This is a genomic window from Asticcacaulis sp., assembly GCF_027484505.1.
Taxonomy (GTDB): domain Bacteria; phylum Pseudomonadota; class Alphaproteobacteria; order Caulobacterales; family Caulobacteraceae; genus Asticcacaulis.
In genome coordinates this window covers 1-42,942 of sequence record NZ_JAIXSV010000099.1, presented here as the reverse complement: position 1 = coordinate 42,942, position 42,942 = coordinate 1, and the positions used below count along the sequence as shown (strand labels likewise).

Annotated in this window: 44 protein-coding genes; 17 read left to right on the top strand and 27 right to left on the bottom strand. The window is 60.4% G+C overall.

Annotation, left to right across the window (positions count from 1 at the left end; translation table 11 throughout):
• Positions 1 to 290 precede the first annotated feature (290 nt).
• The 4 genes from sucD to Q0072_RS06095 form a co-directional block, all read right to left on the bottom strand.
• Positions 291 to 1,175, bottom strand: coding sequence for a succinate--CoA ligase subunit alpha (sucD, locus tag Q0072_RS06110; RefSeq protein WP_013477770.1), 885 nt, complete (start codon positions 1,173 to 1,175; stop codon positions 291 to 293).
• A gap of 10 nt (positions 1,176 to 1,185) precedes the next feature.
• Positions 1,186 to 2,388: an ADP-forming succinate--CoA ligase subunit beta gene (gene sucC / locus Q0072_RS06105; RefSeq protein ID WP_041658401.1), complete on the bottom strand. Its 1,203-nt coding sequence runs from the start codon at positions 2,386 to 2,388 to the stop codon at positions 1,186 to 1,188.
• A gap of 194 nt (positions 2,389 to 2,582) precedes the next feature.
• Positions 2,583 to 3,863 (bottom strand): MFS transporter, encoded by a 1,281-nt coding sequence (locus Q0072_RS06100; protein ID WP_298327206.1) that lies wholly within the window; start codon positions 3,861 to 3,863, stop codon positions 2,583 to 2,585.
• A gap of 81 nt (positions 3,864 to 3,944) precedes the next feature.
• Complete coding sequence (locus Q0072_RS06095) at positions 3,945 to 4,505, bottom strand: DUF2306 domain-containing protein (RefSeq protein WP_298327203.1); 561 nt, start codon at positions 4,503 to 4,505, stop codon at positions 3,945 to 3,947.
• 81 nt (positions 4,506 to 4,586) lie between these two features.
• On the opposite strand from Q0072_RS06095, the gene Q0072_RS06090 reads away from it, so the two are divergent.
• Entirely contained in the window at positions 4,587 to 5,444 is an 858-nt protein-coding gene (locus tag Q0072_RS06090) for a LytTR family DNA-binding domain-containing protein (RefSeq protein WP_298327201.1), read from the top strand.
• Here the strand turns inward: Q0072_RS06090 and Q0072_RS06085 are convergent.
• The 10 genes from Q0072_RS06085 to phaZ form a co-directional block, all read right to left on the bottom strand.
• A complete protein-coding gene (locus Q0072_RS06085; RefSeq protein WP_298327199.1) occupies positions 5,441 to 6,088 on the bottom strand; it encodes a hypothetical protein in 648 nt (215 codons plus the stop codon). The genes Q0072_RS06090 and Q0072_RS06085 overlap by 4 nt on opposite strands.
• A gap of 108 nt (positions 6,089 to 6,196) precedes the next feature.
• Positions 6,197 to 6,679, bottom strand: a complete 483-nt coding sequence (locus tag Q0072_RS06080) for an SRPBCC family protein (protein ID WP_298327198.1) — start codon at positions 6,677 to 6,679, stop codon at positions 6,197 to 6,199.
• 12 nt (positions 6,680 to 6,691) lie between these two features.
• Complete coding sequence (locus Q0072_RS06075; protein ID WP_298327196.1) at positions 6,692 to 6,829, bottom strand: hypothetical protein; 138 nt, start codon at positions 6,827 to 6,829, stop codon at positions 6,692 to 6,694.
• Positions 6,830 to 6,836: 7 nt separating this feature from the next.
• On the bottom strand, positions 6,837 to 7,325 hold the full coding sequence (locus Q0072_RS06070) for an SRPBCC family protein (protein ID WP_298327194.1): 489 nt from the start codon (positions 7,323 to 7,325) through the stop codon (positions 6,837 to 6,839).
• A gap of 90 nt (positions 7,326 to 7,415) precedes the next feature.
• The gene (locus tag Q0072_RS06065; RefSeq protein WP_298327192.1) at positions 7,416 to 7,853 is read right to left on the bottom strand and encodes a VOC family protein; all 438 of its coding nucleotides are present in this window, start codon (positions 7,851 to 7,853) and stop codon (positions 7,416 to 7,418) included.
• A 22-nt stretch (positions 7,854 to 7,875) separates the two neighbouring features.
• Positions 7,876 to 8,409, bottom strand: coding sequence for an SRPBCC family protein (locus Q0072_RS06060; protein ID WP_298327189.1), 534 nt, complete (start codon positions 8,407 to 8,409; stop codon positions 7,876 to 7,878).
• 10 nt (positions 8,410 to 8,419) lie between these two features.
• Positions 8,420 to 9,370: an SRPBCC family protein gene (locus tag Q0072_RS06055; RefSeq protein ID WP_298327186.1), complete on the bottom strand. Its 951-nt coding sequence runs from the start codon at positions 9,368 to 9,370 to the stop codon at positions 8,420 to 8,422.
• Positions 9,367 to 9,765, bottom strand: a complete 399-nt coding sequence (locus Q0072_RS06050) for a metalloregulator ArsR/SmtB family transcription factor (RefSeq protein WP_298327183.1) — start codon at positions 9,763 to 9,765, stop codon at positions 9,367 to 9,369. The genes Q0072_RS06055 and Q0072_RS06050 overlap by 4 nt, the downstream gene beginning before the upstream one ends.
• 58 nt (positions 9,766 to 9,823) lie before the next feature.
• The gene (locus Q0072_RS06045) at positions 9,824 to 10,546 is read right to left on the bottom strand and encodes a SprT family zinc-dependent metalloprotease (protein ID WP_298327180.1); all 723 of its coding nucleotides are present in this window, start codon (positions 10,544 to 10,546) and stop codon (positions 9,824 to 9,826) included.
• A complete protein-coding gene (gene phaZ / locus Q0072_RS06040) occupies positions 10,547 to 11,797 on the bottom strand; it encodes a polyhydroxyalkanoate depolymerase (protein WP_298327177.1) in 1,251 nt (416 codons plus the stop codon).
• Between the two features lie 176 nt (positions 11,798 to 11,973).
• On the opposite strand from phaZ, the gene Q0072_RS06035 reads away from it, so the two are divergent.
• Entirely contained in the window at positions 11,974 to 12,564 is a 591-nt protein-coding gene (locus tag Q0072_RS06035) for a DUF1801 domain-containing protein (RefSeq protein WP_298327174.1), read from the top strand.
• A gap of 7 nt (positions 12,565 to 12,571) precedes the next feature.
• Here the strand turns inward: Q0072_RS06035 and Q0072_RS06030 are convergent, their stop codons facing one another.
• Positions 12,572 to 13,183: an SCO family protein gene (locus Q0072_RS06030; protein ID WP_298327170.1), complete on the bottom strand. Its 612-nt coding sequence runs from the start codon at positions 13,181 to 13,183 to the stop codon at positions 12,572 to 12,574.
• 103 nt (positions 13,184 to 13,286) lie between these two features.
• Here Q0072_RS06030 and Q0072_RS06025 point away from each other — a divergent pair, with 103 nt between their 5' ends.
• Positions 13,287 to 14,729, top strand: coding sequence for an ActS/PrrB/RegB family redox-sensitive histidine kinase (locus tag Q0072_RS06025; RefSeq protein WP_298327167.1), 1,443 nt, complete (start codon positions 13,287 to 13,289; stop codon positions 14,727 to 14,729).
• Positions 14,730 to 14,765: 36 nt separating this feature from the next.
• The gene (locus Q0072_RS06020; RefSeq protein ID WP_272739878.1) at positions 14,766 to 15,335 is read left to right on the top strand and encodes an ActR/PrrA/RegA family redox response regulator transcription factor; all 570 of its coding nucleotides are present in this window, start codon (positions 14,766 to 14,768) and stop codon (positions 15,333 to 15,335) included.
• A 33-nt stretch (positions 15,336 to 15,368) separates the two neighbouring features.
• On the opposite strand, the gene Q0072_RS06015 is transcribed toward Q0072_RS06020, so the two are convergent.
• Both Q0072_RS06015 and Q0072_RS06010 read right to left on the bottom strand, forming a co-directional pair.
• Positions 15,369 to 15,746, bottom strand: coding sequence for a GxxExxY protein (locus Q0072_RS06015; protein WP_298327156.1), 378 nt, complete (start codon positions 15,744 to 15,746; stop codon positions 15,369 to 15,371).
• A 44-nt stretch (positions 15,747 to 15,790) separates the two neighbouring features.
• Positions 15,791 to 16,360 carry a hypothetical protein gene (locus tag Q0072_RS06010; protein ID WP_298327153.1) on the bottom strand — a complete coding sequence of 190 codons (570 nt, stop codon included), beginning with the start codon at positions 16,358 to 16,360 and terminating at the stop codon, positions 15,791 to 15,793.
• A gap of 263 nt (positions 16,361 to 16,623) precedes the next feature.
• Between Q0072_RS06010 and Q0072_RS06005 the strand changes: the two genes are divergently transcribed.
• The 3 genes from Q0072_RS06005 (at position 16,624) to Q0072_RS05995 (ending at position 20,243) form a co-directional block, all read left to right on the top strand.
• Positions 16,624 to 16,929, top strand: coding sequence for an autorepressor SdpR family transcription factor (locus tag Q0072_RS06005; protein WP_298327150.1), 306 nt, complete (start codon positions 16,624 to 16,626; stop codon positions 16,927 to 16,929).
• Positions 16,926 to 17,588: an SdpI family protein gene (locus Q0072_RS06000; protein ID WP_298327147.1), complete on the top strand. Its 663-nt coding sequence runs from the start codon at positions 16,926 to 16,928 to the stop codon at positions 17,586 to 17,588. Before Q0072_RS06005 ends, Q0072_RS06000 begins: the two co-directional genes overlap by 4 nt.
• A gap of 81 nt (positions 17,589 to 17,669) precedes the next feature.
• Positions 17,670 to 20,243, top strand: a complete 2,574-nt coding sequence (locus tag Q0072_RS05995; protein WP_298327144.1) for a PAS domain-containing sensor histidine kinase — start codon at positions 17,670 to 17,672, stop codon at positions 20,241 to 20,243.
• A gap of 43 nt (positions 20,244 to 20,286) precedes the next feature.
• Here Q0072_RS05995 and creD read toward each other — a convergent pair whose 3' ends face one another.
• The 6 genes from creD to sdhC all read right to left on the bottom strand — a co-directional run bounded on the left by creD (position 20,287) and on the right by sdhC (position 25,978).
• On the bottom strand, positions 20,287 to 21,663 hold the full coding sequence (gene creD / locus Q0072_RS05990; RefSeq protein ID WP_298327141.1) for a cell envelope integrity protein CreD: 1,377 nt from the start codon (positions 21,661 to 21,663) through the stop codon (positions 20,287 to 20,289).
• 462 nt (positions 21,664 to 22,125) lie between these two features.
• Positions 22,126 to 22,446 carry a 2Fe-2S iron-sulfur cluster-binding protein gene (locus Q0072_RS05985; RefSeq protein WP_126421976.1) on the bottom strand — a complete coding sequence of 107 codons (321 nt, stop codon included), beginning with the start codon at positions 22,444 to 22,446 and terminating at the stop codon, positions 22,126 to 22,128.
• Between the two features lie 147 nt (positions 22,447 to 22,593).
• Entirely contained in the window at positions 22,594 to 23,370 is a 777-nt protein-coding gene (locus Q0072_RS05980; RefSeq protein ID WP_013477745.1) for a succinate dehydrogenase iron-sulfur subunit, read from the bottom strand.
• 14 nt (positions 23,371 to 23,384) lie between these two features.
• Positions 23,385 to 25,169 carry a succinate dehydrogenase flavoprotein subunit gene (gene sdhA, locus Q0072_RS05975; RefSeq protein ID WP_298327131.1) on the bottom strand — a complete coding sequence of 595 codons (1,785 nt, stop codon included), beginning with the start codon at positions 25,167 to 25,169 and terminating at the stop codon, positions 23,385 to 23,387.
• A 3-nt stretch (positions 25,170 to 25,172) separates the two neighbouring features.
• On the bottom strand, positions 25,173 to 25,547 hold the full coding sequence (gene sdhD / locus Q0072_RS05970) for a succinate dehydrogenase, hydrophobic membrane anchor protein (RefSeq protein WP_298327128.1): 375 nt from the start codon (positions 25,545 to 25,547) through the stop codon (positions 25,173 to 25,175).
• Positions 25,547 to 25,978: a succinate dehydrogenase, cytochrome b556 subunit gene (sdhC, locus tag Q0072_RS05965; protein ID WP_013477742.1), complete on the bottom strand. Its 432-nt coding sequence runs from the start codon at positions 25,976 to 25,978 to the stop codon at positions 25,547 to 25,549. Before sdhC ends, sdhD begins: the two co-directional genes overlap by 1 nt.
• A gap of 391 nt (positions 25,979 to 26,369) precedes the next feature.
• Here sdhC and Q0072_RS05960 point away from each other — a divergent pair, with 391 nt between their 5' ends.
• Complete coding sequence (locus tag Q0072_RS05960; RefSeq protein ID WP_298327124.1) at positions 26,370 to 27,920, top strand: hypothetical protein; 1,551 nt, start codon at positions 26,370 to 26,372, stop codon at positions 27,918 to 27,920.
• Positions 27,921 to 27,924: 4 nt separating this feature from the next.
• On the opposite strand, the gene Q0072_RS05955 is transcribed toward Q0072_RS05960, so the two are convergent.
• Both Q0072_RS05955 and Q0072_RS05950 read right to left on the bottom strand, forming a co-directional pair.
• The gene (locus tag Q0072_RS05955; RefSeq protein WP_298327121.1) at positions 27,925 to 28,512 is read right to left on the bottom strand and encodes a hypothetical protein; all 588 of its coding nucleotides are present in this window, start codon (positions 28,510 to 28,512) and stop codon (positions 27,925 to 27,927) included.
• Positions 28,513 to 28,549: 37 nt separating this feature from the next.
• Positions 28,550 to 28,972: an HIT domain-containing protein gene (locus Q0072_RS05950; RefSeq protein ID WP_298327118.1), complete on the bottom strand. Its 423-nt coding sequence runs from the start codon at positions 28,970 to 28,972 to the stop codon at positions 28,550 to 28,552.
• 183 nt (positions 28,973 to 29,155) lie between these two features.
• Between Q0072_RS05950 and mdh the strand changes: the two genes are divergently transcribed.
• Both mdh and Q0072_RS05940 read left to right on the top strand, forming a co-directional pair.
• Positions 29,156 to 30,118 (top strand): malate dehydrogenase, encoded by a 963-nt coding sequence (mdh, locus tag Q0072_RS05945; protein WP_013477739.1) that lies wholly within the window; start codon positions 29,156 to 29,158, stop codon positions 30,116 to 30,118.
• A gap of 124 nt (positions 30,119 to 30,242) precedes the next feature.
• Positions 30,243 to 30,812 (top strand): GNAT family N-acetyltransferase, encoded by a 570-nt coding sequence (locus Q0072_RS05940; protein ID WP_298327110.1) that lies wholly within the window; start codon positions 30,243 to 30,245, stop codon positions 30,810 to 30,812.
• Between the two features lie 5 nt (positions 30,813 to 30,817).
• Here the strand turns inward: Q0072_RS05940 and Q0072_RS05935 are convergent, their stop codons facing one another.
• Complete coding sequence (locus Q0072_RS05935; RefSeq protein ID WP_298327108.1) at positions 30,818 to 31,693, bottom strand: metallophosphoesterase; 876 nt, start codon at positions 31,691 to 31,693, stop codon at positions 30,818 to 30,820.
• A gap of 284 nt (positions 31,694 to 31,977) precedes the next feature.
• Between Q0072_RS05935 and Q0072_RS05930 the strand changes: the two genes are divergently transcribed.
• From Q0072_RS05930 to rpsP, 5 genes are all read left to right on the top strand, one after another.
• Positions 31,978 to 33,177, top strand: a complete 1,200-nt coding sequence (locus tag Q0072_RS05930) for an LL-diaminopimelate aminotransferase (RefSeq protein ID WP_298327218.1) — start codon at positions 31,978 to 31,980, stop codon at positions 33,175 to 33,177.
• Positions 33,178 to 33,441: 264 nt separating this feature from the next.
• Entirely contained in the window at positions 33,442 to 33,669 is a 228-nt protein-coding gene (locus Q0072_RS05925; protein WP_126421990.1) for a hypothetical protein, read from the top strand.
• Positions 33,670 to 33,699: 30 nt separating this feature from the next.
• The gene (locus tag Q0072_RS05920; RefSeq protein ID WP_298327101.1) at positions 33,700 to 34,929 is read left to right on the top strand and encodes a glycosyltransferase; all 1,230 of its coding nucleotides are present in this window, start codon (positions 33,700 to 33,702) and stop codon (positions 34,927 to 34,929) included.
• Between the two features lie 192 nt (positions 34,930 to 35,121).
• Positions 35,122 to 36,684: a signal recognition particle protein gene (gene ffh, locus Q0072_RS05915; RefSeq protein ID WP_298327098.1), complete on the top strand. Its 1,563-nt coding sequence runs from the start codon at positions 35,122 to 35,124 to the stop codon at positions 36,682 to 36,684.
• 39 nt (positions 36,685 to 36,723) lie between these two features.
• Positions 36,724 to 37,158: a 30S ribosomal protein S16 gene (gene rpsP / locus Q0072_RS05910; RefSeq protein ID WP_298327095.1), complete on the top strand. Its 435-nt coding sequence runs from the start codon at positions 36,724 to 36,726 to the stop codon at positions 37,156 to 37,158.
• 215 nt (positions 37,159 to 37,373) lie between these two features.
• Here rpsP and glmM read toward each other — a convergent pair whose 3' ends face one another.
• Positions 37,374 to 38,999: a phosphoglucosamine mutase gene (glmM, locus tag Q0072_RS05905; protein WP_298327092.1), complete on the bottom strand. Its 1,626-nt coding sequence runs from the start codon at positions 38,997 to 38,999 to the stop codon at positions 37,374 to 37,376.
• Positions 39,000 to 39,225: 226 nt separating this feature from the next.
• On the opposite strand from glmM, the gene glmS reads away from it, so the two are divergent.
• Complete coding sequence (gene glmS, locus Q0072_RS05900) at positions 39,226 to 41,064, top strand: glutamine--fructose-6-phosphate transaminase (isomerizing) (RefSeq protein WP_298327089.1); 1,839 nt, start codon at positions 39,226 to 39,228, stop codon at positions 41,062 to 41,064.
• Between the two features lie 60 nt (positions 41,065 to 41,124).
• Complete coding sequence (locus Q0072_RS05895; protein ID WP_298327086.1) at positions 41,125 to 42,777, top strand: ankyrin repeat domain-containing protein; 1,653 nt, start codon at positions 41,125 to 41,127, stop codon at positions 42,775 to 42,777.
• Positions 42,778 to 42,942 lie beyond the last annotated feature (165 nt).

Below are 42,942 nucleotides of genomic sequence, written 5' to 3'. Positions count from 1 at the left end.
TGGAATCGTAATTCAAGCACCTCCCCTGATTTCAGGGGAGGTGGATTTGACGCCGCTCAGGCGTCAAAGACGGTGGGGTTAAATACCGCTGCTTTAACCCCACCCGGCCCTTCGGGCCAGCGGCACCGGCCGCCCGGCTCCCCTGAAATCAGGGGAGGTGCTAAAGTGAGGTGTTGTTTCAACCTAAAATCATACCGATCTAAAATGACGAAGAGGGCAGAGTCTGAGACTCGCCCCCTCCACCACTTCGTGGTCCCCCTCCCCAGCAAGCTGGGGAGGTATAACAGGTCTTAACCCTTCAGCACGCTGAGGAGGGTTTCGCCGAGCGCCGCCGGAGACGGAGACACCTTGATGCCCGCCGCTTCCATGGCCGCGATCTTGTCTTCCGCGCCGCCCTTGCCACCTGAGATGATGGCACCGGCGTGGCCCATGCGGCGGCCCGGAGGCGCCGTGCGGCCCGCGATGAAGCCGGCCATCGGCTTTTTACGGCCGCGCTTGGCTTCGTCGATCAGGAACTGAGCGGCGTCTTCTTCGGCCGAACCGCCGATTTCACCGATCATGATGATCGACTTGGTTTCGTCGTCCGCCAGGAACATTTCCAGCACGTCGATGAACTCGGTGCCCTTGACCGGGTCACCACCAATGCCGACGGCAGTCGTTTGACCCAGACCGGCATTGGTCGTCTGGAACACGGCTTCATAGGTGAGCGTGCCCGAACGCGAAACGACGCCGACCGAGCCCTTGGAGAAGATATTGCCCGGCATGATGCCGATCTTGCACTCGTTGGGCGTCAGGACGCCGGGGCAGTTCGGCCCGATCAGGCGCGACTTGGAACCCGACAGGGCGCGCTTCACCTTCACCATGTCCAGCACCGGAATGCCTTCGGTGATGCAGACGATCAGCGGGATTTCGGCTTCGATGGCTTCCAGGATGGCGTCGGCCGCGAAGGGCGGCGGCACGTAGATGGCCGAAGCATCGGCACCCGTGCGCTCCTTGGCTTCGGCCACAGAGTCAAACACCGGCAGGCCGATATGGGTGGTGCCGCCCTTGCCGGGGGTCACGCCGCCAACGACCTTGGTGCCGTAGGCAATGGCCTGTTCGGAGTGGAAGGTGCCTTGCGCGCCGGTGAAGCCCTGCGTGATGACCTTGGTTTGCGAATTGATCAGTACAGACATTGCTCTAACCTTAGCCCTTCACAGCCTTGACGATCTTGGCGGCCGCATCGGCCAGATCGTCGGCGGCGATCACGTTCAGGCCGCTTTCGTTGATGATTTTCTTGCCGAGTTCGACATTGGTGCCTTCGAGGCGCACCACCAGAGGCACCTTCAGGCCGACTTCCTTCACCGCGGCGATAACGCCGGTGGCGATGATGTCGCACTTCATGATGCCGCCGAAGATGTTGACCAGAATGCCCTTCACCTTGGGGTCCGAGGTGATGATCTTAAACGCCGCCGTCACCTTTTCGGTGGTCGCGCCACCGCCGACATCGAGGAAGTTGGCGGGCTCGGACCCATAGAGCTTGATGATGTCGAGCGTGGCCATGGCCAGACCGGCACCGTTGACCATGCAGCCGATTTCGCCGTCAAGGGCGATATAGGAGAGGTCGAACTTTGAGGCTTCGATTTCCTTGGCGTCTTCTTCGCTCAGGTCGCGCAGGGCCTGAATGTCCGGGTGACGGAACAGCGAGTTGGAATCGAACGACACCTTGGCGTCCAGCACCAGAAGCTGGTCGTCGCCGGTGATGATCAGCGGGTTGATTTCCAGCATGTCCATGTCCTTGGCGTTGAACGCCGCGTACAGTTGCTGAAGCAGCTTGAAGCCCTGCTTGGCCAGATCACCCTTCAGGCCCAGCGCGTGAGCCAGAGTGCGACCATGCACCGGGAAGACGCCGGTCGCCGGGTCGATAGTGAAGGAGTGGATCTTTTCCGGGGTCGAATGGGCGACTTCTTCGATGTCCATGCCGCCTTCGGTCGAGGCAACGACCGAGATACGCGACGAGACGCGATCGACGAGGAGCGACAGATACAGCTCCTTTTTGATGTCCGCGCCTTCTTCGATGTACAGGCGGTTGACCTGCTTGCCCGCCGGCCCCGTCTGATGGGTCACCAGCACGCGGCCCAGCATTTCGTCGGCATTGGCTTCGACGTCGGCCGGCGACTTGACGACGCGCACGCCGCCCTTGGCGTCGGGGCCAAGGCCTTCGAAGCGGCCCTTACCGCGGCCACCGGCGTGGATTTGCGACTTGACGACCCACACCTTGGTGGAATCGTCCTTCAGGTTCTTGGCGGCCTCAAGGGCTTCCTTGGGCGAAAAGGCGGGATAGCCGCGCGGAACGGCGACGCCGAACTCCTTGAGTACGGCCTTGGCTTGATGCTCGTGAATGTTCATGGAACCGGTCTTATCAAATGGGATGCTGGCCCGTGTTAGCGATACCAGCGAGGAAATACAAGCCGTGCGGCGCACAGCTCGGCGACCTTGGGGGCACGGACGTCTTTGCCCGCACCGACGGGGTGGGGTTATAAAGACCCGTCCGGCGTTGTGCAACCGCAAGATCGCTGATTTTTGCCACTGTCGCGGCGGGCTCAGACGGAAATCGGGGCCGTTTTCCAGTCTGACTTAAGGGTAAGCGCTGTCAGAAGAAAACACGCGGCCCCCAGCGCGTAGAAGGCAAGGCCGCCAGTCACAGCCATTTTCAACGCATTTGCCGCATAATTATATGATAAATAATCCGAAATCGCGCCCATAATCCATGAGCCGAAGCCGAGACCGATGATATTGGTGACGAACAGAAACACGGCTGAGGCCAGCGCGCGGTCATGCGGCTCGACCACGTGGTGCAGGCTGGCGATCACCGGCCCCATCCACACCAGACCCAGCGCCTGAGCGAGGATCAGCAAAGCAAACCCTGCCGCCGTATCGAAGGCCAGACCCGGCATCAGCAGCACCAGCCCGTAGGTCGGGATGCACAGAAGATAAGCCACTGCGGGCACCAGCGCGAAGGCGCGCGGCGATTTCGCGCCTAAACGATCCGCGACAAACCCGCCGCCCAGAATACCGATAGCCCCGCCGATCAGCACGATCAGACCAAAGCTGAAAGAGGCCGACATCAGCGTCGCTTTGAATGAGCGCATAAAGACCGAGGGCAGCCAGAACATCAGCCCATAGCCAATCACCGAAGACAGCGACGCACCCAGCGAAATCAGCCATAGTGAGCGGTTGCGCATCAGGCGGCGCAGACGATCGCGCGCCGGGACCGGATCGGCCTGAGTCCGGGGCTCATGACGACGCGTGCCGAAGAAGAACAGCGGGGCAAACAGCACACCCGCCAGACCAATGGTCACGAAGGCGTGCCGCCAGTCGAAGGTCGCTGCCAGAAGCCCGCCGAACATAATGCCCAGCCCTGACCCCAGCGGCACGCCCAGCGAAAAGACCGCCATGGCTCTGGCGCGATGGGCCGGCGGATAGAGGTCGCTGATCAGGCTTTGTGACGGCGCGACACCGCCCGCCTCACCGACGCCGACGCCAAACCGCCCCAAGGCGAGCGTAAGCCACGAGGTGGCCAGACCACAGGCTGCCGTGGCCGCGCTCCACACCAGCAGGGCCGCTGTGATCAGGCGCACCCGCCCGACCCTCTGCGCGATAATCGCTGCCGGAATACCCAGCAGGGTATAGACGAAGGCAAAGGCAAACCCGCCCAGCCAGCCCAGTTGCGCATCGGTCAGGTTCAGCTCGGCCTTGATCGGCTGAGCGAGGATGGAGAGAATCTGGCGATCAACAAAGTTGAAGACATAGACGATCAGCAGCAGGACCAGACAGAGGTGCGTTTTCCATCCCGGAGAGGCCGGTTGCGTCTGATCGGTCATCTTGCTGGTCCCGCCGCCATTTCGAAACCAAACCTAGCACGTCGTTTTCAAAATCAAAACGCTTAAGGCGGGTTATTCTGGTTATCCGAAAAACACATGCCACAGCAGGCGGCCCGGCATAAAGGCAAACAGGCCCGCCACAACCAACCCACCCATAAACAGGCCCGTGGCCATATTGCGATGGCGTTTGATGTTTTTGGTGCGCGCCGCATAAAGGATCATCGGCGCCACCACCACCGTCCAGCCCGACAGGATATGAATAAAGCTGAACATACCGTGGTTGAGCCCGCGCAGCCAGAAGCTGGAAATTGCCGCCGTCAGCATGAGCGCCAGCCAGATGTAGCCCAGCAGACGGTGCGGCGTGCGCCCCTTCGGCCCCAGCAACTGATAGAGACCTATAATAAAGGCCGTAATCGCCGCGCTCAGATGGATTTGCGTGGCCAGTGACGACTCGGCAATGGCGCGCAGGTTCGGAGCGTGCAGATGCGCGTTTTCAAAAAGGCGGGTCAGTCCGCTGAAATCACCGCCGGACACCAGCACCGAAATCAATATGAGACCGCCGGTCAAAGCCAGAGCGCTGATGAACTTCCAAACGAACGAATAGGCATAGGCTCGTTTGGGCGTAGATTGATGCGAAGACATGGGAAATTCCGTGAAAATTGACTTGTGCGTTGCGACCGCTTCACGGCAATTAGACTGGGCTTATCGGCTACGGGGAGACGGATGCGCGAACAGAAGGCGTCACTGCGCGAAACGACGGGATCGACCGTTCACGCTTCGCCAAATGCACAGCCCGCCTGGTCGGAAACCCTGTCCGGGGTCGGGCGCATACTGGCGGCCTCGCTGGGCATGGCCCTGTTCCTCAGCCTGATTAATGCCTTCAATACCGGTCAGATTCCCTTTGTGATGCGCTTCGTTTACTGGGCGGCGCTGATGCTGGCCGGGTCACTGGTGGCGGTGGGCGTCGATCGTTTTGGCATGCAGGTGATCCGCCACCGTCTGCATCTGGAAGGGCGACCGTGGCTGTATGGCCTCGTGCTGACCGTGCTTCTGACGCCATCCATTTCGCTGGCCGTGTGGGCCATCACCCCCCTGTTTGGCCATATGCGCTGGGACATCGCCCTCTATCCGCGCTTCTTTGTGCCGGTCGGCGTTATCTCCGCTGCCATGACGACGCTGAATGTGCTGAGCAACCGCGAACCGCAGCAAAGCCATGCCTTCGCGGCACCCCCGCCCACCGAACGCGAAACCCCGGCTGATCCGGCGCGCGTGGCCTTTCGTGAGCGCTTGCCGTTCAAGCATCAGAAGGCCGACATCTACGCTCTGTCGGCTGAGGACCATTATCTGCGGGTGCACACCAGCGCCGGAAGCACGCTGATCCTGATGCGGCTTTACGACGCCATCCGTGAACTGGAAGGGATCGAAGGCTCTCAGACGCACCGTTCGTGGTGGGTGGCCCGCGACGCCATCGAAGACATCCGCCGGCAGGACGGGCGCGTCAGCCTCACCCTGCGCGGCGATATCGAAGCCCCCGTCAGCCGCTCCTATCAGAAGGTGCTGAAGGCCGACGGGTGGATTTAGGCTTTCACAATAGCCTGAACCTCAGGCGACCTAAGGAAAGCCATGACCTCGTTGGCATCTTTTGAGTCCGCCTCCCAAAAAGCATTGGATAGGCGGTTACGGCTTTCCAGTGTATCGGCGTTCACATGCCAGACAGCCTTCAAGGCCTTTTCATATGTCGATAAGCGATTGAGATATGGCTTCAAAGCGATTCCCGCTTTTGAAAGCCCACACAACAAATCATCGAGGCGTTGATCCAGATTAAACTCGTCTATTTCCGAAGTTGTGTCATCAAGGCGTTCCTGGAACCAACTGTCGAGAAAAGTCTGAACGGCTTGCTTCTCAAACTGTGGCCATTTTAGCCACTCACCAAGCCGCAGCTTGTCGAGTACGATTTCGACGGATGGCCACCAATCCTCATCGGCGGTGCTGATTTCAAAAATCCGCGGCAGATAGTATTTGAAGTCCACCACACTACCCACTGTCAGAAACAAGGACACGGTGTAAGCGCCAAGATCGTCGCCCGTCAATTCACGTAACGGCTTGTGATCATTACGTACTTTCTTGCGATCCGAACAACACGGGCAACCGTCAATATGCCTTGGGCGCGGCGCTTCAAAAGCCTCGTAAAGATTTTCAATGGCTTGGCTAAGAGGTGCGGTCATGGCCACCACCTTAATCTACACCACTTGCATGAGCAACCGCTGCGATAGCGCCTGAAATACGCAACCACTTTAGCCGCCCTCTGATGGCAGAGACAGATCAGGTCATGGTCATTGCCGGTTGAGCCACGCTTCCAGCATATCGAGCAGGCCATTGGTCCCGGCCTCACGATCCGCAATGTGGTCGCAGCCGTCGAGGAAGGCCAGTTGTTCGGTCAGGTCCAACCGTGAACCGGTCGCCGTGGTGGTGAATTCCAGGGTCATCAACGAAGCGGTGAGCAGGGTGTCCCCCACGTGCATGGTGAAGCTGGAGATAATGCGCGCTACCGTGTCTTCGGGCCCCCCTTCGGGCGGCACAATATCGTGAAAGACGGCCGACATGATGTGGCGCGGCTGGCCCTTGGGGCCACCGCTGCTGCGCTCATGCCCGCCGACGCGGAAATCAAGCTCATGCGGGTCGCTGTCCCAGTCCGGCGGGCCGGTGAACCACTGGGCCTTGGCCGCAGGGTCCGACCACGCCTTGAAGACGGTTTCGACCGGAAAGGCCAGGTCGCGCGTCAGGCTCATAGTGTGCGGGGTCATTGAGCGGGTCATGGGGCGTCTCCCTTATTTCGTTTTAAGCGGCAGGACGGTGGCGGGCCTGAGAGTCCGAACGTCAGACACCTTCTCCGCCGCGGGCTGCGAACAGGTGGTCAGTCCGGCATTCATCACCAGAAGGCCGAAGCTGAAGGGTAAAAGGCGCATGGGTCACCTATGCGTTTAAGGATTGGGCGAGGGCTTCGAGCTGGTCGGTGGCGATACCCCAGCCCTCATGAAAGCCCATCTGTTCGTGCTGCTTGCGGGTTTCGACCGACCAGTGCAGAGCCTTGGCGACATAGCGCGTATGGCCTTCGGGCGTGTCTTCCAGCGTGATGATAGCGGTCATAAACGGGGCTTCCGAGGGCTCCCACGCCGTCACATAGGCGTCGGTCAGGACCAGCTTTTCGTTTTCGATGACTTCGAGATAGACGCCGCGATTGGGGACGACCTCGCCATTTGGGCCGTGCATGACGAAGGCATTGCTGCCGCCTGTGCGCACGTCCAGTTCGACCTGATCAATATACCACGGCTTGGGGCAGAACCATTCGGCCAGCAGCTTCGGGTCGGTCCAGCAGCGCCAGACAAGGGCGCGCGGGGCCTTCAATACGCGCTCAAGCACCAGTTCACGGTCAGCAATCGGGGTTGCGGGTTGCGGGGTCATTTTTTCGTTTCCTTTGAGATTCAGGCAAGGCGCCGCCCTTCCCTTCCGGGTCACGGAAGAGCGGCAAGGATTCTTGTTTTGGATGTGTTTTTATTTTGGGGTGTTGGCAGCGACGAAGGCTTCGTCAGCCACCGTATTGATCATCCACGGCTGGCCATATTTGTCGATAAACATGCCGAACATCGGCGACCAGAAGGTCGGCGCAAGCGGCATGTTGACCGCCTTCGCATCTTTCGTCAGGCCGTCCCAGATGCGTTGCGTTTCTTCGACGGTGTGCGGCTGAATGGACACGCAGAAGCCGGACGGGTTGGCCGGGCCGTATTCGGGCGGGCAGTCCGCGCCCTGAATAATCCCTTCGCCGGTGTTCAGCGTGGCGTGCATGACCCAGTCCTTTAAGGCCGGATCGACGGGCATGTCGGGCGCGGCGGAAAACGGGAAGGTCATCAGTTCACCGCCCAGCACGGACTGATAAAAGGCGAAGGCTTCGGCGCATTGGCCATTGAAACTCAGATAGACATCAATACGCACGGCAGTTTCTCCTCTGTGGGGTTTATCGGTTTTCCGTCAGCGCTTTGAGGCGTGACAGGCCTTTTTCGAAATCGGCGCCGATCATCTTGTCCATATTGAAGATCAGGCCGAACAGACGCGAGACAAAGGGGGATGGTCCATACATGGCCCAGGTCACCACGGTGCCACCGTCCTGCGCTTGCAGGGTGAATTCCGCGGTATTGGTGGCGCGGATGGGTTTGATAAAGTCGAGTTGAATGACCAGCTTGGTGGGCACACGGGCTTCGGCGATGGTCATGCGGCCTTCACCGGCCTTGGCATTATCCGACGCCCACTCATAGACAGATCCCGTGCCGGTGGCCGGGCCACTATAGGTACGGCGCAGCGCCGGGTCGATATCTTCCCACGGCGACCATGTCTGCCAGCGGCGCAGGTCTTCAAGTTCGGCATAGAGGGTTTCCGGCGACGCCGCGATGGTCGCCGTGCGCTGAAGCCGGAAGTGGTTGGGCCGTAAGGCTGCGACCAGCAGCACCCCGGCAATGGCAAGGCCGATCAGGCCCAGAATAAACGTCAGCATAGGCTCCCCCTTAGAGTTTCCCGGTTTTCAGATAGGTATCCAGACGCAGGAAGTTCTGCTCATTGGCCTGCGGAATGAAGGTCTTGAGCAGCTCCTCCTGTTCGGAGGGTGCAAAATCCATGCGCCAGATCATGTCAGTATGCTCACCGTCCGGGAGGAATTCGACCGACATACGAAACTGATGCGTCGGCTGGAGATGGTCGAAGACGATGCGTTCATTCTCGACAATTTCGACGAAGCGCTTGTGATTGTCGTGATCGCGCCCATCCGGCCCGTGCATGATGATGCGGAATTCACCGCCTTCGCGGAATTCAAACACCGGGATGGTGTTGGTAAAGCCGTCAGGCCCCCACCACTGCTTGAGGTGCTGCGGATCGGCAAACAGGGCAAACAGGGCTTCCGGCGAAGCCGCATAGCGGTGCGAAGTAACAATCTCAAACCCGGCGGGTTGTTCCGACATCAAAGTCTCCATGCGTTCAAAGGCATCGGCCCAGCCGACGGCAAAGCCCTGCTCAATGGCCGCATCCTTGCGTTCCGGCGACAGAAGGCGCGCGTGCAGGGTCAGGCGGGTGCCCGCCCCCTCCTCCTTGAAGGTTATGGTCACGCGCGATTCCGGCGGCAGGCCGGAGCCACACGGATGCACGTGCGGCATCCCTTCATAGACCAGCCGTTCCGGCGCAACGACTTCGACAAAGGTCCCTTCGCAGGGGCAGGGCGTGCCATCCGGAGCTGCCATGCCGAGGCGAAAGCGGCCACCGGGACGTACATCCATCTCACAGGTATCGTTGTGGAAACCGTGCGGGCCCCACCATTGGCGCACGTGCTCCGGCTTCGTCCACATCTCCCAGACCAGAGCGCGCGGCGCCTTGAAGGTGCGGAACATCACGATGTCGATTTCGCTGGGGAAGGTCACCTCGAAATCCGAAAGCATCGCCGAGGGGCGGGAAGCTAGGGTGATCATGTGCGGTCATCCTTCCGGGTATCATCGGGTTTGTCTTTGACCACCGGCGGCGCAGGCGTATCGGCGGCGGCCTGAAGCTGGGTCAGATAGGCCTCCAGCCGGTCAAGCCGCGCCTCCCACATGGCGCGATATTTGGCGAGCCACATATCGACCTCCTTCAGCGGTTCCGGTTCCAGCCGGCAGGGGCGCCACTGCTTTTCGCGGCCCCGGCTGATCAACCCAGCCTTTTCCAGCACTTTCAGATGCTTGGACACCGCAGGAAGGCTCATATCGAACGGTTCCGCCAGATCATTGACCGTGGTTTCGCCCAGCGACAGTCGCGCCAGAATGGCCCGGCGCGTCGGATCGGCCAGGGCATTGAGGGTCACAGACAGGTGGTCGGGAGATGCAGGCATACACTTAACCAGAATGTTAAATAACTTATCGGTTAAGTACGCGCGTTAGCGCGATGAGTCAAGTCCCATAGGCAAAGAGCTGCACGCCCTCGGTCTTCAGCCAGCGGCGGGCGGCGCTATAATCGCCATACAGCCCTTCGACCTCGGCCCAGAAACGGTCGGAATGGTCAGGGTGCCTCAGATGCGCAGCTTCGTGGGCGCAGACATAGGCAAAGATCGGCTCCGGCGCGAGGATCAGCCGCCAGCTCAGGCGGATGGCTTTGCGCCCCGGCGTGCACGAACCCCAGCGGCCCTTGGCGTCGAACAGCGACACCTTCACATCGGCATAGCCAAGCCTTTGGGCATAGATGTCCGTATGGGTCTGGGCAAATTCCAGCGCCTCTTTGCGCAAAAACCGCTCGATGCGGCGGTGGAAGGCCTCACCCTCACCGCCCGCCGTCAGGATGCCGCCGACCATACGCGCGGCGGCCGCATTGCCCGAATGGACCAGACGCAGTTGTGCCCCAAGATAGGGGATATCGCTGTCGGGTGTGAATAGGAGCCTGTCGGGCCGCGCCGTCTGATGTTCGGTGATCCACTGGGTGCGGCTGAGGGCAAAATCAACGGCCTGCGCCAGATCCCGCGGGCGTGGCGCGGTCACCACCGCCTCGCCCGTCTTGTTGTCGATGCGCAGAGAGATACGCCGGGCGCGGGCATTGACCTTCAGACGCAGGCGAAAGTCGCCGCAGTCGATGACCTGCCCCCCCTCATAGGCCGGTTTTGCCCGTTTGAGCCCCAACACTTAAAGCGCGGCCTCGCTGCGGGCGATGAAGTCGCGGATGCGCGGATAGATTTCCTGACGGAAACGGCGGCCATTGAAGACCCCATAATGGCCCGCCCCCGGCTGCACATACAGCTCGCGCATGTCCTGCGGGATGTTCTTACACATCTCATGGGCGGCCTGAGTCTGACCCACGCCGGAAATATCGTCCTTCTCGCCTTCGACGGTCATCAGGGCGATATCGGTGACAGCCTCAAGGCGGACCGGGCGGCCGTGGTGGATCAGTTCCCCCTTGGGCAGGGCGAACTTCTGGAACACCAGGTCGATGGTCTGAAGATAGAATTCTTCGGTCAGGTCGAGGACCGACAGATACTCATCGTAGAATTCGAGGTGCTTTTCGATGCCGTCGCCGTCATCATCGACCAAAGAATTGAAATAGGCCCAGTGGGCGTCCTTATGCCGTTCCTCGTTCATGCTCATGAAGGAATAGAGCTGCACAAAGCCCGGATAGACGCGACGGCCTACGCCCGGATAGGGCGGCGGCACGGTGTGGACCATGTTCGACTTGAACCAGGTGAAGGGCTTTTCCTGCGCCAGATCATTGGTCACGGTCGGATTGTAGCGGGCGTCAATCGGCGAGCCCATGAAGGTCATGGAGGCCGGCCGCAGCGGGTCCTTGTCTTCCGACATCAGGCAGGCGGCGGCCAGCACCGGCGGCCCCGGCTGACAGACGGCGACGACGTGCGCCCGCGCGCCGATGGCCCGCAACATGTCGCGTACATGGTCGATAAAGCTGTAGAAGTCGAAACGCCCTTCCAGCACCGGCACCTGACGCGCATTGACCCAGTCGGTGACATAGACGTCGTGATCGAGCAGGAATTCCTGCACCGTGCCGCGCAGCAGGGTGGCGTAGTGGCCCGACAAAGGGGCGACGACCAGCACGGCGGGGGCGGGCTTTTTCACCCCGGCACGGCGCAGATCGGTGGGGTCGCGCTGAAAACGGATCAGCTTGCACCACGGCGAGGCCCAGTCCTCCACCACCTGAACCCGCACCGGCGTGCCGTTGATTTCGACCGTATCGAGACGCCAGTCAGGCTTGCCATAACGGCGGGTCACCGTGCTGAACAGCTCCGCCGACGCGTACATCTTGCGCCCGAATTCGGTATCGGAAATCGGGTTGGCCTTATTGCCCCAGAAGTCGCGGCTGGCCTGCGCCACGGCGCGCCAGGGACCGGCGGAATAATAGGCCATCTCATGCAGCAGGTACAGCATTGCAAAAAAACTCGTGTCGTCTGTCGTGATGACAAGGCTAACATAAGGATGCTGCCAAGAGGTTACGAGTCTTCTCTTCGCAGATGCGAAACAAAAAGCCGTGAAGGTGCACAGAGGTCCACCCTTGGGCCCAATTTGCGGTGAGGCTATCTGTATTGAAACAGCGAGGCAACAGGATGGACAACGCACGCAACCCCAAGGTGGATGCCTTTATGCAGCGCGCCGAGCGCTGGCGCGCTGAGTTTGAAGCCTTGCGCGCTATCCTGCGTCAGGTCCCGCTGGGCGAAGAGCTGAAATGGGGGCAGCCCTGCTACACACTGGGCAAGGCCAATGTGGTGCTGATGCACGGCTTTAAGGACTATTGCGCCCTGCTGTTTATGAAGGGCGCGCTGATGCCCGATCCGCAAGGTCTTTTGATCCAGCAGACCGAAAATGTGCAGTCGGCGCGCCAGATTCGCTTTACCTCCGTCGATCAGATCACGGATAAGGCCGCCACGCTGAGAGCCTATGTCGAAGCCGCGATTACCGTCGAACAGGCCGGGCTGAAGGTCGATTTCAAAAAGACCGAAGCCTTTGCGATGCCGGATGAGTTTCGCGCACGTCTTGAAGGTAACACGGCCCTGAAAGAGGCGTTTTTTGGCCTGACGCCGGGACGTCAGCGCGCCTATCTGCTGCATTTTTCCTCAGCCAAACAGTCGAAAACGCGGGACGCACGTATCGAAACGTGCCTCCCGCAGATCATGGACGGTCTGGGACTGGACGATTAAAGGCCTTTCAGTACGCCTTCATCGCCTGCTTGATGTCGCTGGTGGCTTTGTCGATAGGCATACCGTGCGCCAGGGGCACAGCAAATTCGCCGCGCGGGTTCATCAGATAGACCACAGAGGTGTGGTTCATCGTGTAGTCCTTGCCTTCGCCGACCTTGTTGTAGGTGGCGCGATAGGCGCGGGCGGCCGCCGCAATCTGTTCCGGCGTGCCGGTCAGGCCGATAACGCCCCTGGGGAAGCCGCCGGATTCCAGATAGGCCTTCATGGCTTCGGGGGTGTCGCGTTCCGGATCGACCGTGATGAAGACGAATTGCAGGTTTTCACCGTCCTTACCCAGCTTTTTGCGCGTCTGATCGAGCGATTGCAGGGTCAGCGGGCAGATGTCGGGGCAGTAGGTGAAGCCGAAGAAGACCGCGGTCCATTTGCCCTTCAAAATCGCTTCCGTCTGCGGCTTGCCGTACTGATCGGTCAGGGCGAACGGCCCACCGATGCTGTAGGCCGAGTCGATCGTGCGGCTCGCCACCGGCTTTTGCCCCAGCATCGAACTCCACATGGCCACCGCCAGCGCGCCGAGGCCGATCACCAATACCGCAATGATTGTCAGACGTGTGCGATTCATCCTATGTCTTCTCTGCTCAGATGCGCAAATGTGTCACATGGTCATGCGGCACGAAGGCGCATAAAGGGGCCATACCCGCAAGTTCTATAGGCGAACCCGCAACGTGCGCCAACGGATTATCAGTTTCCTGTCTTCCTTCACCGCGCCCCCGGCTGCGGCAAAAGATCGCACGCCCTTTTCCTGGGCCGACTTTTCGCCCGTCCCCCTGTCGCACGGGGCCGATGGCTTAAGGCTGCGCACGCTGGTGGGTCTGCGCTGGCTGGCCATACTGGGCCAGAGCGTGATGATCGCCGTGGTGTCGCTCGGCTTTGGTCATGATCTGAACCTGTGGCCCTGTCTGGCCATGATTGCTGCCAGTCTGTGGCTCAATCTGCTTCTGATGTTCAACGACCGGCGGCAGCGGCTCGACGACTGGGATGCGGCCCTGCAACTGAGCTTTGACTGCGTGCAACTGTCGGCCCTGCTGGCCGTGACCGGCGGGCTCGACAACCCCTTCTGCCTGATGCTGATTGCCCCGGCGACCGTGGCGGCGGCCAACCTTCCGACGCGCTACGGCTTCGGCGTGGTGGCGGTGGCGGTGCTGGCCACCTGTGCCATGGCCTTCTGGTCGCTGCCCCTGCCGTGGCCGGACGGGCAAGCGTTTCATCTGCCGCAAATCTATCGTCTGGGCTTTCTGGCCGCCATTATCATCGGCATCGTCTTTACGGCGGGCTATACGTGGCAGGCGGCGCTGGAGTCCAAGCGCATGGCGCAGGCGCTAGCGGCCACGCAGGCGGTTCTGGAAAAGGAACACCGCCTGTCGGCGCTGGGCGGACTGGCGGCAGCGGCGGCGCATGAGCTGGGCACGCCTTTGGGGACCATTCAGGTGGTGGCGCGCGAAATGCTACGCAGTCTGAAACCCGGCACAGCGCTTTATGAAGACGCCGAACTGCTGGTTTCGCAAAGCCAGCGCTGTCGTGACATCCTCAAAAACCTCGCCCGCCGACCGGAAACCCGTGATCAGGTCCATGACCAGATGCCGCTTCGCGTCTTTTTCGAAGAGGCGGTGCAGCCCTTCCGCAACGAAGGCAAGGCCATCCATATCGAAATCAGTATGGACGAGGTGCCCGACGGCGAAGACCCCGGTCAGTATGTGTCGATCAAGCGCCGCCCAGAGTGGCTGCACGCACTGGGGGCCTTTGTCGAAAACGCTGTTGATTTTGCGCGCACCGCCGTCTGGGTCCGCGTGCGTATCCGCAAGGCCTATGTCACCCTGTCGATCGAAGACGACGGTCCCGGCTTCGCGCCGGAAATCCTGTCGCGCGTCGGTGATCCCTATATTTCGACGCGCGGCCACGACTCACGGCCGGAAACATCTATGCACGGCGGCATGGGTCTGGGCTTCTTTATCGCCAAGACCCTGCTGGAGCATACAGGTGCCAGCGTCACCTATGGCAATCGCGACAGCGGCGGTGCCTATGTGCGCGCCCTGTGGCGGCGCGAACAGATAGACGTGATCGTTTCGCAAGATTTTGGCGGTGACATCGCACCGCTATCCAGAGATTAACCCCCAGAGATTACCCCGTAGAATAAGGAGCTTGTTATGGATGATGTGAAAACCGCCATCGAGCAGAAGATCGCCACCCTGACCGACCGCACCCTGTTGCTGCTGGATGACGATGCACCCTTTCGTCAGCGTCTGGCCCGCGCACTGGAATCCCGCGGCTTCACCGTCACGGCGGTCGAAAGCGTGGCCGAGGCGTTGAAGGTCATCGAGGCCAGCCCGCCGGCCTTTGGGGTGATGGATATGCGCCTCGAAGACGGCAATGGACTTAAGGCCGTTGAGGCCCTGCACGCCAAACGCCCCGATGCGCGCGCCATCATGCTGACCGGCTACGGCAATATCGCCACGGCGGTGGCGGCGGTGAAGTCAGGCGCCGTGGATTATCTGTCCAAGCCCGCCGATGCTGATGACGTCGTTAAGGCGCTGCTGGCGGTCGAAGACCATGCTCCGGCCCCGCCGGAAAACCCCATGTCGGCCGACCGCGTGCGCTGGGAGCATATTCAGCGCGTTTATGCCCTGTGTAATCAGAATGTCTCGGAAACCGCCCGCCGCCTGAACATGCACCGGCGGACGCTACAGCGCATCCTAGCCAAAAAAGCCCCGAAGTAGGTTTGGCCACGAAAAACACGAAAAGGCACGAAATCAGAGCGCAAATCGTTCAATTTGCGCCTTGGGATGACGGCCGAAATTAACAAGCAAACCCAGTCGTAGGTCCGTTGCTTTCAGGTAATTAAGTATTTGAGCCCGGTGCGCATCGGTAATCGCCGAAACGCATTTCAGCTCTACGATAATCTGATCGTAACAGACAAAATCGGGTTGATAATGCTGAGTAAGAACCTCGCCCTTATAGGCGAGGTTCAGTATTTTCTGGGCGGTAAAAGGAATGTCTCGTCTGACAAACTCTCTGGCCAGACATTCCTGATAAACCGCTTCCAGAAAGCCTGTGCCCATATGGCGGCTGACTTCGAAAACGGCACCCTGAATAGCAAAGACTTCGTCTCTAAAAAGCAGTTCCTGCACGCTTCCCCCTTTTCGTGCCTTTTCGTGTTTTTCGTGGCTAAAACCTACTCATCCGCGATGATAATATCCGGGTTTTCCGGCAGGACGAATTCGAACAGGCCCATATCCAGAGTCTTTTGCTGGCGGTAGGCCATCAGCGGGGCGTGGGCCAGAGCCTGCACCTCCTCAGGGGTCAGCGGTACGTCCAGCGCTTTTTTGCGCACGGCGCGCGCCTGAAGGTGCGGGGTAATCGCCGATGACGGCTTAGGTGCCGGGCGCGCCGTCCCGATCTTCCAGTAGCTGACGCACAGCTTCCATTGCGCCACCGGAGCCGCTTCGGGCTTGGGCCAGCGGCGGCCGTCGCGCATCTGCGGCTCAACCCGGCGCGGTTTCTGCACCCGCTCAAACGTGCAGATCAGGGTCGCAAACGGCTGCGTCAGCAGGGTTTCATACTGCGCCCGTGCCGCTTCTTCGCTGGGAAAGCCCGGATCGAGCGTTTCGCGTACAAAGGTCACGTCCTTGCCGCACATGTCTCTCGCCGCGCGTTCGCGCTCAGCGGAAGCCAACCCACCCCCACTCCAGTTGAGGACGATGTCGAGCGCGTTGTGCGCGATGGGATAGGCAATAGCGGGCATGGGGCCATTCTATAGGTTTGCGCCTCTTAACAAAAGACTGAGCGGAACAAAAAGAATACACAGTGATGAGATTATACCAAGGGTCATTGAAAATGACTCTTGGTATGCCTTTCGAGACTGTCTCATGTCACCGACACATATGAGACAGTCTCGTGTCTTCAACGGCCGGATGAGGTCAGCATCTTCGGCCGTTGGTATTATATGCGTATTTGACAGCCTTCTTATAATTTGGTATTTGCCAAAATAACAAATCAAGAGGTCCTATGTCCGAGGTCTATAAATCCCTGAGCGACCCGACGCGGCGGCACATCCTTGAAATGCTGCGCGAACGCGAGATGAGCGCCGGCGACATTGCCGAACGGGTCAGCGTGTCCAAACCCACCCTGTCGGGTCATCTGGCGACGCTAAAAGCCGCCGGACTGGTCGATGTCACGCGACAGGGCACCTCCCTGATCTACCGCCTCAACCTGTCGGTGCTCGAAGAGGCGGTGATGTCGCTGATGAGCGCCTTTCGCATCGGTCAGGACGCCCCGGCCCCCCTGCCGCGCGCCACGGAGGACAAGGCATGACCCAGAACGCAAAATGGCCGGTTTCCAAACTGTTTAGCCTGCTGATGATCGCGGTCACCACCGGCCTCAGCCTGTGGGCACGTCCGCAGATTCCGGAGGGCCCGATGGGCACACACTTCGACCTTTCGGGCACCGCAAACGGCTTTATGCCGCGGGATCAGGCCCTGATGGTCATGCCGCTGACGCTGGCCGCGATCACCCTGCTGCTCTGGGTTCTGCCCTACATGCAGCCCAAAACGGGCAAGCTGGAACGCTCCGCCTCGGTCTATGCGGTAAGCTGGATGGGGGTTGTCGCCCTTCTGGCATTCGGGCATCTGTTTATCGTTGGTCACGCCCTCGGCTGGGGCTTGTCGGTGCAGCCTTTGCTGCTGGGGCCGGGCTTGCTGTTTATCCTGATCGGCAACTTCATGCCCAAGGCGCAGCGTAACTATCTGGTGGGGGTGCGCACGCCCTGGACCCTTTCGGACGAACGGGTGTGGTACAAGACGCATCGGCTGGCCGGACCCGTGATGATGCTGGCGGGCGTGATCATGCTGGGCGCGGCGCTGATGATGCCGACGGCATATCTGCATTGGGTCTTTCTGAGCGCCGGGATCGGCTCGGCTCTGATCGTGGTTGTCGCCTCCTATATCTACGCGCGGGCGCTAAAACTTACTTGACTCCGAGTTGCCATATTCATTTGGGAGGCGAATCGCTTTGCATTAGTATGGGCCTTTCAGTGATTCGATCCGGGCCGCCGTATGACCGTTGCCACCATTGCCTTTGCCGCCGCTGCTGGCGCGACTGCGCTGGCCTTTTCGACCACGGTTCTGGCCTGGCGCCTTAAGGCGCGCCTGACGAAGCTCAGCGAAGGCTATAAGTCCCGCCTTGATGTACAGCATACGGTGCTGGGGGAACTGGACGCCGCCACACTGGCGTTTGATGAGGCCTTTGTCGCTATCGAAGGCGAGACGGTGCGCCTCGTCTGGGGCGATGAAACGCTTAAAACCATCGCTGACGCCTTCCGTATTCCCTTTTCCGAAGAGGTCGCGCCGCGCGTTATCGAAGGTCTGGCCGGGTCATCCAAGGAGGCCGCCGAGGCGCTGAAACGCCTGATCGCCGAAGGCCGCCCCTGCCGCTTTGAGGTCTTCACCGAAGCGCCGCGAAGCCTTGTCGGGGCCAAGACCGCTGGGCTGACCCTGCTGGTCGAAGGGCGGGCCACAGGCGCGACGGCGTGGGTGCGTCTGGCCATTGCCAGCGAGCACACCTCCCTGTCGTCCGGCCCGTTTGCGCGCATGGCCGACCTGATCCCCGCACCTTGCTGGGTGGTGCGTGACGGGCAACTGGTGTGGGCCAATGCCGCCTGGCTGAAAGCCGTCGATGCGGAAAATGTCGAGCAGGCGCGCGCCGAACAACTGGGGCTCGACCGCTCTGCCGAGGCGCTGGTGGTCGAAGCCGCCGAACAACACGTGCGCCGCGAAGGTTTCCGCTGGCTGACCATCCACGGTCAGCGCCGCGCTTTTCAGGTGGTGGCCGAGCCTCTGGGCGACGCCTATGTCTGCGCCTACGCGCTGGATGTTACCGAATCCGAGGAGAGCCGCGAAGCGCTCAAACGCCATGCGAAGGCGCATGACGATACGCTGGATCACCTCGAAGACGCCGTGGCCATTTTCGGCCCGGAAAAACGCCTGACCTTCCATAACCGCGCCTTTGAGACCCTATGGGATCTGGAACCCGCGTGGCTGGCAGAGCGTCCGACGCACGGCGAACTGCTCGACCGGCTGCGGCAAAAGCGCAAGCTGCCCGAAACCTCGGATTTCGTAACGTGGAAGGCGCAGGAGTTGGAATTCTATGGCCTGAGCGAGGCCGCACCGGACGAGATGTGGTCGCTGCCCAATGGCCGGTCGCTGCGTGTTGTGCGTCAGCCGCACCCGCTGGGCGGCCTGTTGCTGCTGTTCTCGGACAAGACAGGGGAACTAACGCTTAAGGCGCAGTTCAATTCGCTGATTCAGGTGCAGCGCGCGACGCTGGATCAACTGACCGATGCCGTGTCGGTGTTTGGCTCCGATGGTCGCCTGCGTCTGCGCAATGCGGCGTTTGATGCCTTCTGGAACCTGTCGCCCGACGAACTGGCGCTCAATTCCGACTTCGGGCAGTTGACGGCCTTGTGCCTGCCGCTGGTGCACGATCGCGGTTTCTGGGCCGAGCTGAAAGCGCGCGTCACCGATATCGACCCGCTGGCCCGCGCGCCTCAGATCGGTGAGGTACGCACCTCGGACGGGCGTCTGGCGCAGTGGCGAACACAGCCCCTGCCCGACGGCGCGACTCTGGTGGCCTTCAGCGACATCACCGACCGCCGCGCTCTGGAAGAGGCTATCGAACAACGCGACGTGGCCCTGACGGAGTCGGTGCGGCTGAAACGCGATTTCGTCGCCAATGTCTCCTATGAGTTGCGCACGCCCCTGACGACCATTGTCGGCTATGCCGACCTGCTGCAACGTCAGGCCAATGCGGCCGAGGCTGACCCCGCCGAAATCCGCCGCCGGGGCTTCCTCAATGCCATTCAGGCCGCGTCGCAGGAACTGGCGCGCTCGATCGACGACGTGCTGGACATGGCGCAGATCGACGCCGGTGAAATGTCGCTGTCGCCGTCGGATTTCAACTTGTCGCGGACCGTGGCCGCCGCTCTGGGCCGTCAGGCCGACACGCTGAGCGCCAAGGGCATCCGCTTCGACTATGTCGGGCTCGACACGCGCGCCCTGATCCGCGCCGACCAGCAGCGTCTGGGGCAGGTGCTGGATCATCTGCTGGACTACGCCCTGCGCAACGCCGCGCAGGAAGGGCAGATCACCATCCGCAGCCGCAAAGAAGGCGACACCCTGACGCTGGAGATCGGCTATACGGGCCGCGGCATCCCCTATCATACACAGGCGCACATCTTCGACCGCTTTGTCGGGCGCGAACGCGGCGGGCCGGGTCTTGGGCTGGCGCTGGTCAAGGCGCTGGTCGAACTGCACGACGGCTGGATCACACTGGAGTCCGAACCACAGAGCGGGGCCACCTTCGCCCTGCACCTGCCGCACCAGATGGGCGTCGGTTTTGAAAGCAACGAGGCGAAGGCACCGGTAACGCAGACGCCCGCACCTGCGCCTGAGATCACCGCCGCCGCCGTAGCCACACCCGCCCCCCTGCCTGAACCCCTTGCGGCCCCGGTCATCGCGGTGGCAGAAGCAGAGCCGGTAAAGACGCCGGAGACCCCAGCCGAAGAGCCCAATCCTCTGGGCCTGACGGCTGAGACACTGGCACAGGCCCGGCGCATTCTGGGCATGGCGTGACAATAGAAGACCTTCCCCCTGATATCAGGGGGAAGAACTAAAATTACTCCCCCTCGATCCGGTTGCTGTACCAGTTGATATTCCTCGTCAGCACCATGACGGCGGCGATGACGAGGAAGGCCGAGCAGGCCCCGACCAGCAGCGCATAGTCTTCCATGCGCATCAGCACGTAGATCAGGGCATAGAGGGCACTGAACACCGCAAACGCCGCCATAAAGCGCCAGCGCGAGTGGAAGATCAGGCCCGCATAGCCGGCGATCAGCGTCACGGTCGCTCCGGCCGCCACCACAAAGGCCGCGTCAAAGCCGATGCGTTCGGCAAAGGACAACAGCAGCAGGTAGAAGGTGATCTGCGCCAGCCCAACCAGAATATATTGCGCCGGGTGCAGTTCCTTCTTCGAGGTGCTCTCAAACAGGAAGTAGGTCAGGAAGACGAGGCCGACGAACAGCAGGGCGTATTTCAGTGAGCGGCCGACGCTTTGATACGGATTGGTCGGCTCGACAAAGGTGACCGACAGTTCGGATTTGCCCAGCGTCATCATCTGGCTCTGGTCGATGACGGCGGGCAGGCCGCGCGCGATAAACGGCACCGACCACTGCGCGCTGAAACCGCCTTGGCGGGCCGCCTCATCGGTTTGCCGCGTCGTAGGCAGGAAGCCGCCACCAAAAGACGGGTATTTCCAGTCGCCGGTAATGGTGGCTTCGGACGACTTGCCATAGGCGAGGATGCCCAGCTTGCGCGTGCCGGTGAAGGTCATCCCCACCTTGATATTGAGCGGGGCGGCAGTGTCGCTCAGGCTCAGCGGGGCGGCAAACAGGTCGAAATCGGTGCCGTCGGGGCTGAACCCCGTCACGCCGGGGCCGGAGGGCGCCAGCATGACCGATGCGCCATTGATCTGCGCCACAATGTCCTTGCGCGCGCCGCGGGAATCGCTGGCCCCGGTCACCAGCTGCGCCTTGTCCCACATCAGCACCGCACCGGGTCGGGCGGCCTGCACGCCTTTCAGGTCAAAGGCGGCATCGAAGCTCAGGTCCGCCGTATAGACCGGCACGCGGAAAATGGAGCGCGAACGCACGTCGCTTTTGGTGGCGGCGCTGGCCTTACCCGTTTGCGGGAAGACGATCAGGTTGCCGCTTTCCTGCGCCAGCACGACGCGATTGCCCTTTTCATCGGTGGAGGTGCGCGTCGGGATGACATAGGGAATCTGGATCACCGGGCCGAGAAAGACCTGTTCGCCGCCCATCTGATCGCCGATTTCACGCGCGACGCCTTCGGCCCGGTTGGTGCGCTCCATCAACAGCGCAAAGACCAGTAGCGCCGGAATGGCCATCAGCACCGCCAGTGCGCAAACGACAAGGAATTTTGTGCCCTTGGATCGGCCTTTCGGCGACCGGGGTGTCGGGGTGGGAAAGTCGTCCATGAGTCCGCTCCGTTGATTTGAACACCGTTCATATTGGTGCCGATTACGGCGTTTTTCAGGCGGCGTCTTTTTAGTTTAACGCGCTTTTTTATCCGAAAAGTGCGTCACACTTTTGGCTTCGCCGAACTTCGTTTCGGAAAGCGCTCTGGACATGATAAACGGCGCGCATCAGGCTGATCACGGCGGTGAAACCGATGCCGAGACACGCCCCCATACCGCTGCGCATCCGCTCCAGCCCCGAAACCGGGAGCGGTTTGGGCTTAAGGGCGTCGAGCCAGAGTTTGAGGACAGGTGTCATGGATTTGACCACGAAAACGAAACGCTCGCCGGTGACAAGGACGCAGAACACGCTGCACTCACGAAGGAGAGTACACCTCATGTCCTTGGGACGCTCAGAGTGCAAGCACTCTGATTTTTGTGTCTTTTCGTGTTTTTCGTGGCCAATTTATTCTGACCCGAAAATCAGTGCTGGCTTTCGGGCAGGCGCACAATCAGGCCGTCCAGCGCTTCGGTGACGCGGATCTGGCACGACAGGCGCGAGGTCGGCTCAACGTCCTGCGCGAAGTCGAGCATGGATTCTTCCATCACCGACGGGCCGCCGGTTTTGTCAAACCACTGCGGATCGACATAGACATGGCAGGTGGCGCAGGCACAGGCCCCGCCGCAGTCGGCGTCGATGCCGGGAATATTGTGCTTGATCGCCCCTTCCATGACCGAGTTGCCAGTCTTGACCTCGATCTCGTGGGTTTTGCCGTTGGATTCGATATAGGTGATCTTGGGCATAGGGGGCCATTTCAAAAGCACAGAGCCGAAGCAAAAGCTTCGGCTCTCGGAATAGAAAGCAAAAATTTGCGACGAGCCGTCTCTAGCAAATTTTTTCGATATAGGAAGGGGGCACATGGGGGAAACGCTGTTTCCCCCATAATGAGATTAGCCCTTCGCCGGCATCATCTTCTTGATTTCAGCGATGGCCTTAGCCGGGTTGAGACCCTTAGGGCAGACCTGCGCACAGTTCATGATGGTGTGGCAACGGTACAGCTTGAAGGGGTCTTCCAGCGATTCCAGACGCTTCTTGGTGTGGTCGTCACGCGAATCGGCGATCCAGCGATAGGCCTGAAGCAGGGCCGCCGGGCCCAGATACTTGTCCTGATTCCACCAGTAGCTGGGGCAGGAGGTCGAACAACAGGCGCACAGGATGCACTCATAGAGCCCATCCAGCTTGTCGCGGTTGGCCGGGCTTTGCAGGCGCTCCTTATCCGGGTCGGGCGTCGTCGATTGCAGATACGGCTCGATCGAGGCGTATTGCGCATAGAAGCCCGACAGGTCCGGCACGAGGTCCTTGACCACCGGCATGTGCGGCAGCGGCGAGATGGTGATCTCGCCGTTATATTCCTCATGGCCTTTGGTGCAGGCCAGGGTGTTACGCCCGCCGATATTCATGGCGCACGACCCGCAGATACCTTCGCGGCACGAACGGCGGAAGCTCAGCGTCGAATCGACGTTATTTTTAATGTGGATCAGGGCGTCGAGCACCATCGGCCCGTGGGCCTTGGCATCGACCTCGTACTTGTCCCAGCGCGGGTTTTCACCCGAATCCGGATCGTAGCGATAGATCTTGTACACGCGCACATTCTTCGACCCCGACGGGGCCTTGTAACGCTTGCCGTTCTTGATCTGAGAGCGCTTGGGGAGAGCCAGTTCAACCATGTTCCATTCTCCCCTTAATAGACCCGCGCCTTGGGCGCGATATAGGCGATTTCGTTGGTCATCGTATAGGTGTGGACCGGACGATAATCCGTGGTGACCTGACCCGTTTCGGTATCGAGCCACATCAGGGTGTGCTTCATCCAGTTGTCATCGTCGCGGTTCGGATAGTCTTCACGGGCGTGGGCGCCGCGCGATTCCTTACGGTTCAGCGCCGAATTGACGGTGATGACGGCCTGAGCGATCAGGTTGTCGTACTCAAGCGCTTCGAGCAGATCGGTATTCCAGATCATGCCGCGATCCTTGATGCCGATGTCCTTGGACGCCTTGAAGATTTCGTCCAGACGACGCACGCCCTGTTCCAGCGTCTCACCGGTGCGGAAGACGGCGGCGTCTTCCTGCATGGCGCGCTGCATCTTGAGGCGCAGATCGGCGGTCGGGGCCTGACCATTGGCGTTACGGAACTTGTCTAGGCGCGACAGATGCGCTTCGACCGCCGACTTGCCCATATCCTTGTGCGGCGTACCGGCCTTGACCAGCTCCGGCGCGCGCTTGCCCGCCGCGCGGCCAAACACGACGAGGTCGATCAGCGAGTTGGAGCCGAGGCGGTTGGCCCCGTGCACCGAGACGCAGGCCGCTTCGCCCACAGCCATCAGGCCGGGCACCACGGCATCCGGGTTGCCGTCCTTCAGCGTCACGACTTCGCCGTGATAGTTGGTCGGGATGCCGCCCATATTGTAGTGGACGGTCGGGATGACCGGGATCGGCTCCTTGGTCACATCGACGCCAGCAAAGATTTTCGCCGATTCCGAGATACCCGGCAGGCGCTTGTGCAGCAGGTCGGGCGGCAGGTGATCGAGGTGCAGGAAGATGTGGTCCTTATGCGGACCGACGCCGCGGCCTTCGCGGATTTCCATGGTCATGGAGCGTGAAACGACGTCGCGCGAGGCGAGGTCCTTGGCCGAAGGCGCATAGCGTTCCATGAAGCGTTCGCCTGCCGAATTGGTCAGGTAACCGCCTTCGCCGCGTGCGCCTTCGGTGATCAGGCAGCCCGAACCGTAGATGCCGGTCGGGTGGAACTGCACGAACTCAAGGTCTTGCAGCGGCAGGCCGGCGCGCAGCACCATGCCGCCACCGTCGCCGGTGCAGGTATGGGCCGAGGTGGCCGAGAAGTAGGCGCGGCCATAGCCGCCGGTGGCGAGGATGACGAGGTGCGCGCGGAAGACGTGGATGGTGCCGTCGTCCAGCTTCCAGCAGGTGACGCCGCGGCAAACGCCGTCGTCCATAATCAGGTCGAGCGCGAAATATTCGATGAAGAATTCAACATCTTCCTTCAGCGACTGACCATAAAGCGTGTGCAGCATGGCGTGACCGGTACGGTCGGCGGCGGCGCAGGTGCGCTGCACCGGGCCTTCGCCGAAATTCTTGGTCATGCCGCCGAACGGACGCTGATAGATCTTGCCGTCTTCGGTGCGCGAGAAGGGCACGCCCCAGTGTTCCAGCTCATAAACCGCGTCCGGCGCATTGCGGACAAGGTATTCGATGGCGTCCTGATCGCCCAGCCAGTCCGACCCCTTGACGGTGTCGTACATGTGCCACTGCCACTTGTCCTCGCCCATATTGCCGAGCGAGGCGGCCACACCACCTTGCGCAGCAACCGTGTGCGAGCGGGTCGGGAAGACCTTGGTGATACAGGCCGTCTTGAGGCCCGACTGACCGCAGCCCAGCGCAGCGCGGAGGCCTGCGCCACCGGCGCCTACGACCACCACGTCATATTCGTGTTCAATGATCTTGTAGGACATGGGTTACGCCTTAAAAGCCAGATAGATGCCGCCCAGCGCCACAGCGAGGACAGCCACACAGAAGAGAAGATTGAGCAGACGCAGCACGCGTGAGTTCGGGAAGTAGTCCAGAACATTGGCGTTCAGGCCCATATAGGTGTGCCACATGGTGATCACGAAGGTCGCGGCCAGAAGCCCGGCATTAAGCGGCACCTTCACAAAGGCCAGTGCCGCCTCATAGCCCTGATTGGCCAGACCGAAGGCGCTCCAGGCGGCCCACAGGGTCAGGAAAAACAGGGCGACTGAGGTCCAGCGTTCCGCCAGCCATTCACCGGCGCCGTGCTTTTCGGACTTTTTCCAGTCCTTGGCCGAGCGTTGTTTCAGATAGGAGTCAACCATCACAGCACCACCTTGCCCGTAGCGAACAGAACAGCCCAGAAGGCCAGCGTCAGGGCAATACCGCCCAGCAGCGACCACCAGGCCAGCGCATTGGCCGAAGAAATTTTGAACCCCAGCCCCATGTCCCAGATCAGGTGGCGCAGGCCACCGGTCAGGTGGATAAAGCCCGCCAGCGTGAGGCCGAACCACACGAACAGGCCGAAGGGCGAGGCCGCAAACGACAGGAACAGCGTGTAGGCCTCAGGGCAGTGACCCGATGCCGTCAGACCAATGGCCAGAAGCCATGCCGCGACCATGACCGCACCCACGACCGAGGCAATGCCGGTCGCCCGGTGCAGAATCGAGGTGAACATGGTGATGTGGAATTTCCACACCTGAAGGTGCGGAGAGAGCGGACGATAGGCCGCTTCGGTGGACGGAGGCTTTGACATGTGCTTGCGTGGCCCTGATATACCCGGTGTGTGCAGTGCGAGGCTTGTACGCGCAGGCCCCACTTGTGGATGCACGGAAAAGGTTAAGTTTCCGCGTCTTCGGGGGCTTTTTAGACCCTGACGTCCCTGTGTCAACATAGCGCATGGTCAGGGGGGTGTTTTTTGCGTCCGCGAAGGCTTTTCTGACACGTATGCCGCCCGAAAAAGTGAAAAACAGATCATGTGTTAGCGATATCGTGAGCGGTTCACAAACGCGCCATCGTGACATATTGCCGCATTTCGGCCTCGGTTGGTCGCTTAGATTTGGGTAAGGGAGGGATGATTTCGCCTTTTTGGCGAACAGACTTCCGTCTCCCCTGCGTTAGAGAGTGTAGTTCAGGTGTTTTTCAGCGTGACCCGTTTGCCTATGCGCCATCCCCTTCTCAAGGTTCTGCTTCTGTCTTCGGCCCTGACCCTGCCTGTGGCGTCCGCTCAGGCCGGTACAGCCGCTGCCGCAGCACGCGTCACGGCCCGCGCCGATGAGGCCGCCGCTGCCGCCAAGGGGGAGACGAAGACAAAGACCGAGACGAAGGCGACGCCCAAATCGGCCAAATCGGCGGACGCGTCCAAAACGCAGGCGAGCGCTCAGGCCAGCGCCAAGAGCAAGACCGGCACGGCCAAGACCAGCGAAAGCGACAAGCCATCGATCAAGTCGAAAGCCTCAGCCAAAACAAAGACCGCTGAAACAGACGAGACAGAGTCGAAAAAGGGAAAGGCGGCCCAAAGCGGTAAGCCGAGCGGCAAATCGAAGCCGACTCAAACGGCCGACACCGAAACGAAAAAATCAACGACGTCCAAAAAAGCCGCCAAACAGCCGGACACGGTCAAGGACGACGAAAAGGTCACCGCCACAGCTTCGGCCAAGGGGACGCCCTATGTCATGCCTGACAAGGGCGACAAGTACGACAGCCGCAAAAGCGGCACCCTGAGCGCCCCGGCGAAAACCGCTGCCAAGACCCCTGCCCCCAAACCGGCGGACAAGGTCGTGGCGCAGACGACGCAAACCCCAAAGCCCAGGCCCGCAACGACCCCGGCTACGACGGCCACCTCAGCAAGCCACGGCACCCTGACCACCGACGCCGGTAAGGCGGTCGATGATCTGTTCGGTGCGAAGATCAAGGTGGACGGTCAGCCCGTACCTCACAATCCAACGCCCACGCCTCTGGCCTCATCGGAAGCCGTTAAGCCCACGCCGAAGACCGAAGACAGGCTCGACCTTCCGACGGCCCCCATCCCCTATCAGGCGACGGTAAAGCCCGAAACCGCTCCGGCCCCCAAGGCTGACCTCAATGCGGCCATCACCGCCGAAAAGGTCGAGCCGCGCACGGTCAGCCCGCCGACGCCAGACAAGGCGGCAGACGTCGTGGCGACGGCGTCCCTTCCGGTCACCCCCCCACCAACCCCCACCAATGCCCCGACCCTGAGCGTGCCCGAAGCGGTGCGCCAACCCGTTGAAACGCCTGCCGCTCCGCGCAATCTGGCTTCGGTGACGGTCGATGCCTATGCCCGGGACTACGAAGGCCAGAAGACCGGCGCGGAGATGCGCTACGATTCCAGCATCCGGTCCGGGCTGCTGGCGCGTCAGAGCCGGGCGGGCGATCTGGAAGGCAACTGGCTGGTGTCGTCGCTCACCGGGGATAAGCTGGTGTCGCTGGCCCTGCGCGGCGGAGGCGCTCAGGTGGATGGGGCGTGGCGCTCCCTGCAAGGCGGGGTGGGCCTTAACCGCTCCGGCCTGATCGAAAGCGCCATGCAAACCGATGATCGCCTGACGCTCGACTATCAGTCGGGCTCCTCCAGAGGGCGCTATCGCCTCGACCTGCGCCGCGAACCTGACGGTCGCTGGCGCGGACAGATGATCGACCCCGCCGGTACAGCCACCCCGGTGGTCATGCAGGCGCAGTAGGTTTTCAATATCGGGCAATCAGATCATAGGATTTGATAGTTCCGGATGCGCCGTGATTTATGCTATACGATAATCGTCCATATTCCACTGGTTCGTTAGTCTGAGCGACGCTTATCGACAATACTTCAATCTCGTTATCTTCGGCTAATTTCAATCCTTTTGGCGTAACAAGAACGGGTTGTGGTCCAAGATACGCTTTTAAATTACCGTCTTTAGTTAAAGCATGAGAAATATTCCGAGCGAGCCCATCGGCGCTTCCGCTTGCAAAGTGGGCAAGGTTTGCTTTTGTCTTTAGTAAAAAGAGAATAGTTCCTTCCGGGGTTTCAACATTAAGTGCCTCCCCCAAAATGCGGCATCGACCCGGCACGTGCGCGCCAAAAGACCGGGAAGGACCGGGACAGCTGTAGGACTGCACAGTAGATCCTGAGTATGTATGACCTTTTACATCAACAACAACAGTAATACGAAAATGAGTCCCGGTTTGGCTGGATTTCGACGCACCTGTATAAGACATTACAGACACGACGGCTATAATTCCAATAGACAGAATAGTCGTTGTTATAAAAGAAATTTTCTTTTTAAGAGGTGTCATTTTCGTTCTTCTAAGAAACAAATTCCCTTAATTTCGATCATTCTAGCACCTTCCGAAGGCGCGCTTCCAGCAATTGCAGACTGCTGGCATCATAGCTTTCGGGTATACCATACCCCCAGACCGGACCGGGCCAGGCCGCGTCGTGCGGGTGGCGGGCAATCACGTGGATGTGCAGTTGCGCGACGATATTGCCGAGATTAGCGATATTGAGCTTGGTGACCGGCTGCCCCATAACCTCCGCCGCGCGGCGCACCATCTGTTCGGCCACATGCAGATCAGCGCGTAGCTGGGCGTGTTCGGCCTCGCTCAGTTCGGTCAGTTCCGTCAGGCCCGCCCGCCGCGGCAGAAGCACCAGCCACGGGAAGCGCGCGTCCTTTTGCAGCCGCACCTGACACAGGCTCAGCTCGCCAATCCACACGGAGGCGGCTTCGATGCGCGGATCAACGGTAAACTCAGCCATTGGTCGGTCTTTCGCAGGCGGATAAGGCAAAATATTAAGGCCTCCTGTGTATAGCCCCTGCGGGATTTGCGCATCACATTTCATAATGTTGCAGCGCATGGTCTTGCGAAGCCTCGTTAACGGGTTTAGAGGGCCGTTAATCTTTGTCACCCCCTGCGGGTTCAGATGGAAAAGGGAATGCTTATGGCACGCGCCAAAATTGCTTTGATCGGTTCGGGTATGATCGGGGGCACGCTGGCCCATATCGCCGCGCGTGAGGAACTGGGCGATGTCGTCCTGTTCGACATCACCGAAGGTGTGCCGCAGGGTAAGGCTCTGGACATCGCCGAAGCCTCGGCCGTGTTCGGCAAGGACGTCGCCCTGAAGGGCGCCAACGACTATGCCGATATCGCCGGTGCCGACGTCTGCATCGTCACCGCCGGCGTGCCGCGCAAGCCGGGCATGAGCCGCGACGACCTGCTGGGTATCAACCTGAAGGTCATGAAGGCCGTCGGCGAAGGCATCAAGCAATACGCCCCGAACGCCTTTGTCATCTGTATCACCAACCCGCTCGATGCCATGGTGTGGGCGCTGCAAAAGTTCTCCGGCCTGCCGACCTCTAAGGTCATCGGTATGGCGGGCGTGCTCGACTCGGCGCGCTTTGCCTACTTCCTGGCCGAAAAGACCGGCATCTCGGTCGAAGACATCCACGCCTGGACGCTGGGCGGCCACGGTGACGACATGGTCCCGATGGTGCGTCATTCGACCGTGGGCGGCCTGCCTCTGCCGGACGCCGTGAAGGCCGGCTTCCTGTCGCAGGACGAGCTGGACGCCATCGTGAAGCGTACCCGTGGCGGTGGTGGCGAAATCGTCGCCCTGCTGAAGACCGGTTCGGCCTTCTACGCCCCGGCGGAATCGGCCATCGCCATGGCCACCTCCTACCTGAAGGATAAGAAGCGCGTGCTGCCGTGCGCCGCCTACCTGACGGGTCAGTACGGCCTGAACGACCTCTATGTCGGCGTGCCGGTGCTGATCGGTAAGGACGGCGCGGAAAAGGTCATCGAGTTCACCACGAACGACGAAGAAAAGGCCATGTTCGCCAAGTCAGTGGAAAGCGTTCAGGGCCTGATCGAAGCCTGTAAGGCGATCGACCCGTCGCTGGCCTAAGCCTAAGAAAAGCGGTTTTCCAAAACCAGAAAAGGGCCTCTTCGGAGGCCCTTTTTTGTTGCCTGCCGTTCGGATAACCGATTTGTCACTGGCAAGGGCCGGATGCTGAGGTTAAGTCGGGACTATGACTCGTTTACCCACCCTCTCTCCGCTTGGCCCCACTCTGGAAACGCCGCGCCTGATCCTGCGCCCGCCCGTGACCGAGGATTTTCCAGCCTTTTGTGCCTTTCAGTCCGATGAAAAGGTCATGACCCATCTGGGCGGGGTGACGCCGGATGCGGTGACCTGGCGAGTAACACGTGCCATCGCCGGGGCGTGGGCGCTCGACGGCTTTCATATGTTCAGCGTGCTGGAGAAAGCGACCGGCGCGTGGGTAGGCCGCATCGGGCCGCTATATCCCTATCAGTGGCCCGCCCGCGAAGTCGGCTGGGGCCTGTTGTCTTCGGCACAGGGCAAGGGCTACGCCACCGAAGCCGCCGCCGCCTGCATCGACTATGTGTTCGACGTTCTGGGCTGGGACGACGTGATCCACACCATCGCGCCCGACAATATCGGCTCTCAGCGCGTGGCGCAGGCTCTGGGGTCATCTAACCGCGGGCCGGGCCGCCTGCCACCTCCCTATGCCGATGTGGCGGTCGATATCTGGGGGCAGACCCCCGCTGAATGGGCCGAAAACCGCAAGCGGTTTTCCTGAGTGTTTCACCGATTCGTCTTAGGCGCATATATCGCCACGGGCTTCACCATCGAGTACTGCCCCGGCCGAATAGTAAGCAACATGATCTGAGGGGGTGCGCCAAAACGCACGGGCAGACCCGATTCCCCTAAGCCACGTGTCACGATCAGCAAGCGCTCACCCGCTGAAGTCCAGCCATCCGCCGTGTCCTCGGTATGTCGGGTGATACGTATCGGTGCACCGATGAGGGGGAAACGCACCTGACCTGCGTGACTGTGCCCGGATATTTGTAACGGCAACGCATTGGACGCCCAGTCAAACAGGCCGGGATTATGGACAAGAGCAATGGAGGCGGCACCTTGCGGAATCGTCTTTGTGGCCATCTGAAAGTCCGGTCTTTGCGTCTGACCATCTTCGAGACCTGCTATCCACACATCTCCGCCGGGGCGGACAACCCGCGCCGCCTGATTTTCCAGAAAATGTATCCGCGTATCGGCCAATATCTCTCGCACTCGCTGGCAATCCCACCAGCAGTCGTGATTGCCCATCACCGCGTAGACGCCTAAGGGCGCATTCAGATCACCCAGCGCCCTCAGGCCCTCTTCATGCAAGGCATTGTCTTCCTTACTTCGGCGTGAGCGCGCCGCACGCGGAGGACCGGCTTCGAGCCCGTGGCCACCGACATAGTCTCCGGCCAGCAGAATTACATCCGGCCTGAGCGCGCGAACCTGCTCGGCAATACGACGTACGCGCTCAGGCGGCATATGAACCGCATCAACGTGGACATCAGACAGTACGGCCACACGCAGGGGTGCCGTGCTCCGTGGCCAGCCAGATGTGATTACCTCGAATTCCGACACCACCAAGCTGCGCGGTTCAAACCAGAATCCGATAACCGCCATAACGGCACCAATGCCCAAACTGGCCCCTAAACCCCACCGCCAGATTGATCTTTTTGCCCGCATAGCGCCCCCTCTGGGGATCAGCTTAATGTGGTCTATGCAAAATTATTTTTCACAGAACGCAAAAATTTCCGAAAAAGACGCCTTTCATGGGATGACAATCGACGTTTGATGAGTCATATGGTCTGGCCCGCAGGTCCATTGCGACCTTGCGGGCTTTTTGTCTTTCACCCCCGATCAACCCCTCTCAGACCGCATCAGGTCACGTTCTTTTCTCAGGTGCAATCATGCGCGATTTTTATCGTATCCGGCGTCTGCCGCCTTATGTCTTCGAAGAAGTCAACAAGGTGAAGGCCCGTCTGCGCGCAGCCGGCACCGATGTGATCGACTTTGGCATGGGCAATCCCGACATGGATACGGCCCCGCATATCGTGGATAAGCTGGTTGAGACGGTCAAGAAACCCAAGACACACGGCTATTCGGTGTCCAAGGGCGTGCAGGGCCTGCGTAAGGCCATGGCGGGCTATTATGAGCGCCGCTACGGCGTGAAGCTCAATCCCGATACCGAAGTCGTGGCGACGCTGGGGTCCAAGGAAGGGTTTGCCAACCTCGCCATGGCCATTACCGGCCCCGGCGATACGGTCATCTGCCCCAATCCGGCCTATCCAATCCACGCCTTCGGCTTCCTGATGGCCGGTGGCGTCATCCGCCACGTCCCGGCCCTGTCGCCGGAGCAGTATCTGTCGGGCATCGAGCGCGCCGTGAAGCACTCCGTGCCGACACCGTCGGTGCTGATCGTCTCCTATCCGTCGAACCCCACGGCGCAGTGGGTCGATCTGGATTTCTACAAGGAAGTCATCCGCATTGCCGAAAAGCACGACCTGATCGTGCTGTCCGACATCGCCTATTCGGAAATCTATTTCGAGAACAACCCGCCGCCCTCCATCCTTCAGGTCGAAGGCGCCATCAAGCGGTCGGTGGAGATCAATTCGCTGTCGAAGACCTATGCCATGGCCGGCTGGCGCGTCGGTATGGTCGTCGGCAATTCGGACATCTGCGCCGCACTGGCACGGGTGAAGTCCTATCTCGATTACGGCGGCTTCACGCCGATGCAGGTGGCCGCCGCCGCCGCGCTCAACGGCCCGCAGGATAATGTTGAGGAAATCCGCAACACCTATAAGTCACGCCGCGACGTGCTGGTCGAATCCATGAAGCGCGCCGGGTGGGACATCCCGCCGCCCCCGGCGTCGATGTTCGCCTGGGCCGAAATTCCCGACAAGTTCAAACATCTGGGCTCGATCGAATTTGCCAAACTGCTGATCGAAGAAGCCCACGTCGCCGTCGCGCCCGGCCTTGGCTTTGGCGAGTATGGCGAAGGCTATGTGCGTATCGGTCTGGTCGAAAACGAACATCGCATCCGGCAGGCCGCCCGCAATATCAAAAAGCTGCTGCAACCCGGTCACAAAGCGCAGGCCGCCGAATAACCCAGGCGGTTTATCCGTTCACGGAGACGTGAAATTCGCTTAAAGGGGGAAAACAATGGCGTTTTCCCCCCATACTTCATAGCGGACTCGTGCGTGAGCCGAATGAAGCCTTGACGCCACAGGTCAAGTTTTTACCTCAGCCTTATTTGACTCCCCCGGTATTTTAGGGTTTTATTTACGTATTGTGCACTGCACATGTTTTTATAAGGGCCGGTTACAAGGCCTGATTTTTTACATACGGTTTGCGGAAAAGGGATTTTAGTCGTGATCAGCTTGCAATTCGACATAGCCAGCGCCTCTGAACAAGACGCCTTCTTCGGTGCCTTCTTCAAGTTTGTTGAAGCCGCCTCGCTGCAAGATGCCGACTCCATCTCGATTCATTCCGACACCAAGGAAACCGGCATGGTCAAGGTGGTGAACTTCGCCGACCAGAGCCTCGCCGACCAGTTTGAAACCTACTGGCAGCAGCGCCGTCGCTGGCTGGGGCTTTAAGCCGTAGCCGCCATAGGTTAAGCAGAGCGCATGTCCCTTCTGCGCCGCCTGCCTCTCAAATATCGCTTGCCCCTGATCCACGGTGGTCTCGAAGCCATCGCCTTGACGCGCATGGGTCGCTGGCCGCGTGAGGATACATTATCGTCCGGCCCTCTGGTTGTTTCTGGTTTTTTCAATGAAAGTCAGGGGATTGGACGAGGGGGACGCCTGACCGCCGATGCGTTTGAAGCCGCCGGATACGCCATTGTGCGCCATGATCTGCGTCCCTGTTTCCGCCATATCCTTGACCAGAAAGCGGTCCTGCCCGGCGAAGGCGGCGTCTGGCTGATCCACGCCAATGCCCCGGAAGCGCTGGTGGCGCTGATGACACACAGCCCTGATCAGTGGCGCGACCGCTATCGCATTGGCTACTGGGCGTGGGAAACACCGCTCGCCCCGCCGCAGTGGGCGCGCATGGTGCGCTGGCTGCACGAGGTATGGACGCCGAGTGCCTATGTGGCCGAAGCGCTGGCGGCGGCCTTGCGGGCCGAAGGTCTGGACGATCTGTGCGGGCGGCTGCGCGTCATGCCCCACCCCCTGCTCTCCGCCCCGCCGCAGCCCGGCCGCGCACGCTTCGGCCTCAACCCGGACCGCTGTGAGGTCTTAAGCCTGTTCGATGTCAATTCATCGCCAGCACGGAAGAACCCGTGGGCGTCGATTGACGCGTGGCTTATGGCGTTTCCGGAGCCCCCCGCCCATGCGGCCCTGACGCTGAAAGCCTCGTCTCTGGATGCAAGCACGCAAAGCAAGCTGGCCGAACGGATCGGCAACCGTCCGGATATTCGCCTGCTGTCTGAGCGATTGAGCGACGAAGACATGGACCGGCTGATGGCCTCGGTCGATATCTTCCTATCCTTGCACCGCGCCGAAGGGTTCGGACTTGGCCTGCTGGAAGCGATGAACGCGGGGGTCGCCGTGATCGCCACCGAAGGCACAGGCAATGATTTCCTCACCCACGATAATGGCTATCCGGTTCCGGCGCGTCCGGTGCCGCTCGATGATCCGGACGGTCCCTACAGCGCCTTGCCGCGCAACCCGGCGCAGGTGTGGGCCGAACCCGATATCCATGCGGCAGCGGACACTCTGCGCAGTCTGGTGTCTGATCCGACAGCCCGCGCGGCCAAGGTCGCAACTGCCCGCGCCACGCCCGCACGGCTAAACGCCCGCTGGTCCGCCGAGGCGCTGAAAGCCCATGATTTCAACAGGTGGCTTGACTCTTAGAGGCTGAGCCGTCATAGGAACGCAACATTCAGGCGACCTACGCCTTTTGCACACCAAACCTCTCAGGTCACGACCCCGATCACAGCTATCGGACGGGGACCGGAGGCTCCCCGACGACGCGTTGCGTTCTCGGGGTCTTTTTGTTTTGCGAAAAGCGGCGGTCCCGACACCGACTTATAGGGCAATAGAAGCATGTTCGACTCGCTGAACGAGCGCTTATCCGGTCTGTTTGACCGTCTGGGTGGCCGCGGCGTCCTTTCGGAAAAGGACGTTGACGAAGCCCTGCGCGAAGTCCGTGTCGCCCTGCTCGACGCCGACGTCGCCTTGCCGGTCGTGCGTCAGTTCATGACCAAGGCGCGCGAACTGGCCGCCGGTGAAGCCATCATCAAGGCCGTTAAGCCTGCCGATCAGGTGGTGAAGATCGTCTATGACGGCCTGATCGACATGCTGGGTGGCGAAGAGCCGACCCCGATCGACCTCGCCGCCGTGCCGCCCGCCGTCATCCTGATGGCTGGTCTGCAAGGCTCGGGTAAGACCACCACCTCGGCCAAGCTGGCGCTGCGTCTCTCGAAGTTCGAGCGCAAGAAGGTCATGATGGCCTCGCTCGATACCCGCCGCCCCGCCGCCATGGAGCAGTTGAAACTGCTGGGCGAACAGGTGGGCGTCGATGTGCTGCCGATCATCGCAGGTCAGAGCGCGGTCGAAATCACCCGCCGTGCGCTGCAATCGGCCAAGCTTCAGGGCTATGACGTCCTGATTCTCGATACCGCCGGTCGCACGACGCTGGACGAAGCCCTGATGGCCGAAGCCGCCGAGATCGCCAGTCTCTCGAACCCGGTCGAAACCTTCCTGGTCGCCGACTCGCTGACCGGTCAGGACGCGGTACGCACCGCCGAAGCCTTCCATGCCCGTCTGCCGCTGACCGGCCTGATCCTCACCCGCGTAGACGGTGATGGTCGCGGCGGGGCCATGCTGTCCATGCGCGCCGTCACCGGCCTGCCGATCAAGTTCACCGGTTCGGGTGAAAAGGTCGATGCGCTGGATGTCTTCGACGCCCGCCGTATCGCCGGCCGCATTCTGGGTCAGGGCGACGTGGTGGCGCTGGTCGAAAAGGCGGCGCAGGAGCTGGACGCCGCCAAGGCCGAGCAGATGGCCAAAAAGCTGTCCAAGGGGCAGTTCGACCTCAATGACCTTGCCGATCAGCTCGGTCAGATGAAGCGCATGGGCGGCATGACCGGCATTATGGGCCTGTTGCCAGGCGTGCAGAAGGTCAAGAAGCAGATGGACGAGATGAACATCTCAGACAAGATGTTCGACCGTCAGATCGCCATCATCTCCTCCATGACCAAGCTGGAGCGCAAGAAGCCCGACCTGCTCAATGCTTCGCGCAAGCGCCGTATCGCCGCCGGCGCCGGGGTCGATGTCGCCGAAATCAACCGCCTTCTGAAACAGCACCGTCAGATGGCCGACGTCTTCAAGATGATGGCCCGGAATGGCGGAAAGGGTATGGGCAATATGGCCAAGATGCTGGGGCTGGGCAACATGCCTAACATGGCCCAGATGCAGCAGATGGGCAAAAAGCTCGAAAACAACCCCGCCATCGGCGACAATATGGGTGCCGATTTCGAGCGCCTGAAGCAACTCGGTGCCGGCAAGCTGCCCAATGTACCCGGTGGCCTGCCCGGTTTGCCGGGACTCGGTAAATCACTTCCGGGGCTAGGCGGGGCTAACCCGTTCGACCCCAAAAAGAAATAACCCCCTCACTCGAAACTCAGCCTATCAAAGGATCTTATCATGCTGAAAATTCGTCTGGCCCGCGGTGGCTCCAAGAAGCGCCCGTACTACCACATCGTCATTGCTGACGCCGCCGCCCCGCGCGACGGTAAGTTCATCGCCAAGGTCGGTTCGTATAACCCGATGCTGTCGAAGGACGATGCCAACCGCGTCACCCTGAAGACCGAAGTCATCGCCGACTGGCTCAAGAAGGGCGCTCAGCCGACCGACCGCGTCGCGCGCTTCCTGTCGAAGGAAGGCCTCGTGAAGTGGGAACACGGCAACAACCCGCAAAAGGGTACGCCGGGCAAGAAGGCTCAGGAACGCGCCGCCGAGCGCGCTCAGCGCGAGCAGGACCGTCTGGACGCCGAAGCCGCTGCCAAGGCGGAAGCCGAAGCCGCCGCTGCCGCTCCGGCCGCTGAAGACGCCCCCGCTGAGGAAGCTTCGGAAGGCTAATCGCTTCTTGGCGACTGAAATGAGAAAGGCCGGAGCTTCACGCTCCGGCCTTTTTTGTCTTTGCACACCTTATACCTCCCCAGCTTGCTGGGGAGGGGACCGCACGAGCCGCCAAAGGCGGTGAGATGTGGTGGTGGGGGTCTTGGATCGCGCCCGCTGCACCGTGCCTACGGCGTCTTGCGCATATCGAACGATCCCCCGGATCGTTCGATTGCTCACCCCGCTATGGCCCCGATGATCTGATCGACCACGGTGCGCACCTGAGCCGCATCGTCGCCTTCGGCCATGACGCGGATCAGCGGTTCGGTGCCCGACGGCCGCACCAGCACGCGGCCTGTGCCTTTCAGCGTCGCTTCACCATCGGCAATAGCCTGTTTCACATCGGCGCGGTTCAGCGGACTGTCGCCCGTAAAGCGCACGTTTTTCAGCAGTTGCGGCACCGGTTCGAACTGACGCGCCAGCTCGCTCATCGGGCGGCCGCTTTCGACCAGCACGGCCAGCACCTGAAGCGCGGCGATCAGGCCGTCACCCGTCGTGGCGTGATCGAGCATGATGACGTGACCCGACTGTTCACCGCCCAGATTGAAGCCGCCTTCGCGCATCTTTTCCATCACGTAACGATCGCCGACCTTGGTACGCTCCAGCGTCAGGCCCTTAGAGGTCATCAGACGCTCTAGGCCAAGGTTCGACATCACCGTGGCCACCAAACCGCCACCCTTGAGCTGACCCTTGGCGGCCAGACTGGTGGCGATGATGGCCATGATCTGATCGCCATCAACGATGGTGCCCTTTTCGTCGCAGATGACCAGACGATCGGCGTCGCCATCCAGCGCAATACCAATATCGGCGCGCAGCTCCTTGACCTTTTCGGCCATGGCCTGCGGCTGGGTCGAGCCGCACTTCTCGTTGATATTCATGCCATCCGGCGACACGCCGAGGCAGAAGATTTCGGCCCCCAGCTCATAAAGCGTGGTCGGGGCCACCTTGTAGGCCGCCCCATTTGCGCAGTCGATAACGATGCGCAGCCCCTTGAGCAGCAGATTCTTGGGGAAGGTCGCCTTGGCGATTTCGACATAGCGGTATTGCGCGTCATCGACGCGCTGCACCCGGCCGAGATTTTGCGGGTCAGCAATGCCGTCCAGAATATTGCCGTCCATACGCGCTTCGATGGCCAGCTCCACCTCGTCCGACAGCTTGTAGCCGTCCGGCCCGAACAACTTGATACCATTATCGTAATGCGGGTTGTGCGACGCCGAGATCATCACCCCCAGATCGGCGCGCATCGAACGCGTCATCATGGCCACGCCCGGCGTCGGCAGAGGCCCGAAAAGGCGCACATCCATGCCGACCGAGGTAAACCCGGCCACCAGTGCCGGTTCGATCATATAACCCGACAGACGCGTATCCTTACCGATCACCGCCAGATGCCGGCGATTGTCCGAAGACATGAACATCTTGCCCGCCGCCATGCCGACGCGATAGGCGACTTCGGCGGTCATGGGGAAGCTGTTGACGCGGCCCCGGATACCATCGGTGCCGAAATATTTGCGCGTGCGGTTCAGAGTGCTCATGTGCGAAGCCATCAGGTCGTTAGGGTTTTTGATCGGGTTAAAGCCATAGAGGGCCAGGGTGTCACGAAAACTGGCCATGCGCGCGGTCGTCAGGGCAACAAACGCCGCCTCCAGCTTATCGACGGTTTCGGCGCGCGGGGCCTTGGTCTGACCGCTCAGAGCGCGAAACAGCGACGACGGCGCAATGCCCGCCGCCTCGGCCACATCCTTAATGGAAATGCCCGTGGCCCCCAGCGCCGCCTGTAGCTTTTCCCACTTGTTTTCACTCATTGGCAAGACTCTGTATCGCGATAAGCGCCCGGTTACAGACCGAAACGCAATGTATTAATGGCAAATTTACCGTGTTTTGGACACAAATGTCTTAGAATACGGCTTTCATGACCCTTTTAAGGCCAAGGGCTTAACGCGTTGTGAAATAATTTCATAGCATTTTAAAAATCTGTCTGCTACTCAAAACACGCAAATAGCCCCTCCCCTTGTTTATGGAGCCTTGTCCATGTGCGGCATTATCGGTGTTATCGGCCTGTCGGAAGCGGCCCCGCGCCTGATCGAAAGCCTGCGTCGCCTCGAATACCGCGGCTATGACTCCGCTGGTATCGCGGTCGTCACGGACTCCGGCACCGAACGCCGACGCGCGGCAGGCAAGATTCGTCAGCTTGAAGCCGTGGTTGAGGACGCCCCTCTGTCGGGTCAGGTCGGCATCGGCCATACACGCTGGGCCACGCACGGTGCACCGACGGTGGCCAATGCCCACCCGCACACCTCCGGCCCGGTCACCGTTGTGCACAATGGCATTATCGAGAATTTTGCCGAACTGAAGGCCGAGCTGATCGCCGCTGGCCATGTGTTCAGTTCCGACACCGACACCGAAGTGATCGCACACCTGTTTGATGCGACGCTGAAAACCGGCCTTAAGGCCAAGGACGCATTTAAAGCCGTGCTTGACCGTCTCCACGGCGCCTATGCGCTGGCCATTATCGTCGAAGGCGAAGACCGCACCCTGTTCGGCGCGCGTCGTGGCTCACCGCTGGTCGTTGGCTGGGGCGACGGCGAAATGTTCCTGGGCTCCGACGCGCTGGCGGTCGGCCCCTTCACCAACCGCGTCACCTATCTGGAAGAAGGCGACTGGGTGGTCCTCACCCAAGACGCCGCCGACATCCATGACGCCAAAGGTTTTCGGGTCAACCGCCCCATCACCACCGTCTCGGCTTCGGCGGCGCTAGTGGAAAAGGGGGCCTACCGTCACTTCATGGAAAAGGAAGTGCACGAGCAGCCCGAAAGCGTGCAGCGCACCCTCTCGGCCTATCTCGATCCGGTCGCCAAGTCAGCGCGCGCCGACATCAAGGCCGCCATCGACTTCAACGGCGTCGCGCGCATTCAGATCATCGCCTGCGGCACGGCCTACTATGCCGGCTGCATCGCCAAATACGCCTTTGAAAAGGTCGCGGGCCTGCCTGTCGATGTCGAGGTGGCCTCTGAGTTCCGCTATCGCACCCCGGCCATGACGCCGGGCACGCTGGGTCTGGCTGTGTCGCAATCGGGCGAAACCGCCGACACGCTGGCGGCGCTGCGCTGGTGCAAGGCGGAGGGTCTGAAAACCGCCGCCCTCGTCAATGTGCACACCTCGACCATGGCGCGCGAAGCCGACCTGATGTGGCCAACCCACGCCGGGCCGGAAATCGGCGTGGCTTCGACCAAGGCCTTCACGGCGCAGGTGGCCGCGCTTCTGTCTCTCGCCATCGCTGCCGCCGCTCAGCGCGGCCGTATCGACGCCGCCGAAGAAGCGCGTCTGGTGCAATGCCTGCTGGAAACCTCCGGTCTGATCGCCGAGGCCCTGCTGATGGACCCGGACGTGCAGCGCATCACCTACGAACTATCAAAGGCGCGCGATGTTATCTATCTGGGGCGCGGGGCCATGTATCCGCTGGCGCTGGAAGGCGCGCTGAAGCTCAAGGAAATCTCCTATATCCACGCCGAAGGCTATGCGGCGGGCGAACTGAAGCATGGACCTATCGCCCTGATCGACGAAAACACGCCGGTGGTGGTGATCGCGCCGGACGATGAGCTGTTTGAAAAGACGGCCTCCAACGTGCAGGAGGTCGCCGCCCGCGGCGGCCGTGTGGTGATGATCACCGACGCCCCGCAAAAGGTCCCGGCCCTGTCCGGTGACGCCGCCAAAACGCTGAAAATCGTCAAGGGTCCGACCTGCGACCCGTTTGTTGCGCCTCTGGTCTATGCGGTTCCGATCCAGCTTCTGGCCTACCATACCGCCGTACATAAGGGCACGGATGTGGACCAGCCGCGCAACCTCGCCAAGTCGGTGACGGTGGAATGAGGCGGTAGCCCTCTGATACGACCTCTGCTAGATTTTAGTGAGGGTATAAGGGGGTTAGCCATGCAACTCGTGTCCGTCATTGGACTAATTGGCACGTTGACTGCGTTACTGACGTCATCTTCAGCATTTGCAGCGCCTCCGGCCTGTGAAAAAGATGCCGCTGCGGGATTACCGAAACCGCCGATTACCTTTTCAATGGAAGATGAAAAGCGGGCTCTCAGCTTCCTCATAAAAGAAGCGCCTTTGAAGGCGCACTTCGCGCTCTCTCCCCTCATCTACCCGTACAACGGGTTAAAAATGTATGGGTTTGAGCTGTCGGTCATTGTTTCCGAAGACGGACGTGTCGCCTGCGCTACGATTACGCCACCTTACAGGGCTCAGGACCCGGTCATGACCCCTCAGCGACGGGCATTTCTGGAAGACGTCGGTAACTGGCGTTTTGATCCCTATTTTTACGAAGGCAAACCCAGTCGCGTGGCTATTGCGTTCAACATTACGGAAGAAGAACAACCGCGTCAGCATCGGCCCGCCCCGAAAGGCGACCCAGATCAAATTGTCATCGTTCAGGAAAACCGCCCTTGGTTTTCCAGCTACAGTCCCTATCGGGTGGAATTGCATGGCGACGGACGTGCGGTGTATCAATCTTTTCGCAAGAATGATCCACTGGGTCGTCAGGCCTACAAGGTCGAGGCATCAAGCGTTCAGGGCCTGCTTGAAAAGGCGAAAACGGCTGATTTCTGGTCTCTGCGCGATACATACAGGAGATCGCCCAACGCAATCACCCATGCCTCCTCAAGCCTGTCGCTCTCTATAGTGTTGGGCGGACAGAAAAAATCCGTAACAGACTATTCAAACAACGATTCCGGCAAACCGAGGGCACTGGAGACACTGCATCAGGAGGTTATGCAGGCGGCCAATTTGAATTTTTGGGAAATACCTGGCCTTGATACTCTTGAACAACTCAAGATCAATGGTTTCGATTTTCAGTCTGTAAAAGCCGGTCAATTCCTGATCGAAACAGCGGCGAACCCCCGCGTTGAAAATGCGGTCATTCTGTCTCTGATGGACCTTGGCGCCCCCCTCGACCACGTCGTCTACGACAAGGATACCGACAAGGCGCGATCTCTTCTGGACATCAGTCTGACGGCTGGTCGGGAACCCGTCGCGCATCGACTGATCGGTTCGGGCGCATTGAAAACGAGCGGTAAAACGGATCGTAACAAGGTCAATGATGCTTTTTTGGGTGCCATAGAGTCAGGTTGTTTGGCAATTGTCGAAATGATTTTGCCCTATAATCCGGACATCTCTTCGGATGCCGTTCTATACGTCGGACGTTCAAACGCCAAAGACGAGGATAAAATCTCTGTTCTAGAATTATTGTTGGCAAAAGGGGCGGATATCAACAGCCGGGATACAAGGGGACAGACTCTTCTGCACGAAATAGCCCTGACGCCTGAATTTGTAGCCTACCTGATTGAAAACGGGGCAGACTTGAATGCGATTGCAGATGACGGAAGCACGCCGCTGATGATGGCCTTTCTTGAGGACACGGCCCTGTTGATGTTGGAAAAAGGGGCCGATCCACGCATCAACAAAACCGCAGACTATCTGCGTTTCAATGTGAAGCGTAATGGCTGGCTGACGGTTGGCCGTTGGCTAACTGAGCATGGCTATGCCGATATGCTGCTCACCCCTCCAGGCGATAAAGATTAGATCCGTTTTACCTGGCTGGCCAAAGAGCCAATTGTCTTCCGCCCCTGTAATCGGAATGCTAACCCTTTTGTGTCAGGGTAGACACAAAAGAACGCTGGGTATGGTGCGGGAGACGATATGAACGGGCTGAGCGTAGAGATAACGACCCCCGCGCAGCTATCCGAC

Bases quoted from the DNA above. Each gene is read 5' to 3' on its own strand.
- sucD (WP_013477770.1), bottom strand. From the start codon at position 1,175: ATGTCTGTACTGATCAATTCGCAAACCAAGGTCATCACGCAGGGCTTC.
- sucC (WP_041658401.1), bottom strand. From the start codon at position 2,388: ATGAACATTCACGAGCATCAAGCCAAGGCCGTACTCAAGGAGTTCGGC.
- Q0072_RS06100 (WP_298327206.1), bottom strand. From the start codon at position 3,863: ATGACCGATCAGACGCAACCGGCCTCTCCGGGATGGAAAACGCACCTC.
- Q0072_RS06095 (WP_298327203.1), bottom strand. From the start codon at position 4,505: ATGTCTTCGCATCAATCTACGCCCAAACGAGCCTATGCCTATTCGTTC.
- Q0072_RS06090 (WP_298327201.1), top strand. From the start codon at position 4,587: ATGCGCGAACAGAAGGCGTCACTGCGCGAAACGACGGGATCGACCGTT.
- Q0072_RS06085 (WP_298327199.1), bottom strand. From the start codon at position 6,088: ATGACCGCACCTCTTAGCCAAGCCATTGAAAATCTTTACGAGGCTTTT.
- Q0072_RS06080 (WP_298327198.1), bottom strand. From the start codon at position 6,679: ATGACCCGCTCAATGACCCCGCACACTATGAGCCTGACGCGCGACCTG.
- Q0072_RS06075 (WP_298327196.1), bottom strand. From the start codon at position 6,829: ATGCGCCTTTTACCCTTCAGCTTCGGCCTTCTGGTGATGAATGCCGGA.
- Q0072_RS06070 (WP_298327194.1), bottom strand. From the start codon at position 7,325: ATGACCCCGCAACCCGCAACCCCGATTGCTGACCGTGAACTGGTGCTT.
- Q0072_RS06060 (WP_298327189.1), bottom strand. From the start codon at position 8,409: ATGCTGACGTTTATTCTGGGCCTGATCGGCCTTGCCATTGCCGGGGTG.
- Q0072_RS06055 (WP_298327186.1), bottom strand. From the start codon at position 9,370: ATGATCACCCTAGCTTCCCGCCCCTCGGCGATGCTTTCGGATTTCGAG.
- Q0072_RS06050 (WP_298327183.1), bottom strand. From the start codon at position 9,765: ATGCCTGCATCTCCCGACCACCTGTCTGTGACCCTCAATGCCCTGGCC.
- phaZ (WP_298327177.1), bottom strand. From the start codon at position 11,797: ATGCTGTACCTGCTGCATGAGATGGCCTATTATTCCGCCGGTCCCTGG.
- Q0072_RS06035 (WP_298327174.1), top strand. From the start codon at position 11,974: ATGGACAACGCACGCAACCCCAAGGTGGATGCCTTTATGCAGCGCGCC.
- Q0072_RS06030 (WP_298327170.1), bottom strand. From the start codon at position 13,183: ATGAATCGCACACGTCTGACAATCATTGCGGTATTGGTGATCGGCCTC.
- Q0072_RS06020 (WP_272739878.1), top strand. From the start codon at position 14,766: ATGGATGATGTGAAAACCGCCATCGAGCAGAAGATCGCCACCCTGACC.
- Q0072_RS06010 (WP_298327153.1), bottom strand. From the start codon at position 16,360: ATGCCCGCTATTGCCTATCCCATCGCGCACAACGCGCTCGACATCGTC.
- Q0072_RS06005 (WP_298327150.1), top strand. From the start codon at position 16,624: ATGTCCGAGGTCTATAAATCCCTGAGCGACCCGACGCGGCGGCACATC.
- Q0072_RS06000 (WP_298327147.1), top strand. From the start codon at position 16,926: ATGACCCAGAACGCAAAATGGCCGGTTTCCAAACTGTTTAGCCTGCTG.
- Q0072_RS05995 (WP_298327144.1), top strand. From the start codon at position 17,670: ATGACCGTTGCCACCATTGCCTTTGCCGCCGCTGCTGGCGCGACTGCG.
- creD (WP_298327141.1), bottom strand. From the start codon at position 21,663: ATGGACGACTTTCCCACCCCGACACCCCGGTCGCCGAAAGGCCGATCC.
- Q0072_RS05985 (WP_126421976.1), bottom strand. From the start codon at position 22,446: ATGCCCAAGATCACCTATATCGAATCCAACGGCAAAACCCACGAGATC.
- Q0072_RS05980 (WP_013477745.1), bottom strand. From the start codon at position 23,370: ATGGTTGAACTGGCTCTCCCCAAGCGCTCTCAGATCAAGAACGGCAAG.
- sdhA (WP_298327131.1), bottom strand. From the start codon at position 25,169: ATGTCCTACAAGATCATTGAACACGAATATGACGTGGTGGTCGTAGGC.
- sdhD (WP_298327128.1), bottom strand. From the start codon at position 25,547: ATGGTTGACTCCTATCTGAAACAACGCTCGGCCAAGGACTGGAAAAAG.
- sdhC (WP_013477742.1), bottom strand. From the start codon at position 25,978: ATGTCAAAGCCTCCGTCCACCGAAGCGGCCTATCGTCCGCTCTCTCCG.
- Q0072_RS05955 (WP_298327121.1), bottom strand. From the start codon at position 28,512: ATGACACCTCTTAAAAAGAAAATTTCTTTTATAACAACGACTATTCTG.
- Q0072_RS05950 (WP_298327118.1), bottom strand. From the start codon at position 28,972: ATGGCTGAGTTTACCGTTGATCCGCGCATCGAAGCCGCCTCCGTGTGG.
- mdh (WP_013477739.1), top strand. From the start codon at position 29,156: ATGGCACGCGCCAAAATTGCTTTGATCGGTTCGGGTATGATCGGGGGC.
- Q0072_RS05940 (WP_298327110.1), top strand. From the start codon at position 30,243: ATGACTCGTTTACCCACCCTCTCTCCGCTTGGCCCCACTCTGGAAACG.
- Q0072_RS05935 (WP_298327108.1), bottom strand. From the start codon at position 31,693: ATGGCGGTTATCGGATTCTGGTTTGAACCGCGCAGCTTGGTGGTGTCG.
- Q0072_RS05920 (WP_298327101.1), top strand. From the start codon at position 33,700: ATGTCCCTTCTGCGCCGCCTGCCTCTCAAATATCGCTTGCCCCTGATC.
- ffh (WP_298327098.1), top strand. From the start codon at position 35,122: ATGTTCGACTCGCTGAACGAGCGCTTATCCGGTCTGTTTGACCGTCTG.
- rpsP (WP_298327095.1), top strand. From the start codon at position 36,724: ATGCTGAAAATTCGTCTGGCCCGCGGTGGCTCCAAGAAGCGCCCGTAC.
- glmM (WP_298327092.1), bottom strand. From the start codon at position 38,999: ATGAGTGAAAACAAGTGGGAAAAGCTACAGGCGGCGCTGGGGGCCACG.
- glmS (WP_298327089.1), top strand. From the start codon at position 39,226: ATGTGCGGCATTATCGGTGTTATCGGCCTGTCGGAAGCGGCCCCGCGC.
- Q0072_RS05895 (WP_298327086.1), top strand. From the start codon at position 41,125: ATGCAACTCGTGTCCGTCATTGGACTAATTGGCACGTTGACTGCGTTA.